The organism is Pseudomonas sp. CK-NBRI-02 (assembly GCF_008124495.1).
GTDB lineage: Bacteria > Pseudomonadota > Gammaproteobacteria > Pseudomonadales > Pseudomonadaceae > Aquipseudomonas > Aquipseudomonas guariconensis.
Genome location: NZ_VSJH01000006.1, coordinates 399,877 through 455,874 on the forward strand (window position 1 = coordinate 399,877; position 55,998 = coordinate 455,874).

General features: G+C 63.0%; 52 protein-coding genes, 2 tRNA genes, 1 pseudogene and 1 riboswitch (2 of these 56 cut by a window edge). Of the genes and pseudogenes, 17 read left to right on the forward strand and 38 right to left on the reverse strand.

Going from position 1 to position 55,998, the window contains the following annotated elements; all coding sequences use genetic code 11:
• Positions 1-728, reverse strand: the 5' portion of a protein-coding gene (locus DQ397_RS06335; protein ID WP_043206662.1) for an NAD(P)H-quinone oxidoreductase. 235 nt of this gene lie to the left of the window's left edge; 728 of the gene's 963 nt are visible here — the first part of the coding sequence; its start codon is at positions 726-728; its stop codon lies beyond the left edge, outside the window.
• A 142-nt stretch (positions 729-870) separates the two neighbouring features.
• Between DQ397_RS06335 and DQ397_RS06340 the strand changes: the two genes are divergently transcribed.
• Entirely contained in the window at positions 871-2,952 is a 2,082-nt protein-coding gene (locus tag DQ397_RS06340) for a carboxy terminal-processing peptidase (RefSeq protein WP_167358065.1), read from the forward strand.
• 111 nt (positions 2,953-3,063) lie between these two features.
• A pseudogene (locus DQ397_RS06345) lies at positions 3,064-4,218 on the forward strand (EAL domain-containing protein); the annotation flags it as partial.
• Positions 4,219-4,246: 28 nt separating this feature from the next.
• On the opposite strand, the gene DQ397_RS06350 reads toward DQ397_RS06345, so the two are convergent.
• From DQ397_RS06350 to pcaQ, 5 genes are all read right to left on the reverse strand, one after another.
• Positions 4,247-4,615 carry a hypothetical protein gene (locus DQ397_RS06350; protein WP_043206664.1) on the reverse strand — a complete coding sequence of 123 codons (369 nt, stop codon included), beginning with the start codon at positions 4,613-4,615 and terminating at the stop codon, positions 4,247-4,249.
• On the reverse strand, positions 4,612-4,947 hold the full coding sequence (locus DQ397_RS06355) for a helix-turn-helix transcriptional regulator (RefSeq protein ID WP_043206665.1): 336 nt from the start codon (positions 4,945-4,947) through the stop codon (positions 4,612-4,614). The genes DQ397_RS06350 and DQ397_RS06355 overlap by 4 nt, the downstream gene beginning before the upstream one ends.
• Positions 4,948-5,097: 150 nt before the next feature.
• Positions 5,098-5,538, reverse strand: coding sequence for a YkvA family protein (locus DQ397_RS06360; RefSeq protein WP_043206666.1), 441 nt, complete (start codon positions 5,536-5,538; stop codon positions 5,098-5,100).
• Between the two features lie 265 nt (positions 5,539-5,803).
• Entirely contained in the window at positions 5,804-6,550 is a 747-nt protein-coding gene (locus DQ397_RS06365; RefSeq protein WP_043206667.1) for an FKBP-type peptidyl-prolyl cis-trans isomerase, read from the reverse strand.
• 205 nt (positions 6,551-6,755) lie between these two features.
• Positions 6,756-7,688, reverse strand: coding sequence for a pca operon transcription factor PcaQ (pcaQ, locus tag DQ397_RS06370; protein WP_043206687.1), 933 nt, complete (start codon positions 7,686-7,688; stop codon positions 6,756-6,758).
• A gap of 129 nt (positions 7,689-7,817) precedes the next feature.
• Between pcaQ and map the strand changes: the two genes are divergently transcribed.
• Entirely contained in the window at positions 7,818-8,609 is a 792-nt protein-coding gene (gene map / locus DQ397_RS06375; RefSeq protein WP_043206668.1) for a type I methionyl aminopeptidase, read from the forward strand.
• Positions 8,610-8,759: 150 nt separating this feature from the next.
• Here map and DQ397_RS06380 read toward each other — a convergent pair.
• Together DQ397_RS06380 and DQ397_RS06385 are read right to left on the reverse strand one after the other, a co-directional pair.
• Positions 8,760-8,836 (reverse strand) — tRNA-Asp (locus DQ397_RS06380).
• A 16-nt stretch (positions 8,837-8,852) separates the two neighbouring features.
• A tRNA-Val gene (locus DQ397_RS06385) sits at positions 8,853-8,928 on the reverse strand.
• A 206-nt stretch (positions 8,929-9,134) separates the two neighbouring features.
• Between DQ397_RS06385 and rdgC the strand changes: the two genes are divergently transcribed.
• A complete protein-coding gene (gene rdgC / locus DQ397_RS06390) occupies positions 9,135-10,055 on the forward strand; it encodes a recombination-associated protein RdgC (protein ID WP_043215562.1) in 921 nt (306 codons plus the stop codon).
• Positions 10,056-10,285: 230 nt separating this feature from the next.
• On the forward strand, positions 10,286-10,603 hold the full coding sequence (gene sugE / locus DQ397_RS06395; protein WP_043215559.1) for a quaternary ammonium compound efflux SMR transporter SugE: 318 nt from the start codon (positions 10,286-10,288) through the stop codon (positions 10,601-10,603).
• A 17-nt stretch (positions 10,604-10,620) separates the two neighbouring features.
• Here sugE and DQ397_RS06400 read toward each other — a convergent pair whose 3' ends face one another.
• A complete protein-coding gene (locus DQ397_RS06400; RefSeq protein WP_090343623.1) occupies positions 10,621-12,495 on the reverse strand; it encodes an MFS transporter in 1,875 nt (624 codons plus the stop codon).
• Positions 12,496-12,701: 206 nt separating this feature from the next.
• Between DQ397_RS06400 and DQ397_RS06405 the strand changes: the two genes are divergently transcribed.
• Together DQ397_RS06405 and DQ397_RS06410 are read left to right on the forward strand one after the other, a co-directional pair.
• A complete protein-coding gene (locus DQ397_RS06405) occupies positions 12,702-13,892 on the forward strand; it encodes an MFS transporter (RefSeq protein ID WP_043215557.1) in 1,191 nt (396 codons plus the stop codon).
• 167 nt (positions 13,893-14,059) lie between these two features.
• Entirely contained in the window at positions 14,060-17,536 is a 3,477-nt protein-coding gene (locus DQ397_RS06410; protein ID WP_043215555.1) for a PAS domain-containing hybrid sensor histidine kinase/response regulator, read from the forward strand.
• On the opposite strand, the gene rmuC is transcribed toward DQ397_RS06410, so the two are convergent.
• Together rmuC and DQ397_RS06420 are read right to left on the reverse strand one after the other, a co-directional pair.
• Positions 17,508-18,893, reverse strand: coding sequence for a DNA recombination protein RmuC (rmuC, locus tag DQ397_RS06415; RefSeq protein ID WP_178113779.1), 1,386 nt, complete (start codon positions 18,891-18,893; stop codon positions 17,508-17,510). The two genes, DQ397_RS06410 and rmuC, sit on opposite strands and share 29 nt — an antisense overlap.
• Positions 18,894-19,137: 244 nt before the next feature.
• Positions 19,138-19,557, reverse strand: coding sequence for a tetratricopeptide repeat protein (locus DQ397_RS06420; protein WP_043215564.1), 420 nt, complete (start codon positions 19,555-19,557; stop codon positions 19,138-19,140).
• A 952-nt stretch (positions 19,558-20,509) separates the two neighbouring features.
• Here DQ397_RS06420 and DQ397_RS06425 point away from each other — a divergent pair.
• From DQ397_RS06425 to DQ397_RS06435, 3 genes are all read left to right on the forward strand, one after another.
• Positions 20,510-20,734, forward strand: coding sequence for a hypothetical protein (locus DQ397_RS06425; RefSeq protein ID WP_043215552.1), 225 nt, complete (start codon positions 20,510-20,512; stop codon positions 20,732-20,734).
• Between the two features lie 249 nt (positions 20,735-20,983).
• Positions 20,984-21,466, forward strand: coding sequence for a hypothetical protein (locus DQ397_RS06430; protein ID WP_070572996.1), 483 nt, complete (start codon positions 20,984-20,986; stop codon positions 21,464-21,466).
• 147 nt (positions 21,467-21,613) lie between these two features.
• A complete protein-coding gene (locus tag DQ397_RS06435) occupies positions 21,614-22,891 on the forward strand; it encodes an OmpP1/FadL family transporter (protein WP_043215732.1) in 1,278 nt (425 codons plus the stop codon).
• Between the two features lie 105 nt (positions 22,892-22,996).
• On the opposite strand, the gene DQ397_RS06440 is transcribed toward DQ397_RS06435, so the two are convergent.
• The 15 genes from DQ397_RS06440 to cobO form a co-directional block, all read right to left on the reverse strand.
• Positions 22,997-23,548 (reverse strand): glutathione peroxidase, encoded by a 552-nt coding sequence (locus DQ397_RS06440; protein WP_043215731.1) that lies wholly within the window; start codon positions 23,546-23,548, stop codon positions 22,997-22,999.
• Between the two features lie 48 nt (positions 23,549-23,596).
• A complete protein-coding gene (locus DQ397_RS24690; RefSeq protein ID WP_256664366.1) occupies positions 23,597-23,719 on the reverse strand; it encodes a hypothetical protein in 123 nt (40 codons plus the stop codon).
• Entirely contained in the window at positions 23,716-24,918 is a 1,203-nt protein-coding gene (locus DQ397_RS06445; RefSeq protein ID WP_043215730.1) for an MFS transporter, read from the reverse strand. Before DQ397_RS06445 ends, DQ397_RS24690 begins: the two co-directional genes overlap by 4 nt.
• A 64-nt stretch (positions 24,919-24,982) precedes the next feature.
• Complete coding sequence (locus DQ397_RS06450; protein WP_043215729.1) at positions 24,983-25,387, reverse strand: MarR family winged helix-turn-helix transcriptional regulator; 405 nt, start codon at positions 25,385-25,387, stop codon at positions 24,983-24,985.
• A gap of 54 nt (positions 25,388-25,441) precedes the next feature.
• Positions 25,442-26,620, reverse strand: a complete 1,179-nt coding sequence (locus tag DQ397_RS06455; RefSeq protein ID WP_080642167.1) for a glycoside hydrolase family 5 protein — start codon at positions 26,618-26,620, stop codon at positions 25,442-25,444.
• Positions 26,621-26,764: 144 nt separating this feature from the next.
• The gene (locus DQ397_RS06460; RefSeq protein ID WP_043215727.1) at positions 26,765-27,502 is read right to left on the reverse strand and encodes an adenosylcobinamide-GDP ribazoletransferase; all 738 of its coding nucleotides are present in this window, start codon (positions 27,500-27,502) and stop codon (positions 26,765-26,767) included.
• 1 nt (position 27,503) lies between these two features.
• Positions 27,504-28,073, reverse strand: a complete 570-nt coding sequence (gene cobC / locus DQ397_RS06465; RefSeq protein WP_043215726.1) for an alpha-ribazole phosphatase family protein — start codon at positions 28,071-28,073, stop codon at positions 27,504-27,506.
• On the reverse strand, positions 28,070-29,125 hold the full coding sequence (cobT, locus tag DQ397_RS06470; protein ID WP_148921514.1) for a nicotinate-nucleotide--dimethylbenzimidazole phosphoribosyltransferase: 1,056 nt from the start codon (positions 29,123-29,125) through the stop codon (positions 28,070-28,072). Before cobT ends, cobC begins: the two co-directional genes overlap by 4 nt.
• Positions 29,122-29,643, reverse strand: coding sequence for a bifunctional adenosylcobinamide kinase/adenosylcobinamide-phosphate guanylyltransferase (gene cobU, locus DQ397_RS06475; protein WP_043215725.1), 522 nt, complete (start codon positions 29,641-29,643; stop codon positions 29,122-29,124). The genes cobT and cobU overlap by 4 nt, the downstream gene beginning before the upstream one ends.
• Position 29,644: 1 nt before the next feature.
• Positions 29,645-31,099: a cobyric acid synthase gene (locus DQ397_RS06480; protein ID WP_043215724.1), complete on the reverse strand. Its 1,455-nt coding sequence runs from the start codon at positions 31,097-31,099 to the stop codon at positions 29,645-29,647.
• Positions 31,096-32,088 (reverse strand): threonine-phosphate decarboxylase CobD, encoded by a 993-nt coding sequence (gene cobD / locus DQ397_RS06485; RefSeq protein WP_148921515.1) that lies wholly within the window; start codon positions 32,086-32,088, stop codon positions 31,096-31,098. Before cobD ends, DQ397_RS06480 begins: the two co-directional genes overlap by 4 nt.
• Positions 32,081-32,989, reverse strand: coding sequence for an adenosylcobinamide-phosphate synthase CbiB (gene cbiB / locus DQ397_RS06490; RefSeq protein ID WP_148921516.1), 909 nt, complete (start codon positions 32,987-32,989; stop codon positions 32,081-32,083). Before cbiB ends, cobD begins: the two co-directional genes overlap by 8 nt.
• Complete coding sequence (bluB, locus tag DQ397_RS06495) at positions 32,986-33,636, reverse strand: 5,6-dimethylbenzimidazole synthase (protein ID WP_043215661.1); 651 nt, start codon at positions 33,634-33,636, stop codon at positions 32,986-32,988. Before bluB ends, cbiB begins: the two co-directional genes overlap by 4 nt.
• Positions 33,633-34,928 carry a cobyrinate a,c-diamide synthase gene (locus DQ397_RS06500; protein ID WP_043215663.1) on the reverse strand — a complete coding sequence of 432 codons (1,296 nt, stop codon included), beginning with the start codon at positions 34,926-34,928 and terminating at the stop codon, positions 33,633-33,635. Before DQ397_RS06500 ends, bluB begins: the two co-directional genes overlap by 4 nt.
• A complete protein-coding gene (gene cobO, locus DQ397_RS06505; protein WP_043215681.1) occupies positions 34,925-35,536 on the reverse strand; it encodes a cob(I)yrinic acid a,c-diamide adenosyltransferase in 612 nt (203 codons plus the stop codon). Before cobO ends, DQ397_RS06500 begins: the two co-directional genes overlap by 4 nt.
• Positions 35,537-35,657: 121 nt before the next feature.
• A riboswitch (cobalamin riboswitch) is annotated at positions 35,658-35,882 on the reverse strand.
• 140 nt (positions 35,883-36,022) lie between these two features.
• Between cobO and DQ397_RS06510 the strand changes: the two genes are divergently transcribed.
• Positions 36,023-36,601: a hypothetical protein gene (locus tag DQ397_RS06510; RefSeq protein WP_043215665.1), complete on the forward strand. Its 579-nt coding sequence runs from the start codon at positions 36,023-36,025 to the stop codon at positions 36,599-36,601.
• A 126-nt stretch (positions 36,602-36,727) separates the two neighbouring features.
• A complete protein-coding gene (locus tag DQ397_RS06515; RefSeq protein ID WP_043215684.1) occupies positions 36,728-38,029 on the forward strand; it encodes a sorbosone dehydrogenase family protein in 1,302 nt (433 codons plus the stop codon).
• A gap of 7 nt (positions 38,030-38,036) precedes the next feature.
• On the opposite strand, the gene DQ397_RS06520 is transcribed toward DQ397_RS06515, so the two are convergent.
• The 5 genes from DQ397_RS06520 to DQ397_RS06540 all read right to left on the reverse strand — a co-directional run bounded on the left by DQ397_RS06520 (position 38,037) and on the right by DQ397_RS06540 (position 42,517).
• A complete protein-coding gene (locus tag DQ397_RS06520) occupies positions 38,037-38,573 on the reverse strand; it encodes a C40 family peptidase (protein ID WP_043215667.1) in 537 nt (178 codons plus the stop codon).
• Positions 38,574-38,713: 140 nt separating this feature from the next.
• Positions 38,714-39,352, reverse strand: a complete 639-nt coding sequence (locus DQ397_RS06525; RefSeq protein WP_043215669.1) for a C40 family peptidase — start codon at positions 39,350-39,352, stop codon at positions 38,714-38,716.
• A 126-nt stretch (positions 39,353-39,478) separates the two neighbouring features.
• A complete protein-coding gene (gene hda / locus DQ397_RS06530) occupies positions 39,479-40,183 on the reverse strand; it encodes a DnaA regulatory inactivator Hda (RefSeq protein ID WP_043215671.1) in 705 nt (234 codons plus the stop codon).
• A gap of 192 nt (positions 40,184-40,375) precedes the next feature.
• On the reverse strand, positions 40,376-41,449 hold the full coding sequence (locus DQ397_RS06535; protein WP_043215674.1) for an AI-2E family transporter: 1,074 nt from the start codon (positions 41,447-41,449) through the stop codon (positions 40,376-40,378).
• Positions 41,450-41,461: 12 nt separating this feature from the next.
• Entirely contained in the window at positions 41,462-42,517 is a 1,056-nt protein-coding gene (locus tag DQ397_RS06540) for a DUF2066 domain-containing protein (protein ID WP_043215676.1), read from the reverse strand.
• Positions 42,518-42,860: 343 nt separating this feature from the next.
• Here DQ397_RS06540 and purM point away from each other — a divergent pair, with 343 nt between their 5' ends.
• From purM to DQ397_RS06560, 4 genes are all read left to right on the forward strand, one after another.
• A complete protein-coding gene (purM, locus tag DQ397_RS06545; protein WP_148921518.1) occupies positions 42,861-43,919 on the forward strand; it encodes a phosphoribosylformylglycinamidine cyclo-ligase in 1,059 nt (352 codons plus the stop codon).
• Positions 43,919-44,572: a phosphoribosylglycinamide formyltransferase gene (purN, locus tag DQ397_RS06550; protein WP_090343586.1), complete on the forward strand. Its 654-nt coding sequence runs from the start codon at positions 43,919-43,921 to the stop codon at positions 44,570-44,572. The genes purM and purN overlap by 1 nt, the downstream gene beginning before the upstream one ends.
• 8 nt (positions 44,573-44,580) lie before the next feature.
• Positions 44,581-45,291 carry a DUF3108 domain-containing protein gene (locus DQ397_RS06555; RefSeq protein WP_043215178.1) on the forward strand — a complete coding sequence of 237 codons (711 nt, stop codon included), beginning with the start codon at positions 44,581-44,583 and terminating at the stop codon, positions 45,289-45,291.
• 237 nt (positions 45,292-45,528) lie between these two features.
• A complete protein-coding gene (locus DQ397_RS06560; protein ID WP_043215180.1) occupies positions 45,529-45,711 on the forward strand; it encodes a hypothetical protein in 183 nt (60 codons plus the stop codon).
• A 45-nt stretch (positions 45,712-45,756) separates the two neighbouring features.
• Here DQ397_RS06560 and DQ397_RS06565 read toward each other — a convergent pair whose 3' ends face one another.
• From DQ397_RS06565 to DQ397_RS06595, 7 genes are all read right to left on the reverse strand, one after another.
• Complete coding sequence (locus tag DQ397_RS06565; protein WP_043215184.1) at positions 45,757-46,296, reverse strand: DUF2058 domain-containing protein; 540 nt, start codon at positions 46,294-46,296, stop codon at positions 45,757-45,759.
• A 24-nt stretch (positions 46,297-46,320) separates the two neighbouring features.
• Positions 46,321-47,154, reverse strand: a complete 834-nt coding sequence (mazG, locus tag DQ397_RS06570) for a nucleoside triphosphate pyrophosphohydrolase (protein WP_043215186.1) — start codon at positions 47,152-47,154, stop codon at positions 46,321-46,323.
• Between the two features lie 104 nt (positions 47,155-47,258).
• Positions 47,259-49,499 (reverse strand): GTP diphosphokinase, encoded by a 2,241-nt coding sequence (gene relA, locus DQ397_RS06575; protein ID WP_043215189.1) that lies wholly within the window; start codon positions 49,497-49,499, stop codon positions 47,259-47,261.
• Between the two features lie 97 nt (positions 49,500-49,596).
• Positions 49,597-50,955 carry a 23S rRNA (uracil(1939)-C(5))-methyltransferase RlmD gene (rlmD, locus tag DQ397_RS06580; RefSeq protein WP_043215190.1) on the reverse strand — a complete coding sequence of 453 codons (1,359 nt, stop codon included), beginning with the start codon at positions 50,953-50,955 and terminating at the stop codon, positions 49,597-49,599.
• Positions 50,955-51,854: a cysteine synthase CysM gene (gene cysM, locus DQ397_RS06585; protein ID WP_043215206.1), complete on the reverse strand. Its 900-nt coding sequence runs from the start codon at positions 51,852-51,854 to the stop codon at positions 50,955-50,957. The genes rlmD and cysM overlap by 1 nt, the downstream gene beginning before the upstream one ends.
• A gap of 94 nt (positions 51,855-51,948) precedes the next feature.
• Positions 51,949-53,346 (reverse strand): sensor histidine kinase, encoded by a 1,398-nt coding sequence (locus DQ397_RS06590; protein ID WP_052352514.1) that lies wholly within the window; start codon positions 53,344-53,346, stop codon positions 51,949-51,951.
• Positions 53,347-53,348: 2 nt separating this feature from the next.
• Positions 53,349-54,065, reverse strand: a complete 717-nt coding sequence (locus DQ397_RS06595; protein WP_043215192.1) for a response regulator transcription factor — start codon at positions 54,063-54,065, stop codon at positions 53,349-53,351.
• Positions 54,066-54,302: 237 nt separating this feature from the next.
• Here DQ397_RS06595 and DQ397_RS06600 point away from each other — a divergent pair, with 237 nt between their 5' ends.
• Positions 54,303-55,998: the 5' portion of a response regulator gene (locus DQ397_RS06600; protein WP_043215194.1), read on the forward strand. The gene runs 1,067 nt beyond the window's last position; the window shows 1,696 of its 2,763 coding nt (coding positions 1-1,696); it begins with the start codon at positions 54,303-54,305; the stop codon falls past the right edge of the window.

Consider the following 55,998-nt stretch of genomic DNA (forward strand, 5'->3'; position numbering starts at 1 on the left):
AGCAGTTGCGCCAGGTCCAGCTCGGCCTTGCGCCCGCCCATCAGGCCGATGATCACCCAACGCCCGTCCCGGGCCAGTAGCTTGAGGTTGAGTGGCCCGTAGCTGGCCCCCACCGGATCGAGGATCGCATCGAACGGGCCGAAACCTTCCAGTGTTTCCAGATTCTCGTTGCGCACCACGCCACCGGCCGCCCCCAGCGCCTGGCAGTAGGCCAGACGATCCTGCGAGCCGACACTGACCCACACGGGGTTGCCGAACGCCTTGCACAGCTGGATCGCCGCCGAGCCCACTCCGCTGGCCCCGGCATGCACCAAGACCTTTTCACCGGCCCGCAGGCCTGCCAGCTGGAACAGGTTCAGCCATGCCGTGGCATACACCTCGGGGATCGCCGCCGCCTCGTGCAGGCTCAGGCCTTCGGGGACCGGCAGGACATGGCGGGCATCGACCACCACTTCTTCGGCCATGCCGCCACCTGCGAGCAATGCGCAAACCCGGTCGCCAACACGCCAGTCGGCGCCCGGGCCGACCTCCGCGATCACTCCCGCGCATTCCAGGCCAAGGTACGGGCTGGCACCGGGGGGCGGCGGGTACAAGCCTGCGCGCTGGAGCAGGTCAGCACGGTTGAGTCCCGCTGCAGCCACACGGATCCGGACCTGACCCGCATCACAGGCCGGGCGCTCGGCTTCTACCCAGGCCACATGTCCGTCAACGCCTTGCAATGCCTTCACAGTGCCTCCATAGTTGAGTCATGACTGAGCCCGGGATCGCCATGTCCCGGGCTTTTTGCAGTATGCGTCCGGCTCTCCTGGAGCCGGCGAACGGAAAAGACGGCCTACTATGCGTGATCAATTGCCTTTACGTCGAATCAGCATGAAGCATTTCCTGCCCAGCACAGCCCTCGCCCTCATGATCGGCCTCGGCAGTCTCACGCTCGGCGGCAATGCATCGGCCGCCAACAAGTGGGACAGCCTGCAACCTGACCGCGACGAGATCGTCGCCAGTCTCAACGTAGTGGAACTGCTCAAGCGCCACCACTACAGCAAGCCGCCGCTGGACGACGCCCGTTCGATCATCATCTACGACAGCTACATCAAGCTGCTCGATCCTTCGCGCAGCTACTTCACCGCCGCCGACATCGCCCAGTTCGACAAGTGGAAGACCCAGTTCGACGACTTCCTCAAAAGCGGCAACCTGGAGCCTGGCTTCACCATCTACAAGCGCTACCTGGACCGCGTGAAATCGCGCCTGGACTTCGCGCTCGCGGAGCTGGACAAGGGCGTCGACAAAATGGACTTCACCACCCGCGAAACCTTGCTGGTCGACCGCAAGGATGCCCCGTGGATGAAGAACGAGGCCGAGCTCGACGACCTGTGGCGCAAGCGCGTCAAAGATGAAGTCTTGCGTCAGAAGATCGCAGGCAAAGATCCCAAGCAGATCCAGGAAACCCTGACCAAGCGCTACAAGAACCAACTTTCGCGCCTGGACCAGACCCGTGCCGAGGATATCTTCCAGGCCTACATCAATACCTTCGCCCAGTCGTACGATCCGCACACCAACTACCTGTCGCCAGATAACGCCGAAAACTTCGATATCAACATGAGCCTGTCGCTCGAAGGCATCGGCGCCGTGCTGCAAAGCGACAACGACCAGGTCAAGATCGTGCGCCTGGTACCAGCAGGCCCGGCAGCCAAGACCAAGCAGGTGGCACCTGCCGACAAGATCATCGGCGTGGCCCAAGGCAACAAGGAAATGGTCGACGTGGTCGGCTGGCGCCTTGACGAAGTGGTCAAGCTGATCCGCGGCCCGAAAGGCTCGGTGGTGCGCCTGGAGATCATCCCGGCCAGCAACGCGCCCAACGACCAGACCAGCAAGATCGTGTCGATCACCCGCGAGGCGGTGAAGCTCGAGGAGCAGGCTGCCAAGAAGTCGGTGCTCAAACTCAAGCAGGATGGGCGCGAGTACAAGCTGGGCATCATCGAGATTCCGGCCTTCTATCTGGACTTCAAGGCCTATCGCGCAGGCGATCCGGACTACAAGAGCACGACCCGCGACGTGAAGAAGCTGCTCACTGAGCTGCAGAAAGAAAAAGTCGACGGTGTGGTCATCGATCTTCGCAACAACGGTGGCGGCTCCCTGCAGGAAGCCACCGAGCTGACCAGCCTGTTCATCGAGAAAGGCCCGACGGTGCTGGTGCGCAACAGCGACGGCCGTGTCGACGTGCTCGAGGACGAAAATCCCGGCGCCTTCTACAAAGGCCCGCTGGCCCTGCTGGTCAACCGTCTCTCGGCGTCGGCCTCGGAAATCTTCGCCGGTGCCATGCAGGACTACCATCGCGCCTTGATCATCGGCGGCCAGACCTTCGGCAAAGGCACCGTACAGACCATCCAGCCGCTCAATCATGGCGAGCTGAAACTGACTTTGGCCAAGTTCTACCGGGTTTCCGGGCAGAGCACTCAACACCAAGGAGTGCTGCCGGACATCGACTACCCGTCGATCATCGACACCAAGGAAATCGGCGAAAGCGCCCTGCCCGAAGCCATGCCGTGGGATACCATCCGCCCTGTCGTGCGCCCGGCCGTGGACCCGTTCAAGCCGTTCCTGGCCGAGCTCAAGGCACGTCACGATGCGCGTAGCGCCAAGGATCCAGAGTTCGCCTATATCCGCGATCGCCTGGCCCTGACCCAGAAGCTGATGAACGAAAAGACCGTCAGCCTCAACGAGCAGGAGCGCCGCGCCCGCCACGACGAGATCGAAGCCAAGCAACTGGCACTGGAGAACATCCGTCGCAAAGCCAAGGGCGAAGAGCCACTCAAAGAGCTCAAGAAGGAAGACGAGGACGCCTTGCCCACCGAGGACGAGGACACCAAGCCGGAAGACGATGCCTACCTGTCCGAGACAGGGCGCATCCTGCTCGACTACCTGAGCCTCAATTCGCAGGTGGCCAAGCACTGAGAGCGTGATGGCAGAATAATGCGACCTGTCATCAAATAGTCATTCGGCTGTCGTGAAATAGAAGGGCCGGACGCGCAAGCGCCCGGCCCTTTTTCTTTCAGGAAGCAGTCCATGACCGTCACCGAACAGCTCAGCGCATTGAGCGCCATCCTGGCTCAACGCAGCATCCACAGCCTGTTCCAGCCGATCATCTGTCTTTCCGAACGCCGCGTCCTTGGTTACGAGGCACTCAGTCGCGGCCCCTCCAACAGCCCGTTGCACGCGCCCCTGAACCTGTTCGCCATCGCCCATCAGGCCGGTCGCCTCACTGAACTGGAAGAAGCCTGCCGCGACAGTGCCTGCCGGCAGTTCTGCGACCAGGCACTGGAGGGCAAGCTGTTTCTCAACGTCTCACCCGAGTCACTGCTCGAACCCAACTACCCCTCCGGTCGCACCCTCAAGCTATTGGAGCAAGTCGGGTTGCCGCCGAGCCGAGTGGTCATCGAGCTGACCGAACACACCCCGACCGACGATTTCCAGTTGTTGTCCAACGCTTTGCACCACTACCGCGACATGGGCTTCTCCATCGCCTTGGACGATTTGGGCGCAGGCTATTCCAGCCTGCGGCTGTGGTCGGAGCTGCGACCAGACTACGTGAAGATCGATCGGCATTTCATCGACGGTATCCACCTGGACCCTCTCAAGCGCGAATTCGTTGGTTCCATCCTGCAGATCGCCCGCGCCTCAAAGGCCCAAGTGATCGCCGAAGGCATCGAGCTGGCCGAAGAACTGACGGTACTTGGGGAAATGGGCGTGGATCTGGTTCAGGGCTATCTGCTCGGCCGCCCACAGGAGTATCCGCTACGCGAAGACTTCCAGCCGCTGTTGCAGAAGGACAGCGAGGCGCCTGCCGCCAGGGCCAGGCCTGACGATTTGCGCGCGTTGCTGATCGAGCAGCGGGCAGTGAGGGTTGATAGCGAGATTGAAGAGGTGCTCGATGCCTTCAAGGCCTGCGCCGGGGTCAATTCCCTGGCTGTGCTGGATGATCATGGCAGACCCTGCGGCCTTATCCATCGCCAGGACTTGTTGATCACTCCGGGCAAGGCGGTTGCGCAACTGATGAGCGTAGAGTTTCTGGCCATGGAGCGTCTGCACTCACTACGCCAGGCCAGCCGCCTGATCACCAGCCGGGTTCGCCAACGCCTCGATGAGGACTTCGTCATCACCCACAACGGCCGTTATCAGGGCATAGGACGCGTACTGGACCTGCTGAGGTTGATCACCGAGCAGACCGCAGCCTGAATGTGCTGCTGCGTCAGGCGTGTTCCGGATAGCTGTACTCGAACACCCGTACCACTTCGGAGGCATGCCAAGACGCCGCTTCCAGACCATCGACTGGCCCGGAGAAACGCCCCAGGCGCTCGACACACTCGAAAAAGCCGGTACGCGGTAGGCGGCTAGCACCTTGGCTGATCACCAACGAGCTGCGCAATGGCTGATCGGCACGGGCATCGAGGACAGCGAGGTACTCCAGGGCAGCGGTCAAGGTCTGCATGGCCGGGCTGGGAAGCTGCAGGCGTTCGATCAAGGCACGGTACGTGAGCAGGTGACGTTGACGCCGGGCCACATCCAGTTCGCCCAGCAGGCTCTCCCAATGCTGTCGGCTGATCCTGACCTGGCTCATGATGGCTCGCTCCAGCCCGCGATACCCAGATGCCAGGCCAGGCTGCGCAGGATCGCAGCGTCTGGTTGGCGCTCGCCGGACTCGATCATGCCCAGATAGGCCGGGCTGATACCGACATTGCGTGCCAGTTGTTCCGGCGCCAGCCCCTTGGCCTCACGCAATCGCGTCAAATCGCTCAACGATGCCAGGCTCGGCGCCTGGGCAGCCACAGTGGCTTTTGGTTCAACGCTTGCAGGCGCCTGCCCGGCCGCCTTGAGCAACGCCTGATATTGCTCCCAGGGAACTACGGCGTACTCGGGTTGACCGTCCCGGCTGATGACCTGAATACCCATTACAACCCCCTTTACGTAGGATTACAGCATGTAATCCGTAGGCATAATCCTTATGCCAATTATATGTCCAAGCGCGGGCGTCTGTGCAGGTCGGGCAGATCAGCGTTTTGCATGACGAAATAGGTTCAGGCAAGGAATCCGGTGCCATCCTCAGGGGGCGCGACGCTCCAGGCGCAGGCTTTCAGGGGAATCCGGCAGCCGTTCCACCACCCTCAGCCGCTCGGGCGCCTGGCTGTCGCGCCAGGCCTTGAAGCGGTTCAACTCATCGGCCACGGTCTTGAGCACCCAGCCGAGCACGGCGATGTCATCGAGAAAACCAACGCCCACCAGCCAATCGGGAATGGCGTCCAGCGGGCTTACGAAGTACAGCAGGCCAGCCACCACCGTGACCAGCGCCTTGGGGCTGATGGCCCGGTACTCACCACGCCACCACGCCAGGCACAGGGCCTGCAGCAGACGCACATCCTCACGCAATTGGCCCAGCTTCGGCCCCTTGCGCGCGACGGCGAACAACAGGGCTGGCAGACGGCCACGGCTGAGCAGACGCTCCGCCAAGGGCAGGAAGCGGGCAAAATTCCAGGGTGCGCTCATGAGGCCTCCATATCGGCAGGGAAGGTTATCCACATTTATTGTGGATAACCTTGTGAACAGGGTGCAGTTTCCGACGCGAGGCGCCCACTGGGCAAGGGTCTCGCTCAGATCGGGCGTTTTTTACACAGTCGTTTCATAACCGCAAACGTTTTGCTACGGGGCTGCCCTACTCCTGCTACGACCGTACAGCCGCGCCGAGGTTCGCCTTCGTCAAACCCCAGAAACGACAACGCCCCGTCGAGACGGGGCGTTGTGAACAGCGCGATTACTTGGCAGGTGCTTCAGCTTCCGGAGCCTCGGCCTCGCCTTCTGCCTTGGACGGATCCTTGATACCGATCAGTTCCAGGTCGAACACCAGGACCGAGTTGGCCGGGATCAGCGGGCTCGGGCTCTGGGCGCCGTAAGCCAGGTCAGCCGGGATGTACAACTTGTACTTCTCGCCGACGTGCATCAGTTGCAGACCTTCTACCCAGCCTGGGATCACACCGCTGACAGGCAGGTCGATCGGGCTGCCGCGCTCGACGGAGCTGTCGAAGACCTTGCCATCGATCAGCTTGCCTTCATAGTGGACTGTCACCACGTCGGTAGGCTTGGGCTGCGGGCCGTCGGCTTTCTTGACCACTTCATACTGCAGGCCCGACGCAGTGGTGACCACGCCTGGCTTCTTGGCGTTTTCTTCGAGGAATTTCTTGCCGGCGCTAGCCGCTTCCTCGCTGGCCTTGGCCAGGCGTTCTTCGGCGCGCTTCTGCAGCGCGGTGAACGCCTCGACCAACTCTTCGTCCTTGATGCGTTGCTCTTTCTTGGCAACCGCATCCTCGATACCGAGAGCTACTGCTTTGGAATCAAGGTCTTCCATGCCTTCCTGAGCCAGACTCTTGCCCATGTTCAGGCCGATACCGTAGGAGGCTTTCTGTGCCGGAGTCTTCAGCTCGACGCTGCTGGTCTGAGCGTCGCAGCCCGCCAGGACCAGGCCAACCAGGGCAACCGCAGCCGCCAAACGATGCTGTTTCATGCTAGTTCCTTGTTCATGCGCCATAAGGGCAATCAGGTAAAGCCGCGAGCTTAGCAGGCGGCCGTGACCAATGGCTACCGGCATGAGAGCAGGGAATGTCCGATAAGTTCACGGATATTTCCGATCAATTGAAGGTGTCATTGTCCCTACGTACGTCAGATTCGAGCTGCCCGTGCACCTCCGGCATGGCCAAAGGCCTGCACACTCACGGATACAGGCCATCCCGGTACTGCCCTGCGACTTCACGCATCACCTCGCATACCCATTGTCCAGGCACACCCTGGGGCAACGCGGCATTACGACAGATACCCACCGAACCACCAGGCTCGCGTACACCGAGATCGAGCTCGACCAGCTCGCCACGCCCCAGGTCGATCAAGACCGCGTCACGCGGCGCCACCCAGACCGCATCGCTGCCGAGCAGGTAACGACGGCTCAAGGCCAAGGACAAGGTCTCCAGGCGCTGGGCTGGCATCTGGATCGCGCACTGCACGAACAAGCTGTCGGCGTGCTGGCGGATGGTCGTGCCCTGGGGCGGCAGGACCAGCGGGTAGTCGCCAACCCGCGCGCGTTCGACGGGGTGGCGCGCCAGCAAAGGATGGCCGGGCCGTACCACCAAACTCATCGACTCGCTGTACAAATGCTCGAAGGACAACCCCTGAATCTGGGGGCTGTCGGTCATACGCCCTACGACCAGCTCCAGCTCACCCAGACGCAACTGCCCAAGCAGCTGAGCACTGGCACCAGTCACCACTTCGATCACCAATGCCGAATGCCGCTGGTGTAGCCGGCAAAGCACCTCCGGCATGAGCAGGCTCTCGACCGTCGATAACACACCGATGCGCACCTGCGACGGCGCCCGCGCCTCGCCGCGCACACTTCCCACGCCTTCACGTAGAGCGTGGACGCTGGGCCCGGCGTAACGCATGAACAAGGTGCCAGCGGCGGTCAGTTCGGCGCCTTGCCGGGTGCGCTCGAACAGGCGGGTTTCGAGCAGCTCTTCGAGCTCGCGCAACGTCTTGGATATCGCCGGCTGGCTGATCGCCAATACATCGGCAGCCCTGGCCAGGCTACCCTGGCGGGCAATCTCCAGAAAACACAACAGATGGCGGTACTTGATGCGGGTATCGAGGTTCATGCCCGGCAGCTTGCAGCTTCGGGCCTCGCGCTTCAAGCACCTGTTCGCCCTCCCTGGCAAGCGGTGGCGCATGTATCGTCCGTAGGGCTATTCTGGCGACTCTTTGCCATTGTGATCCTAGCCTTGCCCATGTCCCAAGTGATCTTCAAGACCCCGGCCCAACTCGACCTCATGCGCCGGGCAGGTCAACTGCTGGCCCAGGTGTTCGCTGACCTGGACAGCTTCATTCGCCCTGGCGTGACCACCCTGCAGATCAACGACCGCGCCGAGGCCTTCATCGTCCAGACGCTCAAAGCGCGGCCGGCGAGCAAGGGGCAGTACGGCTTTCCCTATGCGCTGAACACCTCCGTGGACCATGTGGTGTGCCATGGCATGCCAAAGGCCGATGAGGTGCTTAGGGTGGGGTCGATCATCAACGTCGACATCACCCTGGAACAGGGCGGCTATATTGCCGACTCATCGAAAATGTACTGTCTCGGCCAGGTCAGCGATGACGCCCGGCGCCTGGTGGATACCACCTATGCGGCGCTCTGGAAAGGCATCGCCCAGGTACGCCCCGGCGCAACCCTCGGCGATATCGGCCATGCCATCCAGGTTCATGCCGAGGCGGCAGGCTACAGCGTGGTCCGGGAGTACTGCGGCCATGGTATCGGCCAGCAAATGCACGAAGGCCCTGAAGTGCTGCACTTCGGCCAGCCGGGCATGGGCATGAAACTCAAGCCAGGCATGGTCTTTACCATCGAACCGATGATCAACCAAGGTGGGCGCGGTACGCGTACATTGCGCGATGGCTGGACCGTGATTACCCGCGATCATTCGCTGTCGGCCCAGTGGGAACATACCGTGGCCGTGACAGAGACTGGCGTGGAAGTGCTGACGCTGCGCGAGGAAGAAAAGGCCTGGGCAACCGCGATGGCTTGACCGGGAAGGGGCGTAAGGGGCGCCCCAATCACGATGCCGAGCGCCAACGCTCGCGAAGCCTGGATGAGAAGAGCAGAAACAAAAAAAGCGACCCTAAGGTCGCTTTTTTTGTGGCTTCCGGGTGTTCAGTGGGCCCTGGAAGCTGGAATATGGCGCAGCGGACGGGACTCGAACCCGCGACCCCCGGCGTGACAGGCCGGTATTCTAACCGACTGAACTACCGCTGCGCTAAACATCGAGAAGTGGTGGGTGATGACGGGATCGAACCGCCGACCCTCTGCTTGTAAGGCAGATGCTCTCCCGGCTGAGCTAATCACCCAACGTCTCGGTGTGGCGCGCATTCTACGGAGGACCTGCCACCCTGGCAAGCACTTTTTTAAAAAAATTTTTCAGATCTTTCAAAGACCTAGCACAACCAGGCTTTTCCTTATGAATAAGTGTCTGGTGGCCCTCTGACAGGGTTGGCCTGTGACCGCCCCTCGGAGAATAATGCCCGCCTTATGCATTAAGGAGAGATTCCCCCTCATGTGGTTCAAGAACCTGCTGACCTACCGCCTGACCCAGGACATCCCGTTCGAACCCGAGGCGCTGGAAGCCGCCTTGGCCAGCAAGCCGGCCCGCCCTTGTGCCAGCCAGGAGCTGACCACCTACGGTTTCGTCGCCCCATTCGGCAAGGGCGAGGATGCTCCTCTGGTGCACGTCAGCGGTGACTTCCTGCTGATCGCCGCGCGCAAGGAAGAGCGCATCCTGCCAAGCAGCGTGGTCAACGATGCGGTCAAGGAAAAGATCGAGGAGATCGAGACCGAACAGATGCGCAAGGTCTACAAGAAGGAGCGCGACCAGATCAAGGACGACATCATCCAATCGTTCCTGCCCCGTGCCTTCATCCGCCGTTCGATGATCTTCGCCGCCATCGCCCCGCGCCTAGGCCTGATCCTGGTCAATTCGGCCAGCGCCAAGCGCGCTGAAGACCTGCTGTCGACCCTGCGTGAAGTCATGGGTTCGCTGCCGGTGCGTCCGGTCACCGTGAAGATCGCCCCGAGCGCGACCATGACCGACTGGGTCAAGTCTCAAGCACCTGCACCAGACTTCTTCGTCCTGGACGAGTGCGAGCTGCGCGATACCCACGAGGACGGCGGCATCGTTCGTTGCAAGCGTCAGGATCTGGCCAGCGAAGAGATCCAGCTCCATCTGGGCACCGGCAAGGTAGTCACCCAGTTGGCCTTGGCCTGGCAGGACAAGCTGTCGTTCGTGCTCGACGACAAGACCGTGATCAAGCGCCTGAAATTCGAGGAGTTGCTGCAAGAGCAAGCCGAGCAGGATGGCGGGGAAGAAGCTCAGCAACAGTTCGATGCCAGCTTCACCCTGATGATGATGACCTTCACCGAGTTCCTGCCGGCGCTGTTCGAAGCCCTGGGTGGCGAGGAGATCCCGCAGGGGGTCTAAGAGCGGTCACAAGCTGCAAGAAGAAAGTCAAAAGCGACAGCGCGGTGCGGCCAGCACCGTGCTGCTTCACTTAAGGCTTGGAGCTTGAAGCTGCGACACCGTGAGTCCGTCGGACTTGCCCTGTTTTCTGGAAATGGGCAGTATAGTGCGCACTGTGAGGACGACCTCACGACGCTCTGCGTGATCATTCAGGGGGACGGCCCCATCCTTAACAACGATGGAGACCCACCATGTCCTGGATCATCCTGTTCTTCGCTGGCCTGTTCGAAGTCGGCTGGGCCGTAGGCCTGAAGTACACCGACGGTTTCACCCGTCCACTCCCCACCGCACTGACTGTTGCCGCCATGGCCGTGAGCTTGGGCCTGCTGGGTCTGGCCATGAAGGAGCTGCCGCTGGGCACGGCGTATGCCGTATGGACCGGCGTCGGCGCCGTCGGCACCGTCATCGCTGGCATCATCCTGTTCGGCGAATCCATGGCGATCATGCGCCTAATCAGTGTTGCACTGATCATCGCTGGCCTGATCGGCCTGAAGGTCAGCACTAGCTGACCTTGCGCCCTCATCACTCAACGCACATCGCCACGCAGGGCACTGACCTTCTCGCGTAGTGCATTGGGCTGCGCCGCCTCCACCGGGATGGCGGCGCCAGCCACCAACGTCACCCTCGACCAAAGACGCTTGAAAAAGCCCTTGTTCGGATCGCGGCTGAAGAAGCTGCCCCAGAGCCCTTGCAAGGCCAGCGGAATCACCGGCACGGGTGTTTCCTGCAGGATGCGGCTCACCCCTCCCTTGAATACATCTATCTCGCCATCGGCGCTCAGCTTTCCTTCAGGGAAGATGCAGACCAGTTCGCCATCGGCCAGGTACTCGGCAATTCGCGCAAAGGCGCGCTCATAGGTGGCCTCGTCTTCGCTGCGTCCGGCGATGGGGATGGCCCCGGCGGTGCGGAACACGAAATTGAGCACCGGGAGGTTATAGATCTTGTAGTACATGACAAAGCGTATCGGCCTGCGAATGGCGCCGCCGATGAGCAGTGCATCGACGAAAGACACATGGTTGCACACCAGCAACGCCGGGCCCTCATCGGGGATGCACTGCAGGTCCCGATGTTCGACGCGGTACATGGAGTGGCTGAGCAGCCAGATCAGGAAACGCATGGTGAATTCGGGCACGATGCGGAAGATATAGGCGTTGACCGCGACGTTGAGCAACGACACCACCAGAAACAGCTGAGGGATACTCAGTTTTGCCACGCTCAACAGCACGATGGTGATGATCGCCGAGACCACCATGAACAGCGCATTTAGGATGTTGTTGGCAGCGATCACCCGGGCCCGCTGGTCTTCGGGCGTACGCGCCTGGATCAAGGCGTACAGCGGCACGATATAGAAGCCACCGAACACCCCCAGGCCCACGATCGAAAGCAGGATCCACCAAGCCTGGCCCATGCCAAGCAGCGCCAGCCAGTCATGGGGCACCTCCCCTGCCGGCACATCGCCCGAGTGCCACCACCACAGCAGGCCGAAAAGGGTCAGGCCGAAGGAGCCGAACGGCACCAGGCCGATCTCCACCTTGCGCCCGCTCAAACGCTCACAGAGCAGCGACCCCAAGGCGATACCCACCGAGAACAACGTCAGCACCAGCGTCACCACGGTCTCATCGCCGTGCAACCAGTCCTTCGCATAGGCCGGGATCTGGGTCAGGTAAATGGCACCGACGAACCAGAACCAGGAGTTGCCGACGATCGAGCGCGACACCGCTGGCGTTTGCCCCAGCCCCAGGCGCAAGGTGGCCCAGGATTGCTTGAAGATGTTCCAGTCCAGCTTCATCTGCGGGGCAGCGGCGGCCGCCCGAGGGATCCAGCGGCTGGCCAGGTAGCCGAGCACCGCGGTGCCGACCACTCCCCCTGCGACCACAGCAGCATAACTGCCAGAGGACATCATCACCCCAGCCCCGATGGTTCCGGCCAGGATCGCCAGGAAGGTGCCCATTTCCACCAGGCCATTTCCGCCGACCAGTTCCTCTTCACGCAAAGCCTGGGGCAGGATCGAGTACTTCACCGGGCCGAACAGCGCCGAATGGGTGCCCATCGCGAACAACGCCAGCAACATCAGGTGCAGGTGTCCGGTGACAAATCCGGTCGCGCCAATGGCCATGATGACGATCTCTGCCAACTTGATCGCGCGGATCAACGCATCCTTGGCGAACTTCTCGCCGAACTGCCCGGCCAGTGCCGAGAACAGAAAGAACGGCAGGATGAACAGCAGCGCGCAGAGATTGACCCAAATCGAGCGATCGCCCTCCAGGCTGAGCTTGTACAAGATCGCCAGGATCAGCGACTGTTTGAACAGATTGTCGTTGAAGGCACCCAACGACTGGGTAATGAAGAACGGCAGAAAACGCCGCTTGCCGAGCAGGGTGAATTGCGAGGGGTGACTCATCGTCCGTGTACCTGATTGGGCTTTTTCATTGGAGGCACGCACAGCGCGAGAAGCCACAAATCTGCATGGGAATGGGGCTCGCTGGCAACCGGAAGAATGCGTGCGGCTATTTGCGACCGCCACGCCCTCCTCCACCGGACACACGACAAACCGTGTGCCTGTCCTTATGCTTGGCCACTGGCACTACTCGACAACAAGGATGTCCGATGCTCGCCGCCCTCCATCGCTACCCCACCCCTGTGCGCCTGCTGCTTGCGATCACGTTCGCACTGACCTTGGCCCGGGCGATCACCCTGCCTTACCTGGTGGTTTACCTGGCGGACAACTTCCAGTTGCCGGTCAGCCACATCGGGCTGCTGATCGGCGGCGCGCTGATCCTGGCGTCATTGCTGAGCCTGTATGGCGGACATCTGGTCGACACCCTGAGCAACTATGCCCTGCTGATCGGCGCCATGCTGACGTTCGCCCTGGCCTTCGTCGGCGCCATCGCCAGCCGCTGGGCCGCATTGTTCTTCCTGTGCCTGGTGCTGATCAACCTGGCCCTGGCGGTGGTCGACATCGCCGCCAAGGCAGGCTTTTGCACATTACTGCCAGTGTCCGAGCGGGCCGAGGTATTCGCCATAAAGTACACCTTGAGCAACATCGCCTATGCAGCAGGCCCTCTGCTCGGGGTGGCCCTGCTCGAGCTGAATGATCACCTGCCTTTTGTAGTGTCCGCAGCGATCGGCTTGGGCATGGCCCTTTTGTACCAGCGCCTGGGCGAGCGACAACTGAAGATAAGCGAGCCACGCCAGCCCGGCGCCGGCTTTGCCCAGGTCGGTCTGCAACTGGCGCGGGACCGTCGGCTGGTGTGTTTCACCCTAGGCGGCGTGCTCAGTGCCGTGGTGTTCGGGCAGTTCACCGCCTACCTCTCCCAATACCTGGTGGTCACCGCCAGCGCCAGCGAGGCAGCGAGGTTGGTGGGGTACCTTGTGACCACCAACGCCACCACGGTGATCGCACTGCAGTACCTGGTGGGCCGCCGCATCGACCGCCAGCGCCTGATGCCTTGGCTGATGGCCGGCATGACACTGTTCGTTCTCGGTCTGCTGGGCTTTTCCCTGGCAGGCTCGGTCATGGCCTGGTGCCTGGCGATGCTGGTGTTCACCTTGGGCGAGATCATCGTGATTCCGGCCGAATACATGTTCATCGACCTGATCGCGCCGGAGCACCTGCGCGGGGTCTATTATGGCGCGCAGAACCTCTCCAACCTCGGCGCGGCCCTGGGACCTGTGCTCGTCGGATTCGCCCTGGGGCTGATGGTGCCGGTGGCGATCTTCTACCTGCTGGTGTTGTCGGTGATACTGGCGGCAGGGTTCTATTACCTGGGGACAAGGGGTGCGATGGAGCGGCCATGACGCCTTAATACGCCCCCTGCTGCGCCAAGCCGGCGCCGACAGGGTCGTGACAAAGCCCAGGCCTGCGGCGTCCTGCCACTGCGACCATCGTCTGCGCTGACGAACCCCAGACTGCGTGCCAGACTGATTGATCGAGACCGCGTTTCCTTTTTTGCTCCGGAGTTTGCATGTCGTTGTCCAGTGGGCTGATCGCCGTGGTCGCCCTGGCCTATATGGCCATCATGTTCGCCATCGCCTTCTATGGCGACCGTCGCAGCACGCCATTGCCGCCACGCCTGCGCGCCTGGGTGTACAGCCTGTCGCTGGCGGTGTACTGCACAAGCTGGACCTTCTTCGGCGCGGTCGGCCAGGCTGCCGAACAGCTCTGGGCGTTCCTGCCCATCTATCTGGGGCCTGTGCTGCTGCTGGTCTTCGCGCCCTGGGTGGTGCAGAAGATGGTGCTGATCAGCAAGCAAGAGAACATTACCTCGATTGCCGACTTCATCGCTGCACGTTACGGCAAGTCGCAGTCGCTGGCGGTGGTGGTGGCGCTGATCTGCCTGGTCGGCGTGCTGCCTTACATCGCCTTGCAGCTCAAGGGCATCGTGCTCGGTGTCAATCTGCTGATCGGTGCCAACGCCGACGCCACTGGCCCCCGAGTGCAGGACACCGCACTGGTGATTTCGCTGGTGCTGGCATTGTTCGCCATCGTCTTCGGCACGCGCAGCCTTGACGTCACCGAACACCACCGGGGGATGGTCCTGGCGATTGCCTTCGAATCTCTGGTCAAGCTGCTGGCCTTCCTCGCCGTTGGCGCGTTCGTCGTGTTCAATCTGTACGACGGCTTCGATGATCTGTTCACTCAGGCGCGACAGTCGGTGCATCTGGAAACCTACTGGCAGGAAACCGTCAACTGGCCTTCGATGGTGGTGCAGACTGCCGTGGCGATGATGGCCATCATCTGCCTACCCCGCCAGTTCCATGTCACTGTGGTGGAAAACATCGAGCCCCAGGACATGCGCATGGCCCGCTGGGTGTTCCCCCTGTACCTAGCCCTGGCCGCGCTGTTCGTGGTACCGATCGCCCTGGCCGGGCAGATGTTGCTGCCAGGCACGGTGATCTCCGACTCCTTCGTCATCAGCCTGCCCTTGGCCGAGGCCCACCCGAGCCTGGCATTGCTGGCGTTCATCGGCGGTGCATCGGCCGCCACCGGCATGGTCATCGTCGAGGCGGTGGCCTTGTCGACCATGGTATCCAACGACATGCTGTTGCCGTGGCTGCTGCGTCGCAAGAACGCCGAACGGCCGTTCGAGGCGTTCCGCCACTGGATGCTCTCGGTGCGCCGAGTGACCATCGTCGCCATTCTCCTGCTGGCCTATGTCAGCTACCGTCTGCTGGGTTCCACCGCGAGCCTGGCGACCATCGGCCAGATCGCCTTCGCCGCCGTAACCCAATTGACGCCAGCCATGCTGGGGGCGCTGTATTGGAAGCAGGCCAACCGCCGCGGCGTATTCGCAGGCCTCGCGGCCGGGATATTCCTATGGTTCTACACCTTGGTGCTGCCGATCGCCGCCCACAGCCTGGGATGGTCGCTGCAACTGTTCCCCGGCCTTGCCTGGCTGCACGGCAACCCGCTGAAACTGCCGATCACCCCACTGACCCAGGGTGTGGTGCTGTCCCTGGCGGGTAATTTCATCCTGTTCGCCTGGGTCTCGATCCTGTCGCGCACACGCGTCTCGGAGCACTGGCAGGCAGGCCGCTTCATCGGTCAACAGAGCAGCGCCAGGCCCAGCAACCGGTCGCTGCTGGCGGTACAGATCGACGATCTGCTCAAGCTGGCTGCGCGCTTTGTGGGCGAAGAGCGGGCGCGACAGAGCTTCATTCGTTTCGCCTATCGCCAGGGCAAGGGCTTCAACCCCAACCAGAACGCCGACGGCGACTGGATCGAGCACACCGAGCGGCTGTTGGCGGGTGTGCTTGGCACCTCTTCGACCCGCGCAGTGGTCAAGGCGGCCATCGAAGGCCGCGAGATGCAGCTTGAAGACGTGGTGCGCATCGCCGACGAAGCCAGCGAGGTGCTGCAGTTCAACCGCGCCCTGCTGCAAGGCGCCATCGAGAACATCAACCAGGGCATCAGCGTGGTGGACCAGAACCTGCACTTGGTGGCCTGGAACCGCCGCTACCTGGAGTTGTTCAACTACCCCGACGGGCTGATCAGCGTGGGACGGCCAATCGCCGACATCATCCGCTACAACGCCGAACGCGGCCTGTGCGGCCCTGGCGAGGCGCAGGTGCATGTCGCACGCCGTCTGCACTGGATGCGCCAGGGCCGAGCACACACCTCCGAGCGGTTGTTCCCCAATGGCCGGGTCATCGAGTTGATCGGCAACCCCATGCCAGGCGGGGGCTTTGTCATGAGCTTCACCGACATCACGCCCTTCCGCGAAGCCGAACAGGCGCTCAAGGATGCCAACGAAAGCCTGGAGCAACGGGTAGCCGAACGGACCCAAGAACTCTCCCAGCTCAACCAGGCGTTAACGGAAGCCAAGAGCCGTGCCGAAGCGGTCAGTCAGTCCAAGACCCGCTTCCTGGCCGCGGTCAGCCATGACCTGATGCAGCCGCTCAATGCTGCGCGGCTGTTCTCCGCCGCCCTGTCGCAACAGGCTGAAGGCATGAACGAAGAGGCCCGGCAACTGGTGCAGCACATGGACAGCTCTCTGCGCTCGGCGGAGGAACTGATCAGCGACCTTCTGGACATCTCACGGCTGGAAAACGGCAAGATCACGCCCGATCCCAAGCCGTTCGCCCTCAACGAACTGTTCGATACCCTGGGTACCGAATTCAAGGTGCTGGCGGCGGAGAAGGGGTTGGAGTTCCGCCTGCGGGGCAGCCGGCTGCGGGTCGAGAGCGACATGAAACTACTGCGACGGGTCTTGCAGAACTTCCTGACCAACGCCCTACGATACGGCAAGAGTCCGCTGCTGCTCGGCGTGCGCCGCCAGGGCGAGCGCCTGTGGCTGGAGGTCTGGGATCGAGGCCCGGGTATCGCCGACGACAAGTTGCAGGTGATCTTTCAAGAATTCAAGCGCCTGGACAGCCACCAGACCCGCGCTGAAAAAGGCCTGGGCCTGGGCCTGGCAATCGCCGATGGCCTGTGCCGGGTCCTGGGGCATCCACTGCAAGTGCGCTCCTGGCCAGGCAAGGGCAGTGTCTTCAGGGTCAGCGTGCCGATCGCCCGGGCCCCGGCGCCCGAGACCCGCGCGCCCGTGGAACAGGTCAGCCAGCCCCTGGCCGGCTTGCAGGTGCTGTGCGTGGACAACGAAGACAGCATTCTCCTGGGCATGAACAGCCTGCTCAGCCGCTGGGGCTGCCAGGTCTGGACAGCGCGCAACCGCGAGGAATGCGAAGCGTTGCTGGCCCAAGGCATGCGCCCGCACCTGGCGCTGGTGGATTTCCACTTGGACGATGGCGAGACCGGTACCGAGCTGATGGCCTGGCTACGCACCCGCCTGGGCGAGCCGGTGCCTGGCGTGGTGATCAGCGCGGACGGGCGCAACGAAACCATCGCCATGGTGCACGCCGCCGGCCTCGATTACCTGGCCAAACCAGTCAAGCCGGCGGCCTTGCGCGCCTTGCTCAATCGCCATCTGAGCCTGGTTCAGTAAGCGCTTCGCCAGCCGGCACGCCCTCGGCAAGCGCCCGCTCGAGCAATTCGCCCGGCAGACTTTTGCTGGCCCGGGCGCCAAGCAGCTTGAGTTGCTCGCTGCGGCTGACCAGGTTGCCGCGACCTTCGCACAGTTTGTTGCGCGCAGCGGCATAGGCCTTGTCCACCTGCTGCAGGCGACTGCCCAGCTCGTCCAGGTCCTGGATGAACAAGACGAACTTGTCGTACAGCCACCCGGCTCGCTCGGCGATTTCCCGCGCATTCTGGCTCTGGCGCTCCTGCTTCCACAGGCTGTCTATGACCCGCAAAGTCGCCAGCAAGGTGGTCGGGCTGACAATCACGATCTGCCGATCGAAGGCTTCCTGGAACAGGTTGGGCTCGGCCTGCAAGGCTGCCGAGAACGCCGCTTCTATGGGCACGAACAGCAGGACGAAATCCAGGCTGTGCAAACCGTCCAAACGATTGTAATCCTTGCTCGATAGCCCTTTGACATGACTGCGCAGGGATTGAACGTGCTGCTTGAGGGCAGCCTGGGCGCGTTCGGCATCGGTGTCAGCCACAAACTGTTGGTAGGCCGTGAGGCTGACTTTGGCATCGACCACGACCTGTTTGTTGCCTGGCAGCATGATCAGCACGTCGGGCTGGTAACGCTCCCCGTCGGCACTCTTGAGGCTGACCTGGGTTTGGTACTCCCGCCCCTTCTCCAGCCCCGCATGCTCCAGCACCCGCTCGAGAATCAGCTCCCCCCAGTTGCCCTGGGTCTTCTGGCCCTTCAAGGCTTGAGTCAGGTTCGTGGCTTCATCCGACAGGCGCAAGTTGAGCTGCTGTAGGCGCTCGAGCTCCTTGCCCAGGGAAAAGCGCTCGCGCGCCTCTTGCTGGTAGCTTTCCTCAACGCGCTTCTCAAACGCCTGGATGCGTTCCTTGAGTGGGTCGAGCAATTGGCCCAGGTGCTGCTGGCTGGTCTGGGTGAAACGTTGTTCACGCTCATCGAAGATTTTGGTAGCCATCTCGGCGAACTGGGCACGCAAGGTATCGCGCGCCTCCTGCAGGTCTTCGAGACGCTGTTGGTGGCTTTCCTGCTGTTCCCGCAGCTCTGCCTCCAGGCGTGCGGCCTGGGCCTCCAGGCGACGCTGCTCGGCTTCACGATTGGCCCGCTCGAGCTGCCAGGCGTGGGCGGCATCACGGGCGTTGTCGCGATCGATCTGCAATAACTCGAGTTCTCGGGCCTGGGCCGCCAAGGTGGTCTGCTTGACCACGTTCGCCTCGCTCAAGTCGCTGATCTCATCACGGCAAGCCTCCAGTTGCGCTTGCAGACCTTCGTGGGCAAGTTGGGCGCTGGATAGGCGCTCTTGCACCAACGCCAGTTCCGATTGCCTGGCCGACAGTTGTCGCTGCAACTGCAATGCCCAACCCAGGCAAGGGACGGCTGCGGCGACGAGGCCCAGCAGGATACTGGCAAGATCCACTGCCATAGCGACTCCAATCGATGTTCGACAATGCCGTGAGCTTACCAGTTGATGCTTTGGGTGGCTTTACCGCTCCTGCCACAAGGGTAAAGCCTGCTCCATCGCGGGCGTAGCATGACTCTCCTGCGATAGGCACTCAAACCGGAAGCAGCTGTCGGAGCAACCGCCGCGCCTCTTGCGACCCCTGCCCTGCCGCCAACTCCAACCAATAACGGGCCTGCTCCGGCTCGCTGGCCTGACATAGGCGACCATATTCGAGTTGCGCACGACGATCGCCCGCGCGCGCAGCCTGGCGCAACAGGTCATGACCGATGCGCCGGTCGCGGGCATTGCCGCACTCCCGGCAAAGCATCTGCCCCAGGCGGCTCTGGGCCACTACCACGCCCTGGCGCGCGGGTTGCTTCAACAGGCGGCCGGCCAGGTGCTTGACGTGCGTCTTGTCCCCCAGGCGTGGACTGTCGAGCAGCCACAGGGCGACTTTCAAGGAAAAGCGCTTGGAATAAGGCTCTGACGAAGAGACAGGGGGACTGGCGAGGTGTTTACCGCGAAACTTCATGACCAACAGCGAAGGCAACTCGAGAGGCGCGCCACTGTACTCTTTTTTTATTCGGATGACCCGGTGCTTTTGAGGCGAAGTAAAAAAAATTTCTACGATCTTTTCTTGACGTTTTTTGAAGCCATGGTAGCACTACTGGGCTGCCTCATGATTGTCGGACAATTCGAAAAACAGCTGGCACGCCCGTCCTAGAGCAAGCGCTCGGGACAATCCACAGAAGCTGTGGATAACTCGGTGGACAACCCCCCCGACGTGGCCGCAAAGCCCCATGAAATGGGGCTTTTGGTCAAACTGTCGATTTTTTCACCAGCAAAAATTAGTGTTTTTTTTCATTGACTTAAGCGCACAGTCAAGTCATTGGCGAGGCTCCCGTAGGCTGTTGCCAAGTTGTTACAAGTCGTTGTCAGTGTGTGCACAAGTGAGCGATTTACAGCCATTTGGATGCCACCGGTGTAGGCATCGTCCCCACGGCCGGTCTGCGCCCCACTTCACAGTCAGTCAATTAAACGCCATACTGCTCGGCTCGCCTGGTAAAACACGAAATCGCTTGCCAGGTACAGATGTTTAGGGTAGGGTGCTCACCGTTAGTACCCAGCTGAAAGTCAATTCTGGCCAACAGTGTCCTTGCAGTGCCTCGCTCGACCCAACGAGTAGCCATTGCTGAAACCAGGACCGGCCCTTTCGATGATTCCCAGGCAGCCCCGCTGCTCCATCACGAATCACGTAACAGATTGATCGGGATTTTTCACCCAGAGGCCTCGAACCTTGGCCCTGGCGTGCCTTGCCCGCCTTCTGATGTACCTACCAGTCAGCCCAGCGCCCACATTTGCTTGCGCCTCCTCTGGCTGCCCTGTTCCAGTCAGGTTCTTCGTCCCTTAATAAAGGCGTCACTGGAACGTTTCTAAGATGCACGGATCGAACCCCGTGTTAAATGCAGGAACATCCAAACAATATGAATACTCATCATCAGATCCAATCCGCCATCGGCACCCTGTCCCAGGCCTTCGCCCCCTTGAAGTGCCTCATCGTCGCACCTCGCAAGGGCAGCTTCAGTTTCACTCTGGTCGACGAGCATGGCGTCGCATGCCATACCGAACGCCTGTACCCTGAGCAGTACAACCGCAGCGCGCCGCTGCAGGCCATCATCGAGCGCACTCGCCAGTCGTTGGCCGCGTGAACGACATATACCCATGTATTCACACGCTCGGTAACCCCTTCGCTTGCCAGCCTGATCGTTCTTGGCGTAATTGCTACAAGGCATATACGCCGAGGCGTCCGGCAGCAATCGATTTAAAAACAGCCCTTTACACCACGATTATCACACTACACTTCAACTCGAGCGGTGCGAGCCGCTTCCGGCGGGCCTGATCAATTCACCAGCTGCCAAGCTCCAGCGCCCGTCGGCCCTTAACTGATCGAGGGCATCATGGGCATCGCAGCGAAAGAGTTGTGTCAGTATGTGATCCGACCGACCCTGATCTACCTGGATCGTCATTGCGAAAGCGCCGAAGCCTTGCTGCTGGGCGTGGCCGCTAGCCAGTCGGCACTCGGCTCGGCATTGCACGACAGGCGTGGTCACGGCCTCTACCGAATCGGCGAAACTCGACATCAGGCCCTCTGGGACGACTACCTGGCACGCGATCCGGATCTGGCGAGCCTGGTCCGCGGCCTGGCCAGCCAGCATGCATTCCTTCGCGGTCCTCATCTAGAACTTGCAGTCAACCTGCGTTATTCCACCGCAATCGCCTGGATGCTCATCGAAGAGCAGGCCCCTCGATTGCCAGCTGCCGATGACCTGTTGGGACTGGCGCGCATCTGGCGCCAAATCTTCCACCCCCAAGGGCGCCTGCGCGATTTCACCCACGCTTGGCATCTTTGTGTGAACCCCATTCTTTCGGAAGCATCTTAAGAGGTGCCTTACAAATTAACCGGAAAAAAGGGAATTTTGGTCGGATTGTCCTACAAAACTACACGAACTGCTGCGATTGAGCCTATAGCGCAGCACGTAAATTGTTGGTAGCTTTTCGCCCCGGAGAACCCAAGGAGTTTCACAATAATGAAAAAAGCAATGCTCAAAACCTCCCTCGGTGTAGCTGTCGCCCTCGCATCCAGCCAACTGTTCGCAGCAGGTTTCGCCCTCAACGAACAAAGCGTCAGCGGTATGGGGACAGGTTTCGCAGGGCGTTCGTCTTCTGCCGAAGATGCCAGCACTGTCTATGGCAACCCTGCCGGCATGTCGCGCCTGAAGCGTGAACAAGTTACCGTCGGCGGTGCTGCCGTCATCGCCAAGACCGATATCTCGGGTCGCGGAAGTAACTACGGGGGTGAGACTGACGGTGACATGGTGCCAACCGTCGGCGTACCAATGGGTTACTACGTCAAGCCGATCGATGACCACTGGAGCGTAGGCTTCGGTGTGTATGTACCCTTCGGCCTGATCACCGACTACGGTGGAGATGATGCCGCACGTTACTGGGGCAAGAAGAGCAAAGTCGAGGTCGTAACATTCCAGCCGACCGTCAGCTATGCATTCAACGACAAGGTGTCGATTGGCTTTGGCCCGACCATCAACCGCATCAAGGGTGAACTGGGTTCGAACCTCAGCAGCCAGGCCTTTGCTGGCCCGGGCTCTCGCGATGGCGAAGTCAAGATCAAGGGCGACGATACCGCCGTGGGCTACAACATCGGTGTACTGGTACAGGCCACTGATCGCACCCGCCTGGGCCTGACCTACCATTCGATGGTCGACTACAAGCTCGAAGGCAACACCCGCGTTTCATACCCTCTGCCCATCGGCCTGAGCGGCAAGTTCGACGCCAGTCTGAAGATCAAGACCCCTGAGTCGGTAGATTTCTCGATTACTCACGAACTGGATGACAACTGGACGCTGTATGCCGGTAGCACCTGGACTCGTTGGAGCCGTCTGGAAAACATTACCGTCGAGAACGAGGCTCCCGCAGGCTATCCGCTCAAGACCATCACCGAAGAGCAGAACTGGCACGACACCTGGGCCCACGCCATTGGCGCAGCCTACAAGGTGAACAAGGAGTGGACCCTGCGCGCAGGCTTCTCCGTCGACCAGTCGCCAACCAACAACCACGACCGTTCGCCACGTATCCCGACTGGCGATCGCAAGGCGGTCAGCTTCGGTGCTGGCTGGAGCCCGAACGACGACATGACCATCGACGTGGCTTACTCCTACCTGTGGGAAGAAGACACCAAGGTCAACAATCGTCCGGACTCCCTGCAGGAAGGCGCTTTGAAGGGCAGCTACCAGGCCAAGTACGAAAACAGCGCTCACGGCATCGGTGCATCCCTCACCTACCGCTTCTGAGTTGCACCCGCTACATGAAGAAACCGCCCTCGTGGCGGTTTTTTCATGCCTGTACCAACCAAGGCTCGGCCAACGTGGGATCAACGACCCCACGCGCACTGAACATCATGGCTGGGAAGCGATGGCTTTTTCGATCGCTGCCTGGAAGGCGGGGTCGTCAGGCTTGGTCAGGCTGGAGAAGTTGGCGATCACCTTGCCCTGGCGATCGATCACGTATTTGTAGAAATTCCATTTCGGCGCACTGCTCTGACGCGCCAACTCAACGAACAAGGGCACCGCATCCTTGCCACGCACAGCCTGGGCCTTGGTCATGGTGAAGGTCACGCCATAGTTGGCGTAGCACACCTTGGCGGTCTTCTCACTGTCGGCATCTTCCTGCTTGAAGTCGTTCGAAGGCACGCCGAGCATTTCCAGGCCCTTTTCGTGGTAAGCCTTGTAGGTCGATTCCAAGCCCTCGAACTGCGGGGCAAAACCGCAATAGCTGGCGGTATTGACCACCACCAGCGGTTTGCCGGCAAAGCGCTCGCACAAATCGATCTGCTCCTTGCCACGCAGTTCGGGCAGGCTACCTTGCAGCAAGGCGGGGCAATCGGCCGCCCAACTGGACGAAGCGGCGGCAAGAACCAGTAACGAAAGGGTAAACCTGCGTAAAGACATCGTACGGCACTCCTGCAAGATGAAAATCCGTTACCTGCAGGGTAGCGCCTAACAAACACCCATGCCCAACTGCATCAACGCCAGACCACCCTCATGCCAGCCCCACCACGCCAGCGCCAGCAGCACGAGCGCGCCCGCTGCCAGCAACCCACGCGTCAGGGAGCGGTTCATGCCGGCTGGGCCTGCAGGCGTGCCACAGGACGCTCGCGCACGGGCCAGTTCAAGGCAGCGGCCAACACGCTCAACAGAATCGAGATCTGCCAGACCAGCTCGTAGCTGCCGGTACGGTCGTACACCACGCCGCCCAGCCAACCACCGAGGAAGGCGCCCAACTGATGGAACAGGAAGACGATGCCACCGAGCATGGACAGGTTACGTACACCGAACACAGTGGCCACGGTGCCATTGGTCAGCGGGACCGTGGACAACCACAAAAGCCCCATGGCGATGCCAAACAGATAAGCACTGACCTGAGTCACCGGCGCCCACAGGAACAACACGATCACCACCGCCCGCAACAGGTACAAGCCCGTGAGCAAACGCGGTTTGGACATGCGCCCGCCCAACCAACCGGCGGTGTAGGTGCCGACGATATTGAACAGCCCGACCAACGCCAGCACGGTGGTGCCGGTGGTCGCCGGCAGATGCTGGTCCACCAGGTAGGCCGGCAGATGTACGCCGATGAACACCACTTGGAAACCGCAGACGAAAAAGCCCAGCGCCAGCAACCAGAACCCTGAATGCGAACACGCCTCGCGCAGCGCCTGGCCGAGTGTCTGCTCGGTACCGTGATTCGGAAGTGGTCGATCACGCAACAGGCCCACGAACGGCACGATCAAGGCCACCAGCAAGCCCAGTACCAGCAAGGCCGCCGACCAACCCAACCACTGGATCAGGCCGAGCGTCCCCGGCAGCATGGCAAATTGGCCGAATGAGCCGGCGGCACTGGCGATACCCATGGCCAAGCTGCGTTTTTCCGCCGGGACCGCGCGTCCCACAACACCGAGAATGACCGAGAAGGATGTGCCAGACAGCCCAATGCCGATCAGCAGACCGGCGCTGAGCGAGAGCGACCAAGCCGAGTCGGCCATGCCCATCAATACCAGCCCAACGGTGTAGAGAATCCCGCCGATGATCACGACCCGCGCGGCGCCCAAGCGGTCAGCCAAGGCTCCGGCAAACGGCTGGGCCAGACCCCAGATAAGGTTCTGCAGGGCGATGGCAAAGGCGAACACTTCCCTCCCCCAGCCGAACTCGGCACTCAAGGGCGCCAGGAACAGGCCAAAGCCATGCCGCACCCCCAGGGACAACGCCAGAATCAGCGCCGCCCCCAACAATACCCACCCGCTGGTTCGCCATACCGAGGTCATCGTCGTTCTCTCCAGCACATCGCAAGGTTCATGCGGGTATATACCCACTTTTAGTTGTAAAACATCAGGCCAGGCGTTCCAGCAGCCCAATCAGCACGTCCCGCTGCCCTTCGCCCAATCGCTCGATCAATTTCCGCTGAGCCTGTTCCCATGCGGGATGCGCAGCGCGCAATAACGCTTCGCCAGCCGCACTCAGGAGCACCAGGCGATTGCGCTGGTCGTCGCCATCGGACAGTTTCACCAGCCCTTCAGCCTCCAGTACGCGCAAGTTGCGCCCTAGGGTGCTGCGATCCAGGCCCATGGCTTCGGCCAAGGTGGTGATGCTTGGCCGATCGAGCCGCTGCAGGTGACGTAGCAGGGAAAACTGCGCGACATTGACCCCGAAGCCGGCAAGGGCTTCGTCGTAGTGCCGGCTCACTCCACGGGCGGCTCGGCGAAGATGGGTACAGATGCATTCACTGGTCAGCATGAATGCGTGTATATACCCGCAACCGAAATGTTGCAATAAATTTCAAAGCTGATGTTATGGCGCCAACCGCCGGCGAATCGGCTCGAACTCAGCCGTAGCCTGGCGCGCCAGCGGATCAGGCTCACCCTTTTCGATCGCCTGCCAGTAGCGCCAGGGCACCTTGGCCGCGCCCAGTTCGTAGTCCATGCCGTCCCAGTTGTCTTCCCGGAAGCTGTAGAAGGCCCAGTGCAGTTGCTGCTTGTCCAAGACAGTGAGGACATCCTCGAGGTATTGCTTGCACCCGGCCAGTCGGCGCATGCAGCCGAACTCCCCCACCACCAGACGAGAGCGGGGAACCCCCACCGCATCCGCCCAATCCAGCGGCTTTTGAAGATAAGCCGCTACCCGTTCACCATCCCATCGTTCACGCTTGCCGCCGAAGGGTGCCGGCCCCGGATAGGGAATCGGCTGCTTGCGCGCCATATTCGGCGCACTGGTAGCCGAATAGGGCTCGTACATATGCACGCTGTAGAGCACTCGCCGATCTGGCAACGCCGTCGGCCAATAGCCGAAGGCATCGGCTGCTGCGTACCAGCCGGCATCGACCATGATCGGGGTGGTCGCATCCACCTCACGAATTGCCGCGACCAGCTCGCGATACAAGGCCGGCAAATCACGCGGGCCGCCCTGCTCACCGGCGTACCACTGCTGCATACGTTGCAGCTCGGCATGCTCGGCCAGGCCGCCATGGCGCTCTGGCGCCGGCTCGTTGATCAAGTTGTAGGCCGCCACGGCGGGGTGATCTTTCAGTTCTTGGGCAAGGTCATGCCAAAAGGTTGCCGCCTGGGTCCAGTAGCGTTTGTCCCGCCAGAGCCGGTCGTCGAACTGGCCTTGGTTGTTTTGTGACCAGCGCATGCCCGGCAACGAAAGCGGGGCGATCACAACCTTCAGTCCCGCGGCGTGGGCGTTGTCCAGCACGGACTTCAACTGCGCCAGGTCTTGGGGCGAAAGCCCCTTGTAGGCGTCAGCATCGCCGAGCAGGAAATCACGCCCCTGAGGCTTCCACTTGTCGTAAGACAACCGTACCCAAGTGGCGCCGTAGCCACTCAATGCCTGGAAGTAGGATCGATCGGGAGGCAAACGGTTGAAACTGTTGCCGCCATGGCGGGGGCTGTTCCAGAAATCGATGAGGTCTGCAGCGTTGGCCGGCAGGCTTGCCAGCGCCAAGAGGCTGGCGAACATCCAGTGGCGCATGCGAGGGCTCCCTGATGCATGGGTCGGCCCGTGAGCATACGCCCGCCTCGCCAGGGAAACCGTTCAGCAACATTGCGGGAAGTTGCATGGTGTCGTTGTGTCAGGCCTTTGCACGCGAAAAGTCCAGCTTTGACAACAGAGACCTCAATGCCCAGACAACGCCAGCCCCAATACCACCGTCAGCTCCAATAGCTCCAACAGGGCTCCGGCGGTGTCCCCTGTTGTCCCGCCCAGGCGCCGGCACATCAGGTGACGAATCCAGAAAAAGACCACGACCGACACCAGCAGCACCCAAAGTACCGTCAAGCCACCGAGCAGCACGCAGACCAGCGCACTGCCAACCAGCGTCCAACCCGCCGCCTGTCTGGGCAGGTGATCGGCCAGCGCTTGTCCAAGCCCTCCCGGGCGCACATAAGGGGTGCCCATGAACAGCCCCAGCAAGGCAGCGCGCCCGACCACCGGGCCCAATACCAGCCAGGCACCTGCGTCGCGCTCCACCAGCACCCAGAGAGCGCAGAACTTGAGCAACAGCACCAACGCCACAGTAACGACAGCAATCGGTCCGCTGCGTGGGTCCTTCATGATCTGCAAGGTGCGCTCGCGATCACCAAAGCCCCCCAGCCACGCGTCGGCGGTGTCGGCCAGGCCATCCAGGTGCAGCGCACCACTGAGCAGCACCCACAGTGTGAGCAGCAAGGCCGCGTGCAAGGGCGCGGCGACACCTGCGAGCCACTGACTGGCCAACCACAGCAGCAGGCCGAACAGCAGACCGATCACCGGGTAAAACAATAACGAACGGCCCATCTGCCGAGGCTCCGGCATCCCCGGCAAGCGCACCGGCAAACTGCTGAGAAACTGCAGGGCGATCCAGAACGGCAGCACTTCAGCCCTCCTCTCGCAGTTGGCCATCGCTCGCCAGGTGCAGGCGCCGCAACGCCCCGTGCCCGACCTCGACTTGAAGCAGCTGTTCACGCGGCAGGCCGCGGGCACGTGCCAGCAGCAGCCGCATCACGCCGCCATGGGTGATCAGCAGTACGCGCTTGCCCTGATGCTGCCTGGCCAAGTCGTCGACGGCCGCGAGCACCCGCTCGGCAAATGCACTCACTGGCTCGCCATTGGGCGGCGTGTAGCCATACGGGTCGGCCCAGAAGCGCCCCAGGTCATCCGCTTGTTCCTGCATGATCTGCGCGGCACTGCGCCCTTCCCAATCCCCAAAGTGCAGCTCACGCACGCCAGCTTCGCGTTGCACCGGCAGCGCCAGTCGCGTGCCGAGCTCATCGGCAAACTGTGCGCAGCGACGCAGGGGGGAACTGACCAGCACGTCCCAGGGCCCCGCCTCGGCTACCGCTTCGCACATCTGTGCCCAACCGCGCTCGGTCAAGGCGTCGTCCAGGCTACCGCGCAGGCCACCGCCCAATTCGGTTTCGCCGTGGCGCAGCAGGTCGAGCCTCATACCGAGCGATCCGCCACGGCGGCTTCGGCGAAGGTCGCCATCTGCCCGTGCAAGGCGCAGGCCAGACGCATCAGCGGCACGGCCAATGCCGCACCGCTGCCCTCGCCCAGTCGCAAGCCGAGGGCGAGCAAGGGGGTCGCTTGCAGCGCTTCGAGCAAGGCCCGATGTCCCGGTTCCGCGCCCTGGTGAGCGAACAGCAGCCAAGGTCGGCAGTCAGGGTTCAGGCGCACCGCCACCAGGGCAGCGACACTGCAGATGAAGCCGTCCACCAACACCGCCACCCCCTGCTGGGCACAGGCCAGATAAGCACCGACCAGCGCGGCGATTTCAAAACCACCGACACAGGCCAGGGCCTGCAGAGGGTCGTCGGCACGCAAGCCGTGCAGCGCCAGGGCACGCTCGATCACCTGCGCCTTGTGCCGCACGCCGACAGCATCCAGACCGGTACCTGGACCGCTCAGGGCCTGCGCCGAGCACTCCAACAGGACACTGGCCAACGCAGCTGCGGCGGTGGTGTTGCCGATGCCCATTTCGCCACCGATGAACAACGTGGCGCCCTGTTCGGCGGCACGCAACGCACTGTCGCGCCCGGCAGCGAGCGCCGCCTGCCATTGCGCCTCGGTCATCGCCGGTTGGCGGGCGAAGTTGGCCGTGCCGGCGCCCAGGCGCAGATGGCGTACCCCAGGCAAGGCAAGCTCAAGGTCAATGGTGCCCAGATCGACCACGTCCAAAGTGGCCTGAAGTTGGCGCGCCAGTACGCTGATCGCAGCGCCCCCCCCGACGAAATTGCGCAGCATCTGGCCGGTCACCGCTTGTGGATACGCGGAGATGCCCTCCTCCACCACCCCGTGGTCACCTGCGAAGATCGTGATGGCCACCCGTTCCAGGGTCGGCCGTTCACAGCCTTGCAGGCCCGCCAGTTGCACAGCCAGGCCTTCCAGTTGACCGAGTGAGCCGGCCGGCTTGGTCAGTTGCTGCTGACGGGCACGGGCCTGCTCCATGGCGGCGCTGTCGAGGGGTTGGCAGGCGTCACGCCACCAGGGTTGAGTCATAGGGAGGGTCCTTTGAGCATGAGAGGAAGGCCAGCCACCGTCAGTACCACGCGCTCGCAGCGCTCGGCCACCGCCTGGTGCAGCCAGCCGGCCTGGTCGACATAGCGACGGGTCAGCTCGCCCATGGGCACCACGCCCAGGCCGGTTTCGTTGCTGACCAGGATGATGGTGCCTGGCAGTGTCTGCAGGCATTCGAGCAGCGCATCGCGCTCCTGGGCCAGGCGTGTGTCGTCGTCCAGCATCAGCAGGTTGGTCAGCCACAGGGTCAGGCAGTCCACCAGCAGGCAGCGCCCTTCGGCGGCTTCGGCACGCAGCACGCTGGCCAAGGCCAAGGGCTCTTCGATCAGCCCCCAATCGGCGGGGCGACGTTGGCGATGCAGTTGCACGCGCTCGTTCATCTCACCGTCCAGCGGCTCGCTGGTGGCAATGTAGGTCACCGGCAGGCCGCTGGCCTGGGCCAATTGCTCGGCCAGGCGGCTCTTGCCGGAGCGGGCACCGCCCAGGATCAGGTTGCGCATGTCAGGCGACTCCACACAGTTGGCGCAGGCGCGCGGTGTCCAGGTGTTGTTCCACGAGGTCGGCCAGGCGCTCGATGTCCCGCTCGCGCAGGGCGTCGTAGTCGATGGTCTGGGCGTCTTCCAGCCCGGCCCAACGCAGCAGCGCCGCACACGAGTGGCTGCCCTCGAACAGGCCGTGCAGGTAGGTAGCGAGCACCTGTCCGTCGGCGCTGATCGCGCCGTCACAACGGCCATCTTCCAGGTGCACGGCGGGGTGCTCCAGGGCCGGGCCGCGGGTGACGCCTGCGTGGATTTCATATCCCCCTACCTCAGCCTGCTCCAGGCTCAGGGTGCCGCGTACGTTACGCAGTTGCTTTTCAGCCTCCAGCTGCGTGACGTAATCCAGCAGACCCAACCCCGGGCTCGAGCCTGCTGGGCCTTCCAGGCCAAGCGGATCGTGAACTTCACGGCCGAGCATCTGTAGCCCGCCACAGATACCGATGAGCTTGCCGCCATAGCGCAGGTGCCGGGCGATGGCAGTGTCCCAGCCGCGCGCGCGCAATTGCGCCAGATCGCCCCGCACGCTCTTGGAGCCGGGCAGGATGATCAGGTCCGCCGCAGGGATCGGCTGACCAGGGCCGACGAACTGCAGGTCGACCTGCGGGTGCAGGCGCAGCGGGTCGAAGTCGGTGTGATTGCTGATGCGCGGCAACACCGGGACGATCACCTTGAACAGGCGCCCGGCCTGGGTCGCCTGCCGTGCATCGATGGCATCCTCGGCTTCCAGATGCAGGTCGGTCACGTACGGCAACACGCCCAGTACCGGCTTGCCGGTGCGCTGCTCCAGCCAGTCCAGGCCCGGCTGCAGCAAGGCGATGTCACCGCGAAAACGATTGATGACGAAGCCCTTGACCCGCGCCTGCTCGCTCGGCGACAGCAGCTCCAGGGTACCGACCAGGTGGGCGAACACACCGCCACGATTGATATCCGCCACCAGAATCACTGGGCAGTCCACCGCTTCGGCAAAGCCCATGTTGGCGATATCACCCGCACGCAGGTTGATTTCCGCCGGCGAGCCCGCGCCCTCGACCATCACCACCGGATAGGCGGAGCTCAGGCGCTGGTGGGATTGCAGCACCGCTTGCATGGCGATGGCCTTGTAGTCGTGGTAGGCCACGGCATTCATGCACGTGACGGCACGGCCATGGACGATCACCTGGGCCCCGGTGTCGCTGTTGGGTTTGAGCAGTACCGGGTTCATGTCGGTGTGTGGCGCCAGGCGGCACGCCTGGGCCTGTACCGCCTGGGCGCGACCGATCTCGCCGCCGTCGGCAGTCACCGCGCTGTTGAGCGCCATGTTCTGCGGCTTGAACGGCACCACACCGATGCCTTGGCGCAACAGCCAGCGGCACAAGGCGGTGACCAGCGTGCTTTTGCCGGCATCGGAGGTGGTGCCTTGCACCATGAGCGTGGTCATGCCGATTCCTTCTGGTATTGCGCCAGCGCCTGGCGCAGGCGCTGTTCGTCCGCTTCGTTGGCCGGTAGCCCCAGACGCACGGCCTGAGGCTGTTCGAACAGCCGCACCAGGATGCCCCGACGGGCGAGAAACTCATGCAGGTGCGCGGCTCGCGGCGTACGCACGTACTGGAACAGATCGCAGCCGCCGCTGGGCATCAGCCCCGCCTCTTCGAGCAGCGCCGCCAGACGCTGACTGGCTTGAGCACAACGGCTGGTCTGGGTGCGATGGGCCGCTGCGTCATTGAAGCAAGACTGCCCCAAAACCCGCGTCGGTCCGCTGATGGTCCAGGGTCCGAGCAGTTCGGCCAAGCGCTGCAACAGGGCCTGCTCGGCCATGACGAAGCCTAGTCGCACCCCCGCCAAGCCAAAGAACTTGCCGAACGAGCGCAACACGATCAGGCCAGCGCGATCGGCGCAATCAACGATGCTCTGGGCGGGGGTGTTGTCCATGAAGGCTTCGTCGACCAACAACCAACCGCCACGACGCGTCAGGCGAGCGTGCCAGTCGAGCAAGCGCTCGCGCGGTACGCACCGCCCCGTAGGGTTGTTGGGGTTGACCAGCACCAGCACATCGAGGCTGTCCAGGGCCTGTTCGACCTGCTCATCGGCCAGTTCGACCACTTGGTGTCCTGCACGCCGCCAGGCGTGAGGGTGCTCGGCATAGCAAGGCGCGAGCACGCCAACCCGTCCGGCGGGCCGCAGGGACGGCAAGCCTTGGATCGCCGCCTGGGAGCCGGCCACCGCCAGCAGGCTGTCGACGCCATAGTAGGTGCGCGCTGCCTGCTCCAGGCCATCTTCGACCTCGGGCAGGCGCGCCCAAGCCTCCACCGCAATCGCCGGGATGGCGTAGGGCCACGGGGCGATGCCGCTGGAAAGGTCTAGCCAGTGTTCACGGGCAATGCCGTACTGCCGCACTGCGCGCAGCAGACGACCACCATGTTCAAGCATTCCAATACGCTCCCAGGCAGATCACCAGCAACCACAGCCATACCCCGCGCTGCACCAGGCTCCAACCGCGTTCGATGGCCTCGGCGTCGGCCACAGGCCCCTTCCCCAGGCGCGCACGCTCGTGCAACTCGCCGTGGTACACCGCAGGTCCGCCCAGCTCGACACCCAGGGCACCTGCACCCGCTGCCATCACCGGGCCGGCATTCGGGCTGTCCCACAACGGCGCCTGGTTGCGCCAGCAGGCCAGGGCCAGGCGGGTCTTGCCCAGCAGCGCGTAGGTCAGCGCCACCAGCCGGGCTGGAATGTAGTTCAGGACATCGTCGATACGCGCCGCGGCCCAGCCGAAGCGTTCGAAGCGTTGATTGCGATAGCCCCACATGGCATCGAGGGTATTGCTCAGGCGATACAGCACCACCCCGGGCGCACCGGCCACGACAAACCAGAACAACGCCGCAAAGACCGCATCACTGCCGTTCTCCAGTACCGATTCGGTGGCGGCGCGGGCCACGGCGGGCTCGTCCAGCTCGCGGGTTTCACGGCTCACCAGATACCCCACCCGCCGCCGCGCCTCGTCCAGATCCCCCCGACGCAGAGCTTCAGCCACCGGCTGAACATGCTCGCCCAGGCTGCGTAGCCCCAGGGCGCAATACAGCGCCAGCACATCCACCAGCCAGCCGATAAAGGGCAACCAGGAGAGCACCAGCGCCAGCAGAGTCAACGGCACCACGGCAAGCAGCCAGGCACTGACGCCATGGCTGCGCCAACCCCGACCGCCCGCGTTCAGCCGCTGCTCCAGGCGCGCGGCGAAGTTGCCGAACCCCACCAGCGGATGACGCCGTCTCGGCTCGCCCAGCAAGGCATCCAGGGCCACCCCGGCCACAGTCAGCAAAGCCACGCTCATTGCCGCTCTCCCCAATGGTTCTCATAGAGCATTTCACTCAGCGGCCGCTCCTGGGCCCATTGCTCCAGCACCAGCATTGGCGCCGGGTAGAACTCGACCACTGGCCCCAGGCACAGCACGGCCATCGGCTTGGCGCCCGCCGGCATGCCCAGCAGATCGCCCAGTGCCTGCGGGTCGAACAACGACACCCACCCCATGCCCAGGCCCTCGGCACGGGCTGCCAGCCAAAGGTTCTGAATGGCGCAGGCCAGCGATGCCAGGTCCATCTCCGGCAAGGTCCTGCGGCCGAAGATGTGCGCTTCGCGGTGGTCCATCAGTGCCGCCACCAATACCTCGGCACAATCCTGGATACCTTCGACCTTGAGCTTCATGAATTCATCGGAGCGCTCTCCAAGGGCCTGGGCGGTGCAGGCTCGCTCCTGTTCCACCAGCGCCTGGACTTGGCCACGCAAGGCGCGATCACTGATGCGGATGAAGCGCCAAGGCTGCATCAACCCGACACTGGGCGCCTGATGGGCAGCGGCCAGCAGGCGGGCGAGCAGCTCGGGCGCGACCTCGCCGCCTGCGAAATGGCGCATGTCGCGACGCTCGCCGATAGCGCGGTAGACCGCGGCGCGCTCGGCAGCGGAAAAGGCATGTTCGCTCATGGTCGCAGCAGCGCCGCCGTCGCGTCGGGGTTGGAGGGGAAATAGAAGTGTACGTACGACGCAGTCAGGCGCCCGATCCGATAGACCGCCTCGTTGCCGCGCCCACCGTTGGGGCTCTGGCCTCGGGCGATCGGCTCGAGCGCCGTCTCGGTCAAGGAGTGATGATAGGTGTGGCCGCGCAAGGTGCCCTCCGGCAATTCCACCGCTTGCAGGGCAAGGGCAGCCAGGCGCTTTTGCATCACCGCTTCACCCGGCAGCAGACCCAGCAACTCGGCGCGCTCGCCTGCCACATCAGTCAGGGCGTCGAGCAAATAGAGCATGCCGCCGCATTCGGCCAGCAAAGGCTTGCCCTGGGCATGATGGGCGCGGATCGCCTCGCGCATCGGCGCGTTGCTGGCCAGGGCGTGGTGGTGCAGTTCGGGATAGCCGCCAGGCAGGTAAAGGCTGTCCACGGACGGCAACGCCTGATCGTGTACAGGAGAGAAAAACACCAACTCCGCACCCAGCGCACGCAGCAAATCGAGGTTGGCGCCATAGGTGAAGGCAAAGGCTTCATCCCGGGCCACGCCAATGCGCACACCCGCCAGGGACGGCAGCGCCTGTGCAGTTGTGGGGGCGGCGAATACCACCGGGGGCGGCAAGGCGGCATCACAGCTTTCGCCCAGGGCCTGAGCAGCGGCGTCCAGGCGCAGGTCCAGATCGTTGAGTTCACTGGCCTGGACCAATCCCAGGTGACGGCTGGGCAGCTCGATGCCGCGCTCGCGGGACAGCCCGCCATACCAGCGCAAGCCTTCAGTGAGGCTGCCTTCGAGCAACTGTGCATGACGCAGGCTGCCGACCCGGTTGGCCAGCACGCCGGCAAAGGGCAGGTCGCGCTGGTAGTGCGCAAGGCCCAGGGCCAGGGCGCCGAAGGTCTGCGCCATGGCTGTGCCATCGATCACCGCGAGCACTGGTACGCCGAAGTGGCGCGCAAGGTCCGCGCTCGATGGCGTGCCATCGAACAACCCCATGACCCCTTCGATCAGGATCAGGTCGGCATCGCCTGCCGCCTCCCAGAGCAGACGCCGACTCTCGTCAGCCCCGATCATCCACAGGTCGAGTTGGTACACCGGCGCGCCGCTGGCGCGCTCGAGGATCATCGGGTCGAGAAAATCTGGCCCGCACTTGAACACTCGGACCTTACGGCCAAGGTTGCGGTGCAGGCGCGCCAGGGCAGCGGTGACAGTAGTCTTGCCCTGGCCAGAAGCGGGTGCCGCGATCAGCACCGCCGGACAATGCCGGGGCTGGCTCATAGCTCCACGCCCTTCTGGGCACGGATGCCAGCCTGGAAGGCGTGCTTGATCACGCCCATCTCGGTGACGGTGTCGGCCAGCTCGATCATTTCGGGCTTGGCGGCGCGGCCGGTGACGATCACGTGTTGCATCGGCGGGCGGGCCTGCAGATCCGACAGCACTTGGTCGAGGTCCAGGTAGCCGTGCTTGAGGGCGATGTTCAGCTCGTCCAGCACCACGAACTGTACCGAAGGGTCCTGCAACAGCTGGCGCGACACCGCCCAGGCGGCTTCGGCGGCGGCGATGTCACGTTGGCGATCCTGGGTCTCCCAGGTGAAGCCCTCTCCCATGACGTGGTAGCGCACCTGTTCGGGGAAGCGGCGGAAGAACAGCTCTTCGCCTGTGCTGTCGCGGCCCTTGATGAACTGCACCACGCCGCACTGCATGCCATGCCCCATGGCGCGGGCGAGCATGCCGAAGGCCGAGCTGCTCTTGCCTTTGCCATTGCCGGTGAGCACCAGCAGCAGGCCGCATTCATTGGGGGCATTGGCGATGCGCTCGTCGATGATCGCCTTCTTGCGCTGCATGCGCGCCAGGTGGCGTTCGTCGCGTTCGGTGGATTCGCTCATCAGGATTCTCCGCAAGCTGTCGACGCGCACGGAAGGCGACGACAGGTCGATAGACAGGCAGACGGAGAACGCGCAGAGGCCGCGGCAGAAGGCCACGGTGCACCGCGCATCACCCTCCGTGATGCCGTTGGCAGTGACAGGCCGGTCTCCGGGCTCGTGAGCAGGGCCTTGGCCCATGGATCGCGCGCCTTCCCGGATACCTGTATCCAGTGGCCCTGCACGACCTTTGACTCACCTACCGTTGCGGGGGCAGCGCCGGATTCGCGCCTTGCTGGCGCCCACCGGCTTCCCAGTTTCACCCTGCCCAACCGAAGGCTGGCAGCGCACCTGAAACACGCCGCGAAGGTTAGAGGGTTGGGGCGGGAGCGTCAATGAAGCGCGCCCGAGGCAATGCTCGACTTCATGGCTTGTGCCGGACGTGCAGCAGTGATATCACATAGCCATCAGCGTTCGGCAATGCGATCGAAACTATAAGGAGAGCGCAGCATGCGAGGCCTGATCATCAACAACCAGAACCTGGAATTCCTGCGACCGGCCCTGGAAGGCTGGATCGAGTGCATCGACCGCTTCAACCAGGTACATGGCGACAGCGAGGCGCCCTACTGGCACGGCGCGGCCACCAACAGCGGACTGCTCGCAGCCGCCGCCTGGCAGGCCGAACAGGTCGCGTTGGCGCACTATCCCAGCAAGAAGCAACGCGACGAAGGCGAACGCGAAGGCCGCTGCGACCTGTCGATCAGCACCGCCGAGCAATCCGTTCATCTACATGTCAGCCAACGCTGGCCGCGCATCGCCCGCCTGGACCTGGCCACTGCCCTGCAGGAAACCGCCACTCTCGCCCGCCCGATCGCCTACCCCAGCCAGCTCAAGGCCGGCGCGTTGTTCGTCAGCCCCTGGAAGGCCGGGCAGCACGCTAGTCCCGAGGAGCTGCAAGACTTGGTCGACGACCTGCAAAAACACACAGCCTGCGCCATCGCCTGGCATTTCCCCTACGCCTACCGTTCGCTGCACAACGAACTGGGGCAGTATTTCCCTGGGGTGGCATTGTTGCTCAAGCAGGCGTAGGCAAGCCGATGAGCCCACGCGGAAGCCATCCGGCGGTCGCTAGGCCCATTCGCCTGGAGTGAACCTACCCCGACGCATCCGACTCTCAATTCTCACAAGCCAATGAGGATTGCGAGCATGGACAGGATGCGTATCGCGATGGTGTTGACCCTGAGTGCCAGCCTAAGCGCCTGCGGCGAGTCCGCGCGCCTGGAGGTCAGCGACGGCTTCGGCCCCTCGCCTCGCCTGCCCGAGCCCAACAAGACCCTGATCCCGACCGTCAACATCGCCCCGGCGACCGGCTGGCCGGACGGCGCCACGCCGACGGCCGCCGCGGGCACCCGAGTGGTGGCCTTCGCCAGGGACCTCGATCACCCACGCTGGCTCTACGTACTGCCCAATGGCGATGTCCTGGTGGCCGAAACCAATGCCCCGCCCAAGCCCGAGGACGGCAAGGGCCTGCGCGGCTGGGTAATGGGCAAAGTCATGGAGCGTGCCGGTGCCGGGGTCCCCAGCGCCAATCGCATCACCCTGCTGCGCGATGCCGACCATGATGGTGTCGCCGAGGTGCGCAGTACGTTCATCGAAGGGCTCAACTCCCCCTTCGGCATGACCTTGGTAGGCAAGGACCTCTATGTGGCCGACACTGACCGGCTGTTGCGCTTTCACTACGAGGAAGGCGCGATGCAGATCCGCGCCGAAGGACGCCCGGTCACCGACCTGCCCGGCGGCCCGTTGAATCACCACTGGACCAAAAACGTCATCGCCAGCCCCGATGGCAAGAAGCTTTACGTTACCGTGGGTTCCAACAGCAATGTCGGCGAGAACGGCCTGGAAAAGGAACAAGGCCGCGCCGCGATCTGGGAGGTGGACCCGGCCAGCGGTGAACACCGCATCTTCGCCTCAGGCCTGCGCAACCCCAACGGGCTGGCGTGGGAGCCCCGTACCGGCGCGCTATGGACGGCGGTCAATGAACGCGACGAGATCGGCAGCGACTTGGTGCCCGACTACATCACCTCGGTGAAGGACGGCGGCTTCTATGGCTGGCCTTTCAGTTACTACGGGCAGCATGTGGATCAACGGGTCGAGCCGCAGGATCCTGGCAAAGTCGCCCAGGCGATCGTCCCAGACTACGCAGTGGGGGCCCATACCGCATCGCTGGGGCTGGCGTTTGCCCAGGCCGGCGCGTTGCCGCCGCCCTTCGAGCAGGGAGCCTTCGTGGGCCAGCATGGGTCTTGGAACCGCAAGCCGCACAGTGGCTACAAGGTGATCTTCGTGCCGTTCGACAGCGAGGGTAAGCCCGCAGGCAAACCGATCGACCTGTTGACCGGTTTTCTCGATGGCAAGGGCAAGGCCATGGGACGCCCGGTGGGCGTGGTCAATGACCGAGGCGGGCTCTTGGTGGCAGATGATGTGGGCAATGTGGTTTGGCGCGTGAGCCGAAAGTGAGCGCAGCTCAGGGATTTTGAGCCAGATGCCCGGTTGGCAATACGCGTTTGGCCTGCAGATAGGCCCGGGACCAGTAGCTGTTGGAGAGGTAATCCAAGCGCACCGTGCCGCCTGTGGATGGCGCATGCACGAAACGCCCCTCCCCCACGTAGATCCCGGCGTGGCTGACCTGCGATCCGCCGCTGGTGGCGAAGAACACCAGATCTCCGGACTGCAGGGCGTTGATGTCCACATTGGGCGCGCGCATGACGATCATCTCGCGGGTCGAACGCGGCAGGCTGATCCCGGCGGCGTCCCGATAGACGTAGCCGATCAGGCCACTGCAATCGAACCCCGAATCCGGCGTGTTGCCGCCCCAGCGATACGGCGTGCCTACCAGGCCGATCGCACGGAACAGCACGTCCTCGGCCATGGGCGAAGACGACCCTTGCTGATTGAAGATGACCTTCGGCTTGACCACCGGAGCCGGTGCCGGAGCATGGCTGGAGCAGGCCGCGAGCAGTGCCGCCAGGGAAAGGAATGCGAAGCGCGCCAACATCGCCATGGTCAGAACATCCTGTCTGGAACCGTTCGGCCGCAGCCGAAGCCAAAAGTGGTGAGAATTTAGATTAGACGCTTTCTGTAAATGCGCACGGCGGCGAGCTTTTCAGCATCGCCGCCGCGGCAGGGTACATCATTTTGATATCAGTTGCGCGAGATTGTGGTCGGCGCCATCGCCAAGGCGCGCTTGGCTTCAATGAAGGTCTTGCTCCAGTAACGATCGCCAAGGCTGTCGATGCGTACACCGCCGCTGCGGCGGCTGCTGGAGTGGATGAACTGGTTGTCACCCAGGTAGATGCCGGCATGGCTGACACGGCCACGGCCGTTGGTGCTGAAGAACAGCAGGTCGCCAGGCTTGAGCTTGTTGCGGGACACCTTCGGCGCATCGACGTTGATCATTTCACGCGTCGAGCGCGGCAGGTTCAGACCGGCTTCTTCGCGGAACAGATAACCAATGAAACCACTGCAATCGAAGCCGGACTTCTCCGAAGTACCGCCAAAACGGTAACGGGTGCCGATCAGCGACATGCCACGCTCCAGGATGCTGTCGGCCAGGGCTGGCAGCTCGTAGGGCTTGCTGTTGCTGGAAAAGGCTTCCAGGTCTTCTTCAGTGGCCAGCGGCTCTTCACCGAAGACGGAAGAGGCAGAGGGTTTGATCAGGCTCGCGGAGTGCGCGGCGATCGAGTGTTGATCCTGCGGCTGGGAAACGGGGCCTTGGGAGGCGCAGCCAAAAAGCAGGGTCACGAGTGCAAGTGGCACGAGGGGTGCGAAGCGCTTCAGCATGGGCACGACCGTGTCTGTAATCCTTTAGAAGGGTGAAACTATGCCCTCTATCATGGCCATTTGCAAATTTTATCGAAAAAAATGTGACTTTTCTGTTTTCGGGCTCTGGCCCGCGCTTTTCGGGGGTTACCAGCCCAAGGTTTCCTTGAGAAACGGAATGGTCAGCTTGCGCTGGGCCTGAAGCGAAGCCTGGTCGAGACGCTCGAGCAGGTCGAACAGCGCGCTCATGCTGCGCGCACCGCGTGTCAGGATGAAATGACCGACCTCATCGGTAAGGTGCAGACCGCGCCGGGAAGCGCGCAGTTGCAAAGCGCGCAGCTTGTCCTCGTCGGACAATCCGCGCATCTGGAAGATCAGCGCCAAGGTCAGCCGGGATTTGAGGTCAGGGAGTTTGATCGGCAGCTCGCGCGGCGAGGCGGAGGCCGCGAGCAATAGGCGTCGACCGCTATCGCGCAGGCGGTTGAACAGATGGAATATGGACTCTTCCCAATCCGCCTTGCCCGCGATGACATGCAGATCGTCGATGCACACCAGCTCGTACTGCTCAAGGTAATCGAGCAATTCCACGCCTCGGTCGAGCAGTTGTGCCAGAGGGAGGTAGACCGCAGGTTCACCCAACTGCTGGAAGCGGTGGGTGGCGGCCTGGAGCAGATGGGTACGACCCACGCCCTGCTTGCCCCACAAGTAGATGAGGCTCTCGGTCCAGCCGGCGTCGGCTTCGCATAGCCGCTCGACGTAGCCCAATGCCGCGGCATTGGCGCCCGGATAATAGTTGATGAAGGTGGCGTCATCGCGCAGGCGCACACCCAGGGGCAACTGGATCGGTTTCATGCTGGCGGGCGGTCGCGAGGACCACAGGGGGCCTTTGGTGAACAGTGTGCAAAGTCTATACCCGCAGCGCGGGCGGCACAATGCGCGAGGGTAAGAGCATAAGGAAAATCAAGGAGTTGCGAGAGCATTTTACCGTTAGAAGCCCATCGTCCCCCTTGCCTACGAAAAGGGCCGCAAAGCAGCCCTCTCGCATCAAAGCTGCGGATCGATATCACCCGCATACATGTCCGACTCCTTGTAGAGGTCGTGCACATGGCGCAACAGCACCATGATCACCGCCGCCACTGGCAGCGCGAGCAGCACACCGGTAAAGCCGAACAGCTCGCCCCCGGCCAGGATGGCGAAAATCACCGCTACCGGGTGCAGCCCGATTCGATCGCCCACCAGCAGTGGCGTAAGCACCATCCCCTCGAGAGCCTGGCCGACCATGAACACCGCAACGATGCCCAACATCGGGTACAGGTCGCCGCCAAACTGGAATAGACCGGCGATCAAGGCCGCACCGATACCGATGATGAAGCCCATGTATGGCACGATGGCCGCAAGCCCTGCCAGAAGGCCGATCAACAGGCCCAGCTCCAGGCCTACCAGCATCAGACCTCCTGCATAGATCAAACCAAGCGCCAGCATTACAAGCAACTGGCCACGCACGAACGCCCCCAGCACTTCATGGCACTCGCCCGCCAGCCCCATCACCTGGCGCTCACGCTGACGCGGCAGCAGGCTGCGCAGCTTGGCCATCATCAGGTCCCAATCGCGCAGCAGGTAGAAGCCCACCACCGGAATCAGCACCAGATTGGCCAGCCAGGCGAGCAATGCCAGGCCCGAGGCAGTGGCCTGGGACAACAGCATGCCGACGATATCGGTGGTCTGGCCCATGTGCGCACCGATGGCGGCCTTGATCTTGTCGAACTTCCAGAACCCATCGGCCAGGCCCAGGCGGCTCTGCACCCAAGGCAAGGCGACATGCTGCAACCAGTCGAGCATCTGTGGTGTCAGTTCGTACAGGCGCACCAGCTGCTTGGCCAGCATCGGAACCAGCACCAGCAGCAAGGCCAGGAAAATGAGCGTGAACAGGCTGAACACCACCACCACGCCCCAGGTGCGCGACAGCCCCATGCGCTCCAGCCGATCGACCAGCGGGTCGGCCAGATACGCTAAAAGAATGCCTACCAAAAACGGCGACAAGATGTTGTGCAGGAAATAAAGCAGCGCAGCGACCAGCAGCGCCACACCCAGCCACGCCCAACGGCGAACCTCGATCATGCCTGGCACTCCTTACCAGCGAAAACGCAGGCCGTCGAACGGCTTGGGCGCAGCCGGCTGGGCGGCGGCGGGTTGTCCATCTGCCGCCGGAGCAGGTGCCGGAGCAGAGGACTGCTCAGGGGGCAACTCCTGCAACTTGGCCAGCCCCAGCTGAGCACGCAACTGTTCGCGGTTACCGGTGACGCTGTAAGTCAGGGTACCGCCGTCGACTTGCCGCAAACGCGGGGCGTAGGGTTCGAGTACCCGATTGAGCTCTGCATAATGCTGCAGGTTCATGCCCTGCACCTGCAGTTGCAGCTCGCTGCTGGCGCCCGGGCGGGTGACGTAGCGCGGCGCCAGACGCGTGCTGATCGCCAGCATCACCGCATCGGCCAGGGCGGCCTGGTCGGCGCCTTCGGCAGTGCCTTGCTCACGCTGGTCGCCCAGCCACAACTGCCATTTGCCCTGCCACTTGCCATCGGCCTCGTGGGCATGCACAGCCAGCAACGCATCGGCGCCGTAGCGCTCGGATGCCTCGCGCAGCGGCGCAGGGTCGCTGCCTTCGAGCTGCTTGGCGTTGGCGACCAGTTGCTCCTGCAGATCGGCCAAAGGCAGGCGCAGCGGCAAACCTCGGTGCTGGGCGGCGCGGCGCAGTGGCGCAGCTGTCGACTGGCCGTCGCCGACCAGGTTGCTGCCCTCGGCACTGTCGTTCAGCCACCAGCCGAGTATCGAGGGACGGTTGCTGCCCCACAGTGCCAGGCCAGCCTGGCGTAGGGCACGCTCGGTGCTGCCGGGGTCGAATTCCACCAACAGGGTTTCAGGCGGACCGGCTTCGGAGCCCACCTGGTTGATGATTTGTTGCGGGTCCTTGCGCAGGGCCGCCAGGGCTGGGCTTTGCGCGGCCTTGGGATCGCCGGTCAAACGCAGCACCAGTGTGTCCAAAGCTTTGCCAGTGGCTTGGGCGCGGGCGTCGCTGCCCTGCCCTTCGATCGGTTCACGGACTTGGTAGAGCCCGGAAACCGGCTCGGCCTGTGCGACGACACTGCCCGCGATCAGGCAGGCGGCAGCCAGGTAATTGAGAAAACGCATGGAGGATTCCTGTCCAGATGACCAAGGGGCACCGAGCCCCGAATCTGCTGCTGTGACCACGACACCGCGCAAAACGCTCCGCCATGCCGGACAGATTCGGCCCGCCGCCATTGCTATTACCTTATACAGGCACTGGCGCGGCAACCAGTCGCGGCCTGTGAAAGGATGTTTTTTGCCAGATTCGCGGCCTGCCCGTCGGCCTGAGGATGGCCGCTGCCCGGCAACCCTGATAAAATCGCGCGCCTTCGCAGACCAGTGACGTACAGGCAGCCGCCGCCCTTCGAGCCGGCCTTGGCCGTCGCGGTCGTTTTCCCGAATCCCTCCCTCTTAAAGGCCTGGATCAATGAGCAAGCAACCCTCCCTGAGCTACAAGGACGCCGGTGTAGACATCGACGCCGGCGAAGCACTGGTCGAACGCATCAAGGGCGTGGCCAAGCGCACCGCACGCCCTGAAGTCATGGGTGGCCTGGGCGGCTTCGGCGCCCTTTGCGAGATCCCGGCCGGCTACAAGCAGCCGGTTCTGGTCTCCGGCACGGACGGCGTCGGCACCAAGCTGCGCCTGGCGCTGAACCTGAACAAGCACGACAGCATCGGCCAGGACCTGGTCGCCATGTGCGTCAACGACTTGGTGGTCTGCGGTGCCGAACCGCTGTTCTTCCTCGATTACTACGCCACTGGCAAGCTCAACGTCGACGTGGCCGCCACCGTGGTCACCGGCATTGGCGCCGGCTGCGAACTGGCCGGCTGCTCGCTGGTCGGTGGCGAAACCGCCGAGATGCCTGGCATGTATGAAGGCGAGGATTACGACCTGGCCGGCTTCTGCGTCGGCGTGGTGGAAAAATCCGAAATCATCGACGGCTCCAAGGTCGTCACCGGCGACGCCCTGATCGCCCTGCCATCCTCCGGCCCGCATTCCAACGGTTACTCGCTGATTCGCAAGATCCTCGAAGTCTCCGGCACCGACATCGAGAATACCCAGCTCGACGGCAAGCCTCTGGCCGATCTGCTGATGGCTCCGACCCGCATCTACGTCAAGCCGCTGCTCAAGCTGATCAAGAACACCGGCGCGGTCAAGGCGATGGCCCACATCACCGGCGGTGGCCTGCTGGACAACATCCCACGCGTCCTGCCCGACAACGCCCAGGCCATCATCGACGTGGCCAGCTGGCAGCGCCCGGCGGTATTCGACTTCCTGCAGCAAAAAGGCAACGTCGACGAGCACGAGATGCACCGCGTGCTGAACTGCGGCGTGGGCATGGTCATTTGCGTGGCCCAGGACAAAGTCGACAGCGCCCTGCAAGTGCTGCGTGACGCCGGCGAACAGCCATGGGTCATCGGCCGCATCGCCGAAGCGCCGGCTGGCGCCGCCCAGGTCGAATTGCAGAACCTCAAGGCGCACTGATGCCAAGCAAGACCTGCAATGTCGTAGTACTGCTGTCGGGCTCCGGCAGCAACCTGCAAGCGCTGATCGACAACAGCCGTGGCGAAGACAGCCCGGTGCGCATCCGTGGCGTGATCTCCAATCGCGCCGATGCCTATGGCCTGCAACGGGCCCAGGCAGCGGGCATCGAGACCGCCGTGCTCGCGCACGGTGGCTTCGATGGCCGTGAAGCCTTCGACGCGGCGCTGATGGCGTTGATCGACGGCTTCAAGCCCGATCTGGTGGTGCTGGCGGGCTTCATGCGCATCCTCAGCGGCGGCTTCGTGCGCCACTACCAAGGCCGCCTGCTGAACATCCACCCGTCGCTGCTGCCCAAGTACAAGGGCCTGCACACCCACCAGCGTGCGTTGGAGGCGGGCGACGCGGAGCATGGTTGCAGCGTACACTTCGTCACCGAGGAACTCGATGGCGGCCCTCTGGTCGTACAGGCTGTGGTACCGGTGGAGCCAGGCGATACAGCCGACAGCCTGGCACAGCGCGTTCATCGCCAGGAACACCAGATCTACCCGCTGGCGGTGCGCTGGTTCGCCGAAGGACGCTTGCGTCTGGGCGAACAAGGTGCACTACTGGATGGCCAGCCCCTGGCGGCCAGCGGTCACTTGATTCGACCCTAGGAGAATTTATGCGTCGTGCCCTGCTCTTGGCTCTCGCCGTGCTCGCCCTGCCCCTCCAGGCAGCTGATCTGAAGCCTTTCTCGGCCAGCTACACCGCCGACTGGAAGCAGCTGCCCATGAGCGGCACCGCCGAGCGCAGCCTGGAAAAAAACGCCAACGGTACCTGGAGCCTGAACTTCAAGGCGTCCATGATGATCGCCAGCCTGACCGAGCAAAGTACCCTGCGCCTGGACAACGACACCCTGCTGCCGCAGAAGTATCACTTCGAACGCGGCGGCCTGGGCAAGGCGAAGAAAGTCGACTTGGATTTCGACTGGAACAGCAAGAAGGTCACCGGCACCGACCGTGGCGATGCGATCAACCTGCCGCTCAACCGCGGCGTGCTGGACAAATCGTCCTATCAGCTGGCCCTGCAGCATGACGTGGCCGCAGGCAAGAAGAGCATGACCTACCAGGTCGTCGACGGTGACGAGATCGACACCTATGACTTCCGCGTGCTCGGTACCGAGAAAGTCACCACCAAGACCGGCCAGGTCGATGCCGTGAAGGTCGAGCGCGTCCGCGACCCGAGCCAGAGCAAGCGCATCACCGAGCTGTGGTTCGCCAAAGAGTGGGACTATTTGCTGGTGCAACTGCGCCAGGTCGAGACCGATGGCAAGGAATACGTGATCGTGCTGCAGGATGGCACGGTCGACGGCAAGTCGGTGAAAGGCAACTGATCACCGTTGTGAGCCCCCGAAGCCCCGCTTAGTGCGGGGCTTTTTGTTGCTTGTCCCGCCGGCTTGCGGGCAAACCCGCTTCCTATAAACACTGTTTACCTAGGGGAGCGGGTTTAGCCGCAAACAGCCCTTCATGAACTTTGTTTCATCGTCTTTTTATTTACTTAGCCTGCTAACTAACTCTATAAAGAAGGCCTGCGACATGTTGCCGCAGCCAACCGAAAGTGGAGTTTAACGATGACTGTCCAAGTAACCGAACGCGACGAATCGAAAATGTCCCACGAAAGCCAGGCCCACGGCCTGCGGATCTGGGATGTGCATCAGCAGGGCGAGCTGGTGGGGATGTTCCACTCCGAACACGAAGCCCAACAGTACCGCAGCGAGCTGGAATGCCTGGAGAACCAGCACAGCCCGCAATGACCGCACTGCCCACGAAAAACCCCGCCTGAGCGGGGTTTTCGTCTTTTACCACATCAAATCGTCTGGGATCTTGTAGGCCGCGTACGGATCGTCCTCGTCCGCTTCTTCGACATGGGTGTTGAGCAGCAGGATGCGATTGGGGTCACGCTCCTGGATCTTCACCGCCGCTTCACGCGGGATCACTTCGTAACCGCCGCCGAAAGACACGATGGCCAGGGCGCCGTTGCTCAGTTTGCTGCGCATCAAGGCGTTGACGGCGATGCGCTTGACCTTCTTATCGTCGACGAAGTTGTAGTAGTCCTCGGTATTGAGCTTGGGCAGACGGGTCGCCTCGATCAGTTGCTTGATCTGCGCGGCGCGGGCCTTCTGCTCGGCCTTTTCCTGAAGCTGGCGGTTCAGCTCCTGGTCTTTCTTGGCCTTTTCGGCCATGGCCTCCTTGGCCAGGCGCTGCTGGGTGTCGTCGACCTCGGCCTGGCCTTTGTGCTCCAGACGCTTTTGTTTCTTCTCGGCTTTGTTGACCTGCTTGACCTGTTTCTGGTTGACCAGACCGGCCTTGAGCAATTGGTCGCGAAGGGAAAGGCTCATGTATTCACTCACTTATGCAACAGCTCAGCCGCAGCTGGGCAGGTTCTTTTCCTGACGCTTGGCTTCGCCCCACAGGGCGTCCAGTTCATCGAGGGTACAATCTTCGATCGGCCGGCCATTGTCGCGCAATGCCTGTTCGATGAAACGAAAACGCCGCTCGAACTTGCGGTTGGCGCGGCGCAGGGCGTTTTCCGGGTCTTGCTTGAGATGGCGGGCCAGGTTGACCGCGGCGAACAGCAAATCGCCGATTTCATCTTCCAGTGCATCAGCTTCGCCATCGGCCATGGCCTGCAGCACTTCGTCCAGTTCCTCACGGACCTTGTCCAGCACCGGCAGGGCATCCGGCCAGTCGAAACCGACCGTGGCCGCGCGCTTTTGCAGCTTGGCCGCACGGGACAAGGCCGGCAGGGCCGCCGGCACGTCGTCGAGCAACGACAACTGTTCGGGCTCGCTCTTTTCGGCACGCTCCTGGGCCTTGATCTCTTCCCAGCGCGCCTTGACCTGCGCCTCGTCCAGACGCGGAGTGTCCAGCGGGGCATACAGGTCGCCGGTAGGAAACACATGGGGGTGACGGCGAATCAGCTTGCGGGTAATCGCGTCGACCACGCCTGCGAACTCGAAACGCTCCTCCTCCCGCGCCAGCTGGCTGTAGTAGACCACCTGGAACAACAGGTCGCCCAGCTCACCCTGCAAGTGCTCGAAATCGCCACGCTCGATGGTGTCAGCGACCTCGTAGGCCTCTTCAAGGGTATGCGGGACAATGCTCGCGTAGTCCTGCTTCAGGTCCCACGGACAGCCGTATTGCGGGTCGCGCAGACGGGCCATCAGGTGCAGCAGGTCATCGACAGTGTAGGTCATCGGGCAGGTCCTTCGGCGGCGGCTTCTGGCGGTTGAACCGGCTTCCACAAGCGGGGTGAAATCGCTGTGGGAGCGGGTTCACCCGCGAAAAAGGCGCCTCGATCTCAAGGGGTACGGTTACGCCGCGTCTCGATGATGTTCGGCAACTGCGAGATTCTGCCCAGCAAACGCCCGAGGGCGTCCAGGCCTGGGATCTCGATGGTCAAGGACATCAGCGCGGTATTGTCTTCCTTGTTCGAGCGGGTGTTGACCGCCAGCACGTTGATCTTCTCGTTGAGCAGCACCTGCGACACGTCGCGCAGCAACCCCGGACGGTCATAGGCGCGAATGATGATGTCGACCGGATACGTCTGCACCGGGATCGGCCCCCAGCTGACCTGGATCATCCGCTCCGGCTCCTTGCCGGCCAATTGCAGCACCGAGGCGCAGTCCTGGCGGTGAATGCTCACCCCGCGACCCTGGGTGATATAGCCGACGATGGCGTCGCCCGGCAGCGGCTGGCAGCAGCCGGCCATCTGGGTGAGCAGGTTGCCGACACCCTGGATCTGGATATCGCCACGTTTGCCGGAGCGGGTACCGCTGGCCTTGCGTGGGATCAGTTCGATCTGCTCGCTGCGCTCCGGCTCGAGCAACTGCTGGGCCGCGTTGACCATATGCGCCAGGCGCAGGTCGCCTGCGCCCAGGGCAGCGAACATGTCCTCGGCGGTCTTGACGTTGGCTTTTTCGGCCAGGCGTTCGAAGTCCACCTGGGGCAGGCCCAGGCGGCTAAGCTCACGCTCGAGCAGGGTCTTGCCGGCAGCGACGTTCTGGTCGCGGGCCTGCAGCTTGAACCAGTGGACGATCTTGGCCCGTGCGCGGGACGTGGTGACGTAGCCGAGGTTGGAGTTCAGCCAGTCACGGCTCGGGCTGCCGTGCTTGCTGGTGATGATCTCCACCTGCTCGCCGGTCTGCAGGCTGTAGTTGAGCGGGACGATACGCCCGTTGATCTTGGCGCCGCGGCAGTTGTGGCCGATCTCGGTGTGCACACGGTAGGCAAAGTCCAGCGGCGTGGCGCCCTTGGGCAGGTCGATGGCATGGCCATCGGGGGTGAACACATAGACCCGGTCCGGCTCGATGTCCACCCGCAGTTGCTCGGCCAGGCCGCCGATATCGCCCAGTTCCTCGTGCCACTCGAGCACCTGGCGCAGCCAGGAGATCTTCTCTTCGTAGTGGTTGGAACTGGACTTGACGTCGGTGCCCTTGTAGCGCCAGTGGGCGCACACACCGAGCTCGGCTTCCTCGTGCATGGAATGGGTGCGGATCTGCACTTCCAGCACCTTGCCCTCGGGGCCGATCACTGCGGTGTGCAGGGAGCGGTAGCCGTTCTCCTTGGGGTTGGCGATGTAGTCGTCGAATTCCTTGGGGATGTGCCGCCATAGGGTATGGACGATGCCCAACGCGGTGTAGCAGTCGCGGATCTCCGGGACCAGTACACGCACGGCGCGCACGTCGTAGATCTGGCTGAACTCCAGGCCCTTGCGCTGCATCTTGCGCCAAATGGAATAGATGTGTTTCGCCCGGCCGCTGATGTCGGCCTTGACGCCCGTGGCCAGCAGCTCGTTCTGCAGTTGGTTCATCACGTCGCTGATGAAGCGCTCGCGGTCGAGCCGGCGCTCATGCAACAGCTTGGCGATCTGCTTGTACTGGTCGGGTTCGAGGTAGCGGAAGGACAAGTCCTCCAGCTCCCATTTGATGTGACCGATGCCCAGGCGGTGGGCGAGCGGAGCATAGATGTCGAACACTTCGCGCGCCACACGCAGGCGCTTCTCGTCATCGGCGGCCTTGACCGCCCGAATGGCGCAGGTACGTTCGGCCAGCTTGATCAGGGCAACGCGCACGTCGTCGACCATGGCCACCAGCATCTTGCGCAGGTTCTCGACTTGCGCCTGGGAACCGAGCACCAGCGACTGGCGCGGGCTGAGGCTGGCGCTGATGGCGGCCATGCGCAGCACGCCGTCGATCAACTTGGACACCACCGGGCCAAAGCGCTGGCCGACCTCGGCCAGGGTCACCTTGCCCTCGCGCACCGAGCGATAGATCACCGCAGCCACCAGGGAATCCTGATCGAGCTTGAGGTCGGCGAGGATTTCGGCGATCTCCAGACCCGCCTGGAAGCTGGACGTACCGTCGGCCCAGGAATGCTTGGCCGGGTTGCCCTTCTTCTCGACCTCCTGGGCGAAATCGCAGGCCTCCTTGAGCGCCTTGCGGTCCAGCGCCGAGTCGACGCTCACCACATGATCCAGCCATGCTTCGAGATTGATACTACCGTCGGTATTGACCGGCTGGTGCACTCTCACCTGTACCATCTTTCTTTTACCTTTCCATACAGCGCACCACGCGGGTGCGCTGGCAATCACCGTACGCCGCCCAGTCCCTGGACGCCGCACCAAGGGGCCAGCCTGGCTAGCCCGCTTCGAATAACGCCATGGCCTCGACATGTGCCGTCTGAGGAAACATGTCGAGGATCCCGGCCCTTGTTAACCGGTACCCCTGCCCGACCAGAACCTGGGCGTCTCGCGCCAGTGTGGCCGGGTTGCAGGACACATAGACCAGCCGCTTGGCCTTGAGGCGTGCGATGCCTTGCACCACCTCGAAAGCACCGTCGCGCGGTGGATCCAAGAGTACCGCAGAAAAGCCCTCGGCGGCCCATCCGGCGCCCGCCAAAGGCTGCGATAAATCGGCCTGAAAAAACCGTGCATTATGCACATTGTTGCTACGGGCATTGGCCTCGGCCCGTTCGACCATGGCCTGTACACCTTCCACGGCCACCACTTCCCGGGCCCGCCGGGCCAGCGGCAGGGCAAAGTTGCCCAAGCCGCAGAACAAATCCAGCACCCGATCCTCGGGTTGAGGGGCCAGCCACGCCAGCGCCTGCTCGATCATCAATGTATTGACCTGAGCATTGACCTGGACGAAATCCCCCGGCCGCCAGGCCAACTCCAGCCCCCAAGGCTCGAGTGCAAAACCAAGTGTCAGACCGGCCTCGACCGGCGCCGGTTCGCCGTCGCCCTGCAACCACAGCTGGGCGTCAGCCTGCTTGCAGAAGGCCTCCAGGCGCGCCAGATCCTCCGCCGGCAACGGCGCCACATGCCGCACCAGAACCGCTTGCGCGGTGCCGCTGAACAGCTCGACATGCCCCAACGCCTGAGGTTTGCTCAGGCTGCGCAGCACCGTCGGCAGATGGCGGAAAATCGCCTGCAAGGGCTGTACCAGCACCAGGCATTCGTCGATGGCGACGATGTCCTGGCTGGCCTCGGCCCGAAAGCCCACGTCCAGATGACGCGCCTTCGGGTCCCAGCGCACGGCGATCCGGGCCCGGCGCCGATAGCCGAATTCAGGGCCGACCAGTGGCGTGGCCCATTGCTCGGGTTGTACGCCGGCCACCCGCTGCAGTTGCTCGGCGAGCATCCGCTGCTTGAGTGTCAATTGGCCGTCGTGAGGCAGGTGCTGCAGGTTGCAGCCACCGCAACGCTCATAATACTGGCACGGCGCCTCGCGCCGTTCGGGGCTGGCCTGCAGCACCCGCTCCAAGCGTGCATCGACCACCTTGCCACGGGCGCCCAGCACGCGGGCCTCGACGGACTCCCCAGCCAAAGCGCCACTGACGAACCAAGTGCGTCCCTCGACAAAGGCGATGCCACGACCGTCACCGGCCAGGCGCTCGATTTGCAGGCGTTGTTTCTTGCCGACCGGCACTTGTGGCGCACGATTGCCGCCGGCCGGCTGGAAGCGCAGGCCGCTGTTGCTTTTCTTTCTGGACATCAGGTTGCGTCGAACAGGCCAGTGGACAGATAGCGGTCGCCACGGTCGCAGATGATCGCCACCATGACCGCGTTCTCGACCTCGCGGGACAGGCGCAACATTGCCGCGACCGCACCACCGGAAGAAACGCCGCAGAAAATCCCCTCTTCACGAGCAAGACGACGGGTGGTCTGCTCGGCTTCGTCTTGGGACATATCGACCACGCGGTCGACCCGGGTGGCGTCGAAGATCTTCGGCAGGTACTCCTCGGGCCAGCGGCGAATGCCAGGGATGGCCGAGCCTTCCATCGGTTGCAGGCCAACGATCTGCACTGCCGGGTTCTGCTCCTTGAGGTATTGGGAGCAGCCCATGATGGTCCCGGTGGTGCCCATGGAGCTGATGAAATGGGTGATGGTGCCGTGCGTCTGCTGCCAGATCTCAGGGCCAGTGCTGGAATAATGGGCAATCGGGTTGTCGCCGTTGGCGAACTGGTCGAGCACCAGGCCGCGACCTTCGGCCTGCAGCTTCTCGGCCAAGTCTCGCGCCCCTTCCATGCCCTCTTCCTTGGTGACCAGGATCAGTTCGGCACCGTAGGCGGTCATCGCCGCCTTGCGCTCGGCGGTCGAGTTGTCCGGCATGATCAGGATCATCTTGTAACCCTTGATCGCCGCCGCCATGGCCAGGGCGATGCCGGTGTTGCCGGACGTGGCTTCGATGAGCGTGTCGCCCGGTTTGATCTGGCCACGCAACTCGGCGCGGGTGATCATCGACAGCGCTGGGCGGTCCTTGACCGAACCCGCGGGATTGTTGCCTTCGAGCTTGAGCAGGAGGGTGTTGGTGGTCTCGCCGGCGATACGCTGCAGGCGAACCAGAGGCGTATTGCCGACGCAATCGGCGATGGTTGGGTACTGCAAGGTCATGGCGTTGTTCGCAATCCGGACGGCAGGGGCGACTATCATACCGGCAAACCTTTGCTCGCCATATCACGCAATCTGTAGTCGCTATAGCTACAAGCTATAAGCTCGTACCGGTCCAAACCTGAACGCGCGGACCTGCCTCGCGATCCGACGCCACATGCGCCGGCAAACGCATGCACAGGCGTAGCCCTTGCTTGCCATTTTCGGCCCACAACGTGCCACCCTGGCGCTGAATCGCACTGCGAGCAATGCTCAGCCCCAGGCCGAAGCCGCCATCCCCGGGTCGGGAGCCATCGAGGCGGGAGAACGGCGCGAAGATCCGATCCAGATCCGCCTCGTCCACGCCTCCCCCCTGATCTTCCAGCCATAGCCGCCAATAATTGCCTTCGCGGTAGCCTCCCAAGCGCACCAGCCCGTGTTCGGGCGAATGGCGGATCGCATTGCGCAGCATGTTCTCCAGTGCCTGGGCCAGGTGGTTGAGGTTGCCTTGCACCCAGCATTGGGCGGGCAATTCACAGCGCAGGCGTTCAGGCGGCCAGCCGCTTTCGTAGCAGGCATCCTCGGCGAGCATGTCCCACAGGGCCTGGAGCTGGATCGGCTCGAGGTTCATCGGTGCCCGCTCGGCATCCTGCCAGGCCAGTTGCAAGGTGTTTTCGACCAATTGCTGCATGCAGTCGATTTCCCGCGCCACCCGCTCGCGCAGGCATTGATGATCGGTCTCGCCGTCGCAGGCCACGCGCAAGCGGCTCAAGGGCGTGCGCATCTCATGGGAAAGGTCGCGCAGCATCTGCTGTTGCATGGCCACGCTCTCCTGCAGGCGCTCGGCCATCTGATCGAACGCCCTGGCCAGCTCGCCCAGCTCGTCATGCCGCCCAACGGTACGCGAATCCAGACGGGCCGACAGCTGGTCGGCACGCCAGGCGTTGGCCTGCTCGCGCAACTGGTTCAGCGGCACGATCAGCATCCGATACAGACCGACACACAACAACAAGGTGAACAGGCCAGGAATCACGCCGTTGGTCAGGATCTGCCAGAACAGCAGGTACCGCCCGGGATTCAGCCGCTGCGGCAACTCGATCACCAACATGCCCTGCTCCGGCGCCTCGGGAAACGGCAGGCGCAGCCAAGGCTGGGTGATGCTGCGTCGGCTCATGGGCCAGTCGACTCCACGCAGACGTGTCAGTTGCTGGATTTCATCGGTGGACAGCGTGGCGCTGCCCAAAGGGCGCAGTTGGGCATCGAGCACATTCACCCAGCCGGGCTCGCGCTGGTGCATGCCGGCTAGCCAGCGGTCCACCCCCGCCCTGCCTTCTTGGCGCCAGGCCTGCTCGGCTTCGGCGGCATAACCGATCAGCTGTGCCTGGGCCGGCGCGTCGAGGAAGGCGTTGCGGGTTTCCATGTGCCGGCCCCAGGTGTAGCTCAGGCCAATCATCAACAGGCAGAAGCCCACCAGCAGAATGGCCAGCTTCCAGAACAGCGAATGCCGATCCAGCACTGTCATTCGGCCTCGCCGGCGCACAAGGTATAGCCCTTGCCCCAGACAGTACGGATTTGCCGTTCGTGATAGCCGAGCGCCTTGAGCTTGCGACGTATCTGGCTGACATGCATGTCAAGGCTACGGTCATGGCGGGAATAACCGCGCTGCAAGACCTGTTGATAAAGGAAGGGTTTGCTGAGCACTTCGTCCTGGCTGCGATGCAGCGTCTCGAGCAGGCGGTACTCGCTGGGTGTGAGCCCTGCCGAACGGCCGTCGAGCCAGACATCGCAAGCCGCTTCGTCGAAACGCAGCTGCCCGCTGACCACCTCCCGTGGCGCCTGGTGCCGGCGCTCCAGCGCCACCCGTCGCAGGATCGCTTCGATGCGTACCCGCAATTCGGCCATGCTGAAGGGTTTGGGCAGGTAGTCATCGGCGCCGCGCTTGAAACCGCTGATGCGATCGGACTCGGCGCCCAGCGCGGACATCAGAATCACCGGCGTGGTGCTGTGCTTGCGCAGCCGGGCCAAGGCGTCCAGACCATTGAGGCCGGGCAACAGGATATCCATCAACACCACATCGAAGGCTTGGCGGCTGGCGGCCTCCAGGCCTTCGAGGCCGTTACGGCACCAAGTCACCAGGAAGCCGTCGCGCTGCAACTCGTCGTGCAGGTAGGCACCCAGCACCGGGTCGTCCTCGATGGCCAGAATGGTAGACGGGTGAATAGCTTCGGGATTCATTGGCTTCTGACATTAATTCTCAACTGCGCGATTATTGGCCATGCATCCGGCCAAGGCAACCGGGTCGCGCTCGCCGATGACCTGAGGCCAACGCAGGCGCCACTGATGATTCAGCCGCCAAGGCTGGGAACCGCAAAAAGAGCTACAAAGAAGTGCATCAGACGGCCCTGGAGAGTAACGTTCCGCCTGGGGCCGTCTTTATGCTGACGGCAGGCAAGCACATGACAGGAGACAAATGTGCTCGATCGTTTGGGAATCAGAAGCCGGGTCCTGCTGTTGGCCCTGCTGCCAGCCAGCCTGATGGCCCTGGTGCTGGGAAGTTATTTCAACTGGCTACAGCAAAACGAGCTGCGGACTCAGTTGCTCCAGCGCGGCAAGATGCTCGCCGAGCAGCTCGCGCCCTTGGCAGCGCCCTCCCTGGCCAACCCGGCCCAAGCCCAGGAGCTGCTCGAACGCATCGCCGCCCAAGCCCTGGAGCAAGCCGATGTGCGCGCCGTGGCATTCCTGGCCCCCGACCGCTCGCGCCTGGCCCATGCCGGCCCGAGCATGCTCAACCAGGCGCCGACCGGGGGCACCGGCACTCAATTGCTGCAACGCACCGGCAATGACGCTACTCGCTACCTGATGCCCGTCTTCGGCCATCATCGTGACCTGGCCTCCCAGGCGGTCCCCGCCGAAGCCGAGCGCCTGCTCGGCTGGGTCGAAATCGAACTGTCCCACGACGGCACCTTGCTGCGCGGCTATCGCAACCTGTTCACCAGCCTGTTGTTAATCTTCGGCTGCCTGTCGCTCACCGTGTTGCTCGCCCTGCGCATGAGCCGGACGATCAACGATCCGCTCAGTCGCATCAAGCACGCCGTCACCCAACTCAAGGAAGGCAACCTGGAACAGCGCCTGCCGGCGATGGGCAGCCATGAGCTGGATGAACTGGCGGCGGGCATCAACCGCATGGCCGAGACCCTGCAAAATGCCCATGAGGAACTGCAGCACAGTATCGACCAGGCCACCGAAGACGTGCGCCAGAACCTAGAAACCATCGAGATCCAGAACATCGAACTGGACATGGCGCGCAAGGAGGCGCTGGAGGCCAGCCGCATCAAGTCCGAGTTCCTGGCCAACATGAGCCACGAGATCCGCACACCGCTCAACGGCATCCTCGGCTTCACCCACCTTTTGCAACGCAGCGAGATGACCCCGCGCCAGCTCGACTACCTCAATACCATCGAGAAGTCCGCCGACAACCTGCTGGGGATCATCAACGAGATCCTCGACTTCTCCAAGATCGAGGCCGGCAAACTGGTGCTCGACAGCATTCCGTTCAACCTGCGCGATCTGATCCAGGACACGCTGACCATCCTCGCCCCTGCGGCCCACGCCAAGCAGCTGGAGCTGCTCAGCCTGGTCTACCGCGACACCCCGCTGTCGCTGATCGGTGACCCGCTGCGGCTCAAGCAGATCCTCACCAATCTGGTGAGCAACGCCATCAAGTTCACGCGCGAAGGCACCATCGTCGTGCGTGCCATGATCGAGGATGAACAGGAGGACAGCGTACAACTGCGCATCAGCGTGCAAGACACAGGCATCGGCCTCTCGCCCCAGGATGTGCGCACCTTGTTCCAGGCCTTCAGCCAGGCCGATAACTCGTTGTCACGTCAGCCCGGCGGTACCGGCCTGGGCCTGGTGATCTCCAAGCGCCTGATCGAGCAGATGGGTGGCGAGATCGGCGTGGACAGCACCCCAGGCGAAGGTTCGCAGTTCTGGATCAGCCTCAGCCTGCCGCGCGCTCATGACGACGCGCAGGAGCAACCGCTGCAACCGTTGCTCGGGCGCCGCGCCGCCATCGTCGATGGCCACGAGCTGGCGCGCCAAGCCCTGGAGCACCAGTTGGAAGATTGCGGTCTGAGCGTCAGCCTGTTCGCCTCCTTCGACCAGT

What these genes read in the sequence shown, in the direction of transcription:
- DQ397_RS06400 (WP_090343623.1), bottom strand. Translation starts at nt 12,495, where the DNA reads ATGAGTCACCCCTCGCAATTCACCCTGCTCGGCAAGCGGCGTTTTCTG.
- DQ397_RS06450 (WP_043215729.1), bottom strand. Translation starts at nt 25,387, where the DNA reads ATGCTGACCAGTGAATGCATCTGTACCCATCTTCGCCGAGCCGCCCGT.
- DQ397_RS06595 (WP_043215192.1), bottom strand. Translation starts at nt 54,065, where the DNA reads ATGAATCCCGAAGCTATTCACCCGTCTACCATTCTGGCCATCGAGGAC.
- DQ397_RS06480 (WP_043215724.1), bottom strand. Translation starts at nt 31,099, where the DNA reads ATGACCACGCTCATGGTGCAAGGCACCACCTCCGATGCCGGCAAAAGC.
- rlmD (WP_043215190.1), bottom strand. Translation starts at nt 50,955, where the DNA reads ATGTCCAGAAAGAAAAGCAACAGCGGCCTGCGCTTCCAGCCGGCCGGC.
- cobO (WP_043215681.1), bottom strand. Translation starts at nt 35,536, where the DNA reads ATGAGCGAATCCACCGAACGCGACGAACGCCACCTGGCGCGCATGCAG.
- DQ397_RS06510 (WP_043215665.1), top strand. Translation starts at nt 36,023, where the DNA reads ATGCGAGGCCTGATCATCAACAACCAGAACCTGGAATTCCTGCGACCG.
- map (WP_043206668.1), top strand. Translation starts at nt 7,818, where the DNA reads ATGTCCCAAGTGATCTTCAAGACCCCGGCCCAACTCGACCTCATGCGC.
- DQ397_RS06565 (WP_043215184.1), bottom strand. Translation starts at nt 46,296, where the DNA reads ATGAGCCTTTCCCTTCGCGACCAATTGCTCAAGGCCGGTCTGGTCAAC.
- purN (WP_090343586.1), top strand. Translation starts at nt 43,919, where the DNA reads ATGCCAAGCAAGACCTGCAATGTCGTAGTACTGCTGTCGGGCTCCGGC.
- cysM (WP_043215206.1), bottom strand. Translation starts at nt 51,854, where the DNA reads ATGACCTTGCAGTACCCAACCATCGCCGATTGCGTCGGCAATACGCCT.
- rdgC (WP_043215562.1), top strand. Translation starts at nt 9,135, where the DNA reads ATGTGGTTCAAGAACCTGCTGACCTACCGCCTGACCCAGGACATCCCG.
- DQ397_RS24690 (WP_256664366.1), bottom strand. Translation starts at nt 23,719, where the DNA reads ATGAACCGCTCCCTGACGCGTGGGTTGCTGGCAGCGGGCGCGCTCGTG.
- DQ397_RS06405 (WP_043215557.1), top strand. Translation starts at nt 12,702, where the DNA reads ATGCTCGCCGCCCTCCATCGCTACCCCACCCCTGTGCGCCTGCTGCTT.
- DQ397_RS06535 (WP_043215674.1), bottom strand. Translation starts at nt 41,449, where the DNA reads ATGATCGAGGTTCGCCGTTGGGCGTGGCTGGGTGTGGCGCTGCTGGTC.
- DQ397_RS06360 (WP_043206666.1), bottom strand. Translation starts at nt 5,538, where the DNA reads ATGAGCGCACCCTGGAATTTTGCCCGCTTCCTGCCCTTGGCGGAGCGT.
- DQ397_RS06350 (WP_043206664.1), bottom strand. Translation starts at nt 4,615, where the DNA reads ATGAGCCAGGTCAGGATCAGCCGACAGCATTGGGAGAGCCTGCTGGGC.
- DQ397_RS06440 (WP_043215731.1), bottom strand. Translation starts at nt 23,548, where the DNA reads ATGTCTTTACGCAGGTTTACCCTTTCGTTACTGGTTCTTGCCGCCGCT.
- DQ397_RS06355 (WP_043206665.1), bottom strand. Translation starts at nt 4,947, where the DNA reads ATGGGTATTCAGGTCATCAGCCGGGACGGTCAACCCGAGTACGCCGTA.
- DQ397_RS06560 (WP_043215180.1), top strand. Translation starts at nt 45,529, where the DNA reads ATGACTGTCCAAGTAACCGAACGCGACGAATCGAAAATGTCCCACGAA.
- bluB (WP_043215661.1), bottom strand. Translation starts at nt 33,636, where the DNA reads ATGAGCGAACATGCCTTTTCCGCTGCCGAGCGCGCCGCGGTCTACCGC.
- cobU (WP_043215725.1), bottom strand. Translation starts at nt 29,643, where the DNA reads ATGCGCAACCTGATCCTGGGCGGTGCCCGCTCCGGCAAGAGCCGCCTG.
- DQ397_RS06340 (WP_167358065.1), top strand. Translation starts at nt 871, where the DNA reads ATGAAGCATTTCCTGCCCAGCACAGCCCTCGCCCTCATGATCGGCCTC.
- DQ397_RS06445 (WP_043215730.1), bottom strand. Translation starts at nt 24,918, where the DNA reads ATGACCTCGGTATGGCGAACCAGCGGGTGGGTATTGTTGGGGGCGGCG.
- purM (WP_148921518.1), top strand. Translation starts at nt 42,861, where the DNA reads ATGAGCAAGCAACCCTCCCTGAGCTACAAGGACGCCGGTGTAGACATC.
- relA (WP_043215189.1), bottom strand. Translation starts at nt 49,499, where the DNA reads ATGGTACAGGTGAGAGTGCACCAGCCGGTCAATACCGACGGTAGTATC.
- DQ397_RS06520 (WP_043215667.1), bottom strand. Translation starts at nt 38,573, where the DNA reads ATGGCGATGTTGGCGCGCTTCGCATTCCTTTCCCTGGCGGCACTGCTC.
- DQ397_RS06455 (WP_080642167.1), bottom strand. Translation starts at nt 26,620, where the DNA reads ATGCGCCACTGGATGTTCGCCAGCCTCTTGGCGCTGGCAAGCCTGCCG.
- mazG (WP_043215186.1), bottom strand. Translation starts at nt 47,154, where the DNA reads ATGACCTACACTGTCGATGACCTGCTGCACCTGATGGCCCGTCTGCGC.
- DQ397_RS06365 (WP_043206667.1), bottom strand. Translation starts at nt 6,550, where the DNA reads ATGAAACAGCATCGTTTGGCGGCTGCGGTTGCCCTGGTTGGCCTGGTC.
- DQ397_RS06410 (WP_043215555.1), top strand. Translation starts at nt 14,060, where the DNA reads ATGTCGTTGTCCAGTGGGCTGATCGCCGTGGTCGCCCTGGCCTATATG.
- sugE (WP_043215559.1), top strand. Translation starts at nt 10,286, where the DNA reads ATGTCCTGGATCATCCTGTTCTTCGCTGGCCTGTTCGAAGTCGGCTGG.
- cobC (WP_043215726.1), bottom strand. Translation starts at nt 28,073, where the DNA reads ATGAGGCTCGACCTGCTGCGCCACGGCGAAACCGAATTGGGCGGTGGC.
- DQ397_RS06425 (WP_043215552.1), top strand. Translation starts at nt 20,510, where the DNA reads ATGAATACTCATCATCAGATCCAATCCGCCATCGGCACCCTGTCCCAG.
- DQ397_RS06500 (WP_043215663.1), bottom strand. Translation starts at nt 34,928, where the DNA reads ATGAGCCAGCCCCGGCATTGTCCGGCGGTGCTGATCGCGGCACCCGCT.
- DQ397_RS06525 (WP_043215669.1), bottom strand. Translation starts at nt 39,352, where the DNA reads ATGCTGAAGCGCTTCGCACCCCTCGTGCCACTTGCACTCGTGACCCTG.
- cobT (WP_148921514.1), bottom strand. Translation starts at nt 29,125, where the DNA reads ATGACTCAACCCTGGTGGCGTGACGCCTGCCAACCCCTCGACAGCGCC.
- DQ397_RS06420 (WP_043215564.1), bottom strand. Translation starts at nt 19,557, where the DNA reads ATGAAGTTTCGCGGTAAACACCTCGCCAGTCCCCCTGTCTCTTCGTCA.
- DQ397_RS06435 (WP_043215732.1), top strand. Translation starts at nt 21,614, where the DNA reads ATGAAAAAAGCAATGCTCAAAACCTCCCTCGGTGTAGCTGTCGCCCTC.
- DQ397_RS06430 (WP_070572996.1), top strand. Translation starts at nt 20,984, where the DNA reads ATGGGCATCGCAGCGAAAGAGTTGTGTCAGTATGTGATCCGACCGACC.
- pcaQ (WP_043206687.1), bottom strand. Translation starts at nt 7,688, where the DNA reads ATGAACCTCGATACCCGCATCAAGTACCGCCATCTGTTGTGTTTTCTG.
- cbiB (WP_148921516.1), bottom strand. Translation starts at nt 32,989, where the DNA reads ATGAGCGTGGCTTTGCTGACTGTGGCCGGGGTGGCCCTGGATGCCTTG.
- hda (WP_043215671.1), bottom strand. Translation starts at nt 40,183, where the DNA reads ATGAAACCGATCCAGTTGCCCCTGGGTGTGCGCCTGCGCGATGACGCC.
- DQ397_RS06540 (WP_043215676.1), bottom strand. Translation starts at nt 42,517, where the DNA reads ATGCGTTTTCTCAATTACCTGGCTGCCGCCTGCCTGATCGCGGGCAGT.
- cobD (WP_148921515.1), bottom strand. Translation starts at nt 32,088, where the DNA reads ATGCTTGAACATGGTGGTCGTCTGCTGCGCGCAGTGCGGCAGTACGGC.
- DQ397_RS06515 (WP_043215684.1), top strand. Translation starts at nt 36,728, where the DNA reads ATGCGTATCGCGATGGTGTTGACCCTGAGTGCCAGCCTAAGCGCCTGC.
- DQ397_RS06555 (WP_043215178.1), top strand. Translation starts at nt 44,581, where the DNA reads ATGCGTCGTGCCCTGCTCTTGGCTCTCGCCGTGCTCGCCCTGCCCCTC.